Below are 56,899 nucleotides of genomic sequence, written 5' to 3' on the forward strand. Positions count from 1 at the left end.
CCGGCGTGCAGCTCCCCGGGGTGCTCGACGACCTCTACGCCCCGGCCGCCATCGCCGCGCTCGGCCCGTCGGCGCGGCCGGTCCCGAGGCTCGCGCTGTGGGCGCCGACCGCGCGGACGGTCGAGCTGGCGCTGTACGGCCCCGGCGGGCGCACCGTGCACCCGATGCGGCGCGACGACGAGACCGGCGTGTGGTCGGTGCAGGGGCCGCCCGCGTGGCTGGGGCGCGCGTACACGTACCTGGTGACCGTCTACTCCCCCGCTGCCGGGAAGGTCGTGACGAACGAGGTCACCGACCCCTACGGCCTCGACGTCACCCCCGACGGGGCACGCAGCAGGCTCGTGGACCTCGACTCCGCGGCGCTCAAACCGCCCGGCTGGGACCGGCCGGTCAAACCGGCCGCGGTGCCGCCGGAGCGGGCGTCGATCTACGAGCTGCACGTACGCGACTTCTCCGCCTCCGACGCCACCGTCCCTGAGGAGCTGCGCGGCACGTACGCGGCCTTCGGGACGGACTCGGCCGGCATGCGGGAGCTGCGTGCCCTGGCCGCCGACGGGCTGACCCACGTGCAGGTGCTGCCCGTCTTCGACTTCGCCACCGTCCCCGAGCGCCGGGCCGACCGGACGGAGCCCGCGGGCGACCTGGCCGCGCTGCCGCCCGACTCCGAACTCCAGCAGGAGCGCGTGGCCCGCACGGCCGCGACCGACTCCTACAACTGGGGCTACGACCCGCTGCACCACACCGTGCCGGAGGGCTCGTACGCGACGGACCCCGACGAGCGGATCAAGGAGCTGCGCGGCATGGTCGCCGCGCTCAACCGGGCCGGGCTGCGCGTCGTCATGGACGTGGTCTACAACCACACCCACTCCACCGCCGTGCTCGACCCGATCGTCCCCGGCTACTACCACCGGCTCCTGGACGACGGCAGCGTGGCCACCTCGACGTGCTGCGCCAACACCGCGCCCGAGCACCTGATGATGGGCAGGCTCGTGGTCGACTCGGTCGTCACGTGGGCCACGCGGTACAGGATCGACGGTTTCCGCTTCGACCTCATGGGCCACCACCCGAAGGCGGGCATGCTCGCCGTCCGCGCGGCGCTCGACCGGCTGACCGTGGCCGAGCACGGCGTGGACGGCCGCTCGATCCTCCTGTACGGCGAGGGCTGGAGCTTCGGCGAGGTGGCCGGCGACGCCCGGTTCGAGCAGGCCACGCAGGCGAACCTGGCCGGCACCGGCATCGGCACCTTCACCGACCGGCTGCGGGACGCGGTGCGCGGCGGCGGCCCGTTCGACGCCGACCCGCGCGTGCAGGGCTTCGGCTCGGGGCTGGCGGGCGCGCCCAACGACGCACCGGCCAACGGCACCGCCGAGCAGCAGCGGGCGCGGCTGGCGCACTACTGCGACCTCATCAGGATCGGGCTGACCGGGAACCTGGCCGACTACGTGCTGCCGTCGGGCCGGAAGGGCTCGGAGGTCGGCTACCACGACTCGCCCGCCGGGTACACGGCCGCGCCCGGGGAGGCGGTGACGTACGTGGACGCGCACGACAACGAGACGTTGTTCGACGCGCTGGCGTACAAGCTGCCGCGGGACACGCCGATGGCAGAACGGGTGCGCATGCAGGCGCTGTCGCTGGCCACGGTGGTGTTCGCGCAGGGCATGGCGTTCGTGCACGCGGGCTCGGAACGGCTGCGCTCGAAGTCGCTCGACCGCAACTCCTACGACTCTGGCGACTGGTTCAACCGGCTGCTGTGGGACTGCGCGCAGGGCAACGGCTTCGGCGCCGGTCTGCCGCCCAGGGCGGACAACGAGGCCGCGTGGCCGTACGCGCGCCCGCTGCTCGCCGACCCGGCGCTGCGGCCCGGCTGCGCGGCGATCGGGGCGGCCAGGGCCAGGTTCGGCGAGCTGCTGCGGATCCGGGCGTCGTCGCCCGCGTTCGCGCTGGGCTCGGCGCGGGAGGTACGGCGGCGGCTGTCGTTCCCCGCCTCTGCCGAGGGCGTGATCGCCATGCACGTGGACACCGACGGCCTCGACCCGCGCTGGCGGTCCGTCACGGTCGTCTTCAACGCCACACCGTCCCCGCAGACCCAGGCGGCACCACCGTCCTCCGGGGCCACAGCGGGAGGCGGGGTGCGGCTGCACCCCGTACAGGCCGCCTCGGACGATCCGGTCGTGCGGGGATCGGCCTACGACCCGGCCACGGGCACGCTGACGGTCCCGGCCCGGACGGTCGCGGTATTCGTGGAGGTCTGAGTGTGGCATGGGCGGGTAGGGGGAACCTTCATCGGGAACACCTCGCATCACTGGCAATGCGCCGCACAACGGCGCAGACTGGATATACGGCGATCGCGTGGAGCAGTGGAGCACCCGTGGACAATCACCTTGATCACATGCCGGTACTTTCCCGCGGCAGGCATCGCAACCCGAAGCGTGGGGCCTGCTTCATGGAGTTGGCCTCCTACCTGGCCGGAGAGCGCTGGAGCGACCATCCGGCCTGCACGCACCCGTTGCTGGCCGCACTCGCCCGCCTGGTCAACGACAACACCGGTGACGAGAGCCGGGCCAAGCTCGTCCACCTCGTCCCGTCCATCATCGGGCTGGCCAGCGACGACCTGCGCGTCGACGCGCACATCGCGCTACGCTGCGCGACCACCGCGCTGCCGGTGGCCGCGGCCGAGCGTCAGCTCGCGCTGGCGGTCTCGGTGCTGGCGGCCGAGGAGATGCTCGCCCGGCTCGACGGGGCGCCGTCGGGACGGATGAGCGAGCGCGGCCTGCGGGCCATGGAGGAGGTCCCGCACGCGGCCGACCAGGCCAGGCGCTTCAGCCGGGCGGCCCGCATCACGGACAAGGGCTTCCGCCGGTACGCGGCGCCGAACGCGGTGCAGTTGTCGGTGGTGGGGATCGTGCAGGCGTGCATCCCCGACCCGGACGCGCTGCTGCGTACGCTGCTGGAGGAGACGATCGAGGAGTGCACCGTGCTCATCCACGGCCACCACCCCGTCACCGCTGCGGCCACCGCTGCGGCCACCACTGCGCCGATCCACGCCTGACCGGCGCCCACCACCGCCCGCCTGGCGGCGCGGTCGACTGAGGCTGCCCGCAAGTACGCGTGGCTCGCGCGCGTTCTGATCATGCCCACCTGCCGCGCACGCCTGCCGGCCCCTCCCGCGCAGGGGTCGCGGCACACCCACGCCGGCAGGGTGTTTGCGCAGCTCAGGCAAGGCTTTCCTGCGTTGCGGATCTTTTTCCCATATGCCACATTTACCAATAGGAGCCCGAAAACCGGAGGAAAACTGATGACCGTCGAGCTCGCCCACCCCTACTCCCCCGAGCAGCACCACGGTCACCGCGACGTGACCGGCGGCTGGCTGCGGCCGGCGGTGTTCGGGGCGATGGATGGGCTCGTGTCCAACTTCGCGTTGATCGCCGGAGTGGTCGGCGCGGCCGGGGCCGGGCAGGGCGCGGTGCTGGCCGGGTGCGCGGGGCTGATCGCCGGAGCGTGCTCCATGGCGGCGGGCGAGTACACGTCCGTGAAGTCGCAGACCGAGCTGATGCGGGCCGAGATCGCCGTCGAGCGGCGCGAGCTGGCCCGCAACCCCCAGGGCGAACGGGCCGAGCTGGCGGCGCTCTACCGCTCGCGCGGGCTCGACGCCGAGCTGGCCGAGCGGGTCGCCGAGAGGCTGTCGGCCGATCCCGAGCGGGCGCTGCGCGTGCACGTACGCGAGGAGCTGGGCGTCGACCCCGACGACCTGCCCTCCCCGTACGTGGCGGCCGGGTCGTCGTTCTGCGCGTTCGCGGCCGGGGCGCTGGTGCCGCTGGCGCCGTTCCTGTTCGGGGCCTCGGGCCTGGTGGTGGCGCTGGTGCTGAGCGTGGTGGCGCTGTTCGGGTTCGGGGCGGCCGTGGCGGTGATGACGGCGCGGCCGTGGTGGCGGGGCGGGTTGCGCCAGCTCGCCTTAGGCGTGGGCGCCGCGACCGTCACGTTCGGCCTGGGGCACCTGCTGGGCGTCGCGGTGGCCTGACCGGCCTCTCAGGGACGGCCGGCGGCGGCCAGCTTCACGCCGAGCCCGATGAGGGCGACTCCGGTCACACCGTCCACGGCCCTGCGTACGGACCGGCGGGCGAACACCTTCCGCAGCGCGCCCACGACGTTCGCCACCACCAGGAACCAGGCGATCGTCGCGGCCAGCGCCACCGCCGACAGCGTCAGCGCGGACACCCCGGCCCCGAGGAACTGGGGCACCAGGGCCACGAAGAACAGCGCCGCCTTGGGGTTGAGGATGTTCGTCAGCAGCCCTTCCGTGAAGGCCGCCCACGAGCCGCGCCCCTCCCGGCCGGGCTCGTCCAGCTTCAGCCCGCCGTCCCCGCGCCAGGCCGAGCGCAAGGACCTGACGCCCAGATAGACCAGGTACGCCGCGCCCACCGCCTTCACCACCGTGAACGCCACGGCCGAAGCCTCCAGGAGCGCCGCGATGCCGGTGGCGGCGGCCACCACCCAGGCGAACACCCCCACCGCGATGCCCGCCGCGGCCGCCATGCCGTGCCCGCGGCCCGAGACGGCCGAGCGGCGCACCACCACCGCGAAGTCGGGCCCGGGCGACATGGCCCCGAGCAGCACCACACCACCGAACGCCGCGACGTGCCCCATTAACGTCATGGCTCCCACCTTACGAGCACCCGCCCCTCCGGGACCAAGGTGGAGCGTTCCCACGTCCAGGTGGGCACGGTGATCATCTCGGCCGTGCGGTCGAGCGGGATCGGCGTGTCGAGCAGGACCGAGTGCGGGGTGAGCGGAAGGCCGCCCTGCGGGATGACCACGGTCTCGAGCGGGGTGCGCTCGGCGGGGCCGTCGGGTTCGTCGCGTTCGCTGCGGATCCAGGTGGCCGGGCCGCAGAAGGCCGTGTAGACCAGCGCGCCGCGCGGGGCGGCGGCGGAGTGGCGCAACGTGCCCGCGGGCAACCACCCGTGCTGCCCCGGCAGGTACGTGATGCCGGAGACGTGCAGCTCTCCCTCCAGCACCACGAACTCCTCCCCCGCCAGGTAGTGGCCGTGCTCGGACTGTGCCCAGCCGGGCGGGAAGCGCATGAGCGACGCGGCGCCGTCGAGGCGGGCCACCCGCACAGGAAGCTCCGTCCCGGGGATCAGGAAGGTCTCCCCAGGCAGCTCCGCGTCGTCGAGCAGGTCGATGATCAGCACGTCAGCCGTCACGGTTCGTCAGCGCTCACAGCGCCGCTCCGCGAGCGCGGACCGCGAGTTCGGCCGTTCCACCAGCTCCATGATGTCCATCGTCACCTCCGGGACCTCCGCGCCCGCCGAGGAGCGGGCCGGGTCCGCTCCCCCTACCCAACAAACTTGAGCAAAGTTCCCTTTGGCGGGAAAAATCGGAAACGCGATGCGGACCTCCCCGCCGCACCGCACCCCTGCGCGGGTCCGGCCGACGGGAAAGACCCTCGGCAAAAAAGCCCTTGGGCCGGGGCGAGGCACCCCGGAGACGGCTCCCCGGCCGAGGGACGGAGGCTGGTGGGTGGTCAGTCGAAGGTGGTGGAGATCTCGTGCCAGCCGCCCGGCGGGATCTCCGCCGCCGGCGCGGGCCCCCAGGAGCCCTTCGCGTACGGCAGCGGCCGCTCCGGCAGGTCGAGCACCGGCTGCACGATCCGCCACGACTCCTCCACCAGGTCGAACCTGGCGAACCTGCGCGGATCACCGCTGACGGCGTCGGCCAGCACCCGCTCGTAGGCGGCCTCCATCGGCCCGAGGACCTTGGTGAAGTCGACGCTGACCGGCACCGGACGGGTGTGCTGCTTGCCCGGCTCCTTGGCCAGCAGGTCGAACGTCACCCCGGCGTCCGGCTGGAGCCGGAACCGGATGAGGTTGGGGCCGTCGGGAGCGCCGCGGTTGCCGAACATCGCCACCGGCGGCTCGCGCAGCTCGGCCACGACCTCCAGGTCGGTGGTGGGCAGCGCCTTGCCGGAGCGGATGCACCACGGCACCCCGGCCCAGCGCCAGTTGTCGATGTAGGCGCGCAGGGCGATGTAGGTCTCGGTCGTGGAGTCTGGACGCACGCCGTCGGTGCCGAGGTAGCCGTCGTACTGGCCGCGTACGACGTCGGCCGGGTCGAGGGCCTTGACCGCGCGCAGCACCCGCCACTTCTCGTCGAGCTGGGCCCGCGCGTCGGTGGACGGCGGCGGGTCCATCGCGAGGAGGGCCAGGAGCTGCAGCAGGTGGTTCTGGACCACGTCGCGGACGGTGCCGTTGGCGTCGTAGAAGGAGCCCCGGTCGCGGATGTCGAAGTCTTCGGCCATGGTGATCTGCACGCTGCGCACGTGGGCGCGGTTCCAGATCGGCTCCAGCAGCGTGTTGGCGAAGCGGAACACCATGAGGTCTTCGACCGGCTCCTTGCCCAGGAAGTGGTCGACCCGGCGCAGGTGGTCTTCGTCGAAGTGCTTGAGCAGCTCGGCGTTGAGGCTGCGGGCCGAGGACAGGTCGTGCCCGAAGGGCTTCTCCACCACCAGCCGCGCGTCCCGGTGCAGGCCCGCCCCGGCCAGGCCGTCGGCCACCGGGCAGAACAGCGACGGCGGCACCGCCAGGTAGTGGACGAGGAAGCCCAGGCCCTCGACCTCTTCGCGCAGCCGGGCGAAGACGTCGGGGTCGCGGTAGTCGCCGGACACCAGCCGCAGGTTTCCCGCCAGCTTCTCGAACGCCGCGTCGCGCACGCCGCCGCACGCCTCGCGGGCGTGCTCGCGCAGCCCGTCGAGGTCGAGGTCGGTCTTGGCCACGCCGATGATCGGCAGGTCGAGCCGGCTGTCGGCGGTCAGGTGGTAGAGGGCGGGCAGCAGCAGCTTGCGCGCGAGGTCACCGGTGATCCCGAACAGGACCAGCGCGCCCGCCCGCTCGGTCACGGCCGCCATCTCAGACGCGCCTTCCGCGCAGCTCGCGGTATCGGCGGATGAGCTGCCCGGTGGACGGATCGGGGAACCCGGCAGGCGGCTCGTCGGACGTGAGCGCGGGCGCGAGATCGAGCGCCATCTTCTTGCCCAGCTCGACACCCCACTGGTCGAAGGAGTCGACGCCCCAGACCGTGCCCTCGACGAAGACGACGTGCTCGTAGAGGGCGACGAGCTGGCCCAGCGTGCGGGGGGTGAGCTTGGGCGCGAGGATCGTGGAGGTGGGGCGGTTGCCCGGCATCACCTTGTGCGGCACGATCTCCGGCGCGGTGCCCTCGGCGGCGATCTCGTCGGCGGTCTTGCCGAACGCCAGCGCCGAGGTCTGGGCCAGCAGGTTGGCGGTGAGCTGGTCGTGCATGCCCTCGCGGTCTTCGTGGGGCTCGGCGAAGCCGATGAAGTCGGCCGGCACCAGCCGGGTGCCCTGGTGCAGGAGCTGGTAGAAGGCGTGCTGGCCGTTGGTGCCCGGCTCGCCCCAGAAGATCTCGCCGGTGCCGGTCGTGACGGGGGCGCCGTCGGCGCGCACCGACTTGCCGTTGGACTCCATCGTGAGCTGCTGCAGGTAGGCGGGGAAGCGGTGCAGCCGCTGGCTGTAGGGCAGCACGGCGCGGGTCTCGGCGCCGAAGAAGTCGGTGTACCAGATGCCGAGCAGGGCCATCAGCACCGGCATGTTGGCCTCGAACGGCGCGGCGCGGAAGTGCTCGTCGACGGTGTGGAAGCCGTCGAGCATCTCGCGGAAGCGCTCGGGCCCGATGGCGATCATCAGGGACAGGCCGATGGCGCCGTCGTAGGAGTAGCGGCCGCCCACCCAGTCCCAGAAGCCGAACATGTTGCCGGGGTCGATGCCGAACTCCTCGACCTTGGGCGCGTTGGTGGAGACGGCCACGAAGTGCCGGGAGACGGCCTCCTCGCCGAGCGCCTCGACCAGCCAGCGGCGCGCGACCCTGGCGTTGGTGAGGGTCTCGAGCGTGGTGAAGGTCTTGGAGCTGACCACGAACAGCGTGGTCTCGGGGTCGAGGCCGGCGAGGTTGCCGGTGATGTCGGCCGGGTCGATGTTGGAGACGAACCGGGCGGTGATGCCGGCGTCGGCGTAGTCGCGCAGCGCCTCGTAGGCCATGGCGGGGCCGAGGTCGGAGCCGCCGATGCCGATGTTGACGACGGTCTCGATCGGCCTGCCGGTGGCGCCCCGCCACTCCTTCGACCGCACCTGGTCGGCGAAGGCGCTCATCCGGTCGAGCACGGCGTGCACGTCGGCCACGACGTCCTGGCCGTCGACGACCAGCTCGGCCGCGCGCGGCAGGCGCAGCGCGACGTGCAGGACCGCGCGGTCCTCGCTGACGTTGATGTGCCTGCCGGAGAACATGGCCTCGATCCGCTCGCGCAGCCCGGCCCGCTCGGCCAGCGCCAGCAGCAGATCGACGGTCTCCTGCGTGGCGCGGTGCTTGGAGTAGTCGAGGTAGAGGTCGCCGGCGGTGACCGTCATGCGCCCGGCCCGCCCCGGGTCCTGCGCGAACAGCTCACGCAGATGCCTGCCTGCCAGCTCTTCGTGGTGCTTGCCCAGGGCCGCCCACTCCTGGCTCTGGGTGATGTCGCCGTTCACGCGTCTCCTCCTCGCATCGCCAAACCGATCATGCCTGGTCCCATCGTCCCGTAACCGTGTACCCCACGAGATTGATTCCGCGCATGGCGGAGCGGAGTCTTTAGACGGTCAGTGTCTTTGGACGGTCAGTGTCTTTGGACGGTCAGTGGGATTCGCGGCCCACGTGGTCGCCGCCGGAGCCGATGAGGAAGTCGAGGTCGGCGCCGCGGTCGGCCTGGGTGACATGCTCGACGTAGAGGCGTTCCCAGCCGCGCGCGGGGCGGGCGTGCCCGGTCGTGACCGGCGGCCTGGCGGCCAGCTCGGCGTCCGGGACGTCCACGTCGAGGCGGCGGGCGGCCACGTCGAGCACGATCGGGTCGCCGGTGCGCACCCTGGCCAGGGGCCCGCCGGCCGCGGCCTCCGGGGCGGTGTGCAGGACGACCGTCCCGTACGCGGTGCCGCTCATGCGGGCGTCGCTGACGCGGACCATGTCGCGCACGCCCTTCTCCAGCAGCTTGGCGGGCAGCGGCAGGTTGCCGACCTCCGGCATGCCCGGATAGCCCTTGGGGCCGCAGCCGCGCAGCACCAGCACCGAGGTCTCGTCCACGTCGAGGTCGGGTGAGTCGAGGCGGGCGTGGACGTCCTCGACGCTGTCGAAGACGACGGCCCGGCCGCGGTGACGCAGCAGCTCCGGTGAGGCGGCGGCGGGTTTGATCACCGCGCCGCCGGGGGCGAGGTTGCCGCGCAGCACGGCGATGCCGGCGTCGGGCAGCAGCGGGTCGGAGCGGCGCCGGATCACGTCGCCGTCGTGGATCTCGGCCCCGGCCAGGTGCTCGACCAGCGGCCGGCCGGTGACGGCGATCGCGGTGGGGTCGAGCAGGTCTTCGACCTCCTTGAGCACGGCGGCCAGGCCGCCCGCCCGGTGGAGGTCGTCCATGAGGTGGCGGCCGGCCGGTTGCAGGTCGACCAGCAGCGGCACGCCGGAGCCAGTGCGGTCGAAGTCGTCGAGGGTCAGCTCCACGCCGAGCCGCCCGGCGATGGCCAGCAGGTGCACGACGGCGTTGGTGGAGCCGCCGACGGCGGCCAGGGTGACGATGGCGTTGAGGAACGACCCCCTGGTCATCACGTGGCTGGGGCGGCGGCCCCTGCTGACGAGCTCGACGGCCAGGCGGCCGCTCTCGTGGGCGCGTTCGAGCAGGCGGCTGTCGGGGGCGGGGGTGCCGGCGGTGCCGGGCAGGGTCATGCCGAGCGCCTCGGCCACGCACGCCATGGTGGACGCGGTGCCCATCGTGTTGCAGTGGCCGCGGCTGCGGATCATGGACGACTCCGACTCCAGGAACGCCTCGCGGGAGAGCGTGCCCGCGCGTACCTCCTCGCTGAGGCGCCACACGTCGGTGCCGCAGCCGAGCGGCGCCCCCCTGAAGTGCCCGGTCAGCATCGGCCCGCCGGGCACGACGAGGGCGGGCAGGTCGACGGAGGCGGCGGCCATCAGCAGCGACGGGATGGTCTTGTCGCAGCCGCCGAGCAGCACCGCGCCGTCGACGGGGTTGGCGCGCAGCAGCTCCTCGGCCGCCATGGCGGCCAGGTTGCGCCACAGCATCGCGGTCGGGCGCACGTTGGTCTCGCCGAGGGAGACGACGGGCAGGTTGAGCGGCACGCCACCGGCCGCCCAGACGCCGTTCGCGACGCTCCGGGCCACCTCGTCGAGATGGGAGTTGCAGGGGGTCAGGTCGGAGGCGGTGTTGGCGATCGCGATGTGCGGCCGGTCGCCCTCGAACGCCTCACGCGGCAGCCCGCGCCGCATCCAGGCCCGGTGGATGTAGGAGTTGCGGTCGTTTCCCGAATACCAGCGCGAACTCCTCAGCTCCATGCCCGGCACCTTATCGGCGGCGCGGGGGATTCGGCACGGTCTGTGGAGGAAGCAGCAGGGGCATGGACCACATCGACGCGTACTGGCGGGCGGCGAACTACCTGTCCGTCGGGCAGATCTACCTGCTGGACAACCCCCTGCTCACCGAGCCGCTGCGGCCCGAGCACATCAAGCCGCGCCTGCTCGGGCATTGGGGCACGACTCCCGGACTCAACTTCTGCTTCGCGCACCTCAACCGGGTGATCCGCGAGCGGGACCAGGACATGATCTACGTCGTGGGCCCCGGCCACGGCGGGCCGGCGGCGGTGGCGCACGCGTGGCTGGAGGGGACGTACTCCGAGCGGTACCCGGACGTGTCACAGGACGCGGAGGGCATGCGGCGGCTGTTCCGCCAGTTCTCCTTCCCCGGCGGGATCCCCAGCCACGTGGCCCCCGAGACGCCCGGCTCGATCCACGAGGGCGGCGAGCTGGGGTACGCGCTCGCGCACGCGTACGGCGCCGCCTTCGACAACCCTGACCTGGTCGTGGCCTGCGTCGTGGGCGACGGGGAGGCCGAGACGGGCCCGCTGGCCGCGAGCTGGCACTCCAACAAGTTCCTGGACCGCCGCCGCGACGGGATCGTCCTGCCCATCCTGCACCTGAACGGCTACAAGATCGCCGGTCCGACCGTGCTGGCCAGGATCCCCGAGGCGGAGCTGGTCAAGCTGATGGAGGGCTACGGCCACCGCCCCCTCCTGGTCGGCGCCGACCATGGGGAGATGGCGGGCGCGCTGGACACGGCGTTCGAGGAGATGGCCGCGTACAAGGCGGGCGACGCCGACCGCCTCCCGATGATCGTGCTGCGCACGCCGAAGGGCTGGACGGGCCCCCGCGAGGTGGACGGCAAGCCGGTGGAGGGCACGTGGCGCGCGCACCAGGTGCCGCTGGCCAATGTCCGCGAGAACCCCGCCCACCTGGGCATGTTGGAGGAGTGGATGCGCTCGTACCGGCCGGAGGAGCTGTTCGGCCCGGACGGGCGGCCGGTACGGCCGATCCTGGACACCGTGCCGCGCGGCCCGCGCAGGATGAGCGCCAACCCGCACACCAACGGCGGCGAGCTGCTCGAGCCGCTGCGGCTGCCGGACTTCCGCAGGCTGGCGGTCGAGGTCAAGTCGCCGGCCGAGCAGTCGAGCGAGCCGACGCGGGTGCTGGGCGGGTTCCTGCGCGACGTGATCGCCGCGAACCCGCGCACGTTCCGGCTGATGGGGCCGGACGAGACGGCGTCCAACCGGCTGACGGACGTGTTCGAGGTCACCGACCGGGCCTGGGAGGCCGAGAGGCTGCCCACCGACGAGAACCTCGGGCCCGGCGGCCGGGTCATGGAGGTGCTGAGCGAGCACCTGTGCCAGGGCTGGCTGGAGGGCTACCTGCTGACCGGGCGGCACGGGCTGTTCAACTGCTACGAGGCGTTCATCCACATCGTGGACGCGATGTTCAACCAGCACGCCAAGTGGCTGGAGGCGTCGCAGCGGATCCCGTGGCGGCGGCCGGTCGCGTCGCTGACCTACCTGCTGTCGTCGCACGTGTGGCGGCAGGACCACAACGGCTTCAGCCACCAGGACCCCGGCTTCCTCGACGTGGTGGTCAACAAGAAGGCGTCGGTGGTGCGCGTCTACCTGCCGCCGGACGCCAACACGCTGCTGTCGGTGGCCGACCACTGCCTGCGCTCGCGCGACTACGTCAACGTGATCGTCGCGGGCAAGCAGCCGGTGCTCGACCTGTTCACCATGGACGAGGCCATCGCGCACAACACGCGCGGCCTGGGCATCCTGCCGTGGGCCTCCACCGACCAGGGCGGCGAGCCGGACGTGGTGCTGGCCTGCGCCGGTGACGTGCCCACCCTGGAGACGCTGGCCGCCGCCGCGCTCCTGCGCGAGCACCTGCCCGAGCTGCGGGTACGCGTGGTCAACGTGGTCGACCTCATGCGGCTGCAACCGCCGTCGGAACACCCGCACGGCATGCCGGACGCCGAGTTCGACGCCCTGTTCACCACCGACAAACCGGTCATCTTCAACTTCCACGGCTACCCCTCGCTCATCCACCACCTCGCCTACCGCCGCCACGCCCACGCCAACCTGCACGTACGCGGCTACAAGGAGGAGGGCACCACGACGACGCCGTTCGACATGTGCATGCTCAACGACATCGACCGCTACCACCTGGTGCTCGACGTGATCGACCGGGTGCCCGGCCTCGGCGCCACGCAGGCCCACCTGCGTCAGCGCATGAGCGACCGGCGGCTGCGGGCGCGCGCCTACACGCGCGAGCACGGCGAGGACCCGGCGGAGATCAGGTCGTGGACGTGGCCGGGCGCATCCTCGTCCTGAACACCGGCTCCTCGTCCATCAAGTACGAGCTGGTGGACGTGCGGACCGGCGAGCGCCCGGCCAGGGGCCTGGTCGAGCGCATCGGCGAGCGGCGCGGACGACTGACGCACCACGCCGGCGCCGCCCCCGCGTACGTGCGGACGCGGCCCTTCCCCGGCCACGGCGAGGGCCTGGCGGCGATGATGGAGGCGTTCGCGGCGGCCGGGCCTGAACTGGACCCCGTCGCGGTCGGGCACCGGGTCGTGCACGGCGGCACCCGCTTCGCCACGGCCGTGCTGGTCGACGACGAGGTGATCGCCGCCATCGAGGCGCTGGCCCCGCTCGCGCCGCTGCACAACCCGGTCAACCTCGCCGGGATCCGGGTCGCGCGGGCGGCGTTCCCGTCGGTGCCGCAGGTGGCGGTGTTCGACACGGCGTTCCAGCTCGCGATGCCCGAGGAGGCGTACACGTACGCGGTGCCCCGTGACTGGCGCGAGCGGCTGGGCGTGCGGCGCTTCGGCTTCCACGGCACCTCCTGCGCGTACGTCTCGCGCCGCGCGGCCGTCCTGCTCGGCCGCGACCTGGCCGACCTCAACCTGATCGTGCTGCACCTGGGCAACGGGGCCAGCGCCACCGCGATCTCCGGCGGGCGCAGCGCCGACACCTCCATGGGCCTGACGCCGCTGGAGGGGCTGGTCATGGGCACCCGTTCCGGAGACGTGGACCCCGCGCTGCCGGGCTACCTGGCCCGCGTGGCGGGGCTGGACGCGGAGCGGGTGGAGGAGGCGCTCGGCCATGAGGGCGGGCTGCTGGCGCTCGCGGGCACCGGCGACATGCGCGAGGTGCGCGCCCGCGACGACGCCGGGGCGCGGCTGGCCCTGGCGGTCTACACGCGGCGCATCCGCAAGTACGTCGGCGCGTACTACGCGCTGCTGGGGCGGGTGGACGCGATCGTGTTCACCGGCGGGGTGGGCGAGCACGACGCCGCCACCCGCGCCGAGTCCCTGGCCGGGCTGGAGCGGCTGGGCGTCGTGGTGGATCCGGGGCGCAACCTCGCTGACTCCGTACGGGAGCGGGCGGTGTCGCCGGAGGGGGCCGAGGTGGCGGTGCTCGTCGTCCCCACGGACGAGGAGTGGGAGATCGCCCGGCAGGCGCTCGCGCTGATCGGCGACGGCGCCGACGGACCGTGAGACGCCGCGACCTCGTCACGCTGGACGGGACCGAAGGGACCGTCAGGTCTGTGCGGGGCCGGTCCGCACCGGGGCGAGGCGGGCCGCCAGCTCGCACCACACCACCTTGCCGCCGTCACCCGGTGAGATGCCCCAGCCGGTGCACAGCAGCCCCACGACGTGCAGCCCCCAGCCGCTCGCCGGGCCCGGCTCGCGCGCCTCGGGCAGCCGGTCGCCCGCGTCGCCCACCTCGACCCGCACGTGCGAGGCGCTGCCCCGCACCCGCAGCGTGGGCGGGCCGTCGCCGTGCACGAGCGCGTTGGTCACCAGCTCCGACACCACGAGCAGGACGTCGTCGTGACGCCCCTGGAAACCGCACGCGCGCAGGGCCTCGCGGGCCAGGCGGCGGGCCTCCGTGATGCTGGCCATCTCCTCCGGCAAACGGATGTCCACCTGGTACGTCTCGGCCTCCTCACTCACCGCGCCGCCGGCCCGTCCAGTCGGGAGGAACTCACCGGCAGCCCGGCGCCCCCGGCGGCCACCGTCCGCGCGGCCGTCCGCGCCACGCCGTCACGGCGGGGCGCCACGCCGGCGGCCTCGGTGGCCGTGATCGAGGGGGCGGTGGGCATGGTCGGGTCCTTCGGCGTCGCCTGCTCTGGTGCGTACGGGCTGCCGCCGGGCGTACGCGGGGCGCGGGCCGGGACCCCGGGGGTGCGGGGCCGTGGTCCACGCCTGACAGCAGTCTCCCACGCCCGCCCGTCCTCCCGCAGTCACCCCCCGCGACCACCCGCCCGGGGTGCACACCACCTGCATCCAAAGAGCCGGTAAACGGGACGGAAGCCTTTGGGGTAAGGAATTGGTAGGGTTGTCCGGAAATATGCGGCTCTGAACAGGTGGGATTAGGTGGAGGTCGAACAAACAGCGCTACCGGGGATCGGACTGCGGCATGACTTCACCACCCGCAAAGGCCAGCGGGTAGGCGTCATCTCCCACCGCACCGGACGCCGGGATCTCGTCATCTACGACAAGGAAGACCCCGACGCCGTCTGCCACATGGTCAAGCTCAACGACGAGGAGGCCGACGCCCTGGCGGAGCTGCTGGGCGCCCCCCGCATCGTGGCCCGGCTCAACCAGCTTCACCAGCAGGTCGAGGGCCTGGTCAGCGTGCAGCTCCCCATCCCGGCCGACTCCCCCTACGCGGACCGCCCCATGGGGGACGCCCGCGTGCGGACCCGTACGAGCGCCTCCATCGTCGCCATCGTCCGGGCCGGACAGGTGTTCGCCAGCCCCGGGCCGGGCTTCGTCTTCTCCGTCGGGGACGTCGTGGTGGTCGTCGGCAGCGAGGACAGCACGTCCGAGGTCGCCGGCATCCTGGCGAACGGATAGGGCCGCGGGTGCACGAAACCGCGGTCATCTTTCTGGAGTTCGGCGCTGTCCTTCTGGGTCTCGGGATCCTCGGCGCGCTCGCGCTGCGCGTCGGGATCTCCCCCATCCCGCTCTACCTGATCGCCGGGCTGGCGTTCGGGACCGGCGGCGTGCTGCCGCTGGCCACGAGCGAGGAGTTCATCTCGGTCGGCGCGGAGCTGGGCGTGGTCCTGCTGCTGCTCACGCTCGGCCTCGAGTACAACGCCGACGAGCTGGTCACCAGCCTCACCAGCAACGCCCGGGCGGGCCTCGTCGACCTGGTGCTCAACGCCGCCCCCGGCGCGATCTGCGCGTTGCTGCTGGGCTGGGGTCCGGTCGCGGCCGTGGCCATGGCGGGCGTCACCTACGCCACCTCCTCCGGCATCACCGCCAAGGTGCTGTCGGACCTGGGGTGGATCGGTAACCGGGAGACGCCCACCGTGCTGTCGCTGCTGGTGTTCGAGGACCTCACGATGGCGATCTACCTGCCGGTCCTGACCACCATGCTGGCCGGGCTGAGCCTGCTCAGCGGGGCGATGGCGGTGGGCATCGCGCTGCTGACCGTGAGCGTGGTGCTGGTCGTGGCGCTGCGGTTCGGACGCTTCATCGAGGCGTTCGTCTCCAGCCCCAACTCCGAGGTGCTGCTGCTCAAGGTCGTCGGCCTGGCCCTGCTGGTGGCCGGGCTGGCCCAGCAGCTCCAGGTCTCGGCGGCCGTCGGCGCGTTCCTGGTGGGCATCGCCCTGTCGGGCGAGCTGGCCGAGGACGCGCAGTCGCTGCTCGCGCCGCTGCGCGACCTGTTCGCGGCGGTGTTCTTCGTCTTCTTCGGCCTCCAGACCGATCCGGCGAAGATCCTGCCGGTGGCCGGGCTGGCCGCGCTGCTGGCCCTGGTCAGCATGATCACCAAGCTCCTGACCGGCGCGTACGCCGCCAGGCGGGCGGGCATCGCCAAGGCCGGCCAGGCGCGGGCGGGCATCGCGCTGATCCCGCGCGGCGAGTTCAACATCGTCATCGCCGGGCTGGCGGTGGGCGCGGGCGTGCACCCCGACCTGGGCGCCCTGGCCGCCGCGTACGTGCTCATCCTGGCGGCGTTCGGCCCCCTGGCGGCCAAGCTCGTGCAGCCGCTCATCACCGCCATCGCCAAACGCGCCTAGCACCGTCCGTCGCATCCGCTAGTTTGTTCGCATGGCAGAGCGAAGGAACGGCGTCCCCATGCCGCCCACGGAGAAGACGATCACGTCCGCCGACTGGGACAGCCTGGAGATCTCCGGTGAGCGCCATCACCGCGTGCTGTTCCAGGACGTCGACATGACCGAGCTGATCGACCGCGGCTCGTCGTTCGAGGAGTGCCAGTTCAGGAACGTGCGCTTCAACGTGTCGGAGCACGACGACGCGCAGTTCCTCAACTGCGCGTTCTCGCGCTGCTCGTTCTTCGACGCCACGTTCAGGGGCTGCAAGCTGACGGGCAGCGGGTTCGACGGGTGCACGTTCGGGCTGCTGAAGGTGGAGGGCGGCGACTGGTCCTACGTCGGGCTGCCCGGCGCCGACCTGCGCGGCAGCTCCTTCGTCGGGGTGCGGCTGCGCGAGGCCGACCTGAGCGGGGCCCGGCTGGAGCGCGCCGAGCTGCGGCGGGCCGATCTGTCGGGGGCGTGGCTGCGCGGGGCCGACCTGTCGAAGTGCGACCTGCGGGGCAGCGATCTGAGCACGTTCGACCCGCACGAGGCCACGCTCACGGGCGCGGTCATCGACCCCTTCCAGGCGACCGTCGTGGCGGGCGCGCTCGGGTTCGACGTGCGGAGCTGACGCGCACGCCCGGCGAGCGGTGCCTGACCCGCCGCCGATCCACGCGAGGATGTCGGTGTGCGAAACGCCGAACTCACCCCGGCCGAGCAGGCCCTCGCCGCCGCCGTCCCCCGCGGGCAGGAGGTCGACCTGAGCACCGCCGGGTCCGGCCGATCCGTGCGCGCGGAGGTGCTGGCCGGGCTGCTGCTCGGCGAGTACGCCGACCCCGCCGACAAACCGGCCCTGCGCCTGACCGGGGCGCGGATCACGGGGCTGCTGCACCTGGCGTTCGGGGAGATCGACTTCCCGGTCACGTTCCGGCGCTGCGCCTTCGACGAGGCCCCCGACCTCTACCAGGCCCGCACCCGCTTCCTCAGCTTCGACGGCTCCGAGCTGCCCGGCCTGGTCGCCTCCAACCTCCAGGTCGAGGGCAACCTGCGGCTGACCGGCTGCCACGTCACCGGCGAGCTGCGCCTGCCCGGAGCCCGGATCAACGGCACCCTCACCATGAACGGCGCCCGCCTCGACCACCCGGGCGGCGCGGCCGTCAACGCCGAGCGCCTCGACGTGGGCGGCGACCTGCGGGCCCACGACGGGTTCGCGTGCGACGGCGAGCTGATCCTCACCGCGGCCCGGGTCGGCGCGGCATTGAACCTCGACGGCGCCCGGCTGCGGGCCCCCGGCGGGCTGGCGTTCGGCGGCTCGAACCTGGTCGTCCAGGTGGGCCTGTTCGCCCGGGACATGGAGGTGGACGGCGAGGTCAACCTGCGTTTCGCCCGGATCGGCGGGCCGCTCACGCTGCGCGGCTCGCGCCTGCGCAACCCCGGCGGCCTGGCCGTGCACGGCGGCGGGCTGAACGCCGAGAGCGGCCTGTTCATGGCGCGGGCCGAGACCGAGGGCGTCGTCTGGCTGGAGGCCGCCGCCATCGGCCGCACGCTGAGCCTCGACGGCGCGCGCCTGCGCAACCCGGACGGCCTGGTGCTGGCGGGTGACGGCCTGGTCGTGGACGGCGCGCTGCGGGGCCGCAAGGGGCTGTCGGCGGTTGGCGAGATCAGCCTCGTGGACGCGTCCGTCTCGGGGGGCGTGTTCTTCGAGGGCGCAGAACTGGTCAACCCGGGCCGCGCGGTGCTGAGGGCCACCGGCATCACGGTCGGCAAGGTGCTCAACCTGTGCGACGGATTCTCGGCGCGGGGCCGCGTCGGGCTCACGAACGCGCACGTCGGCAGCCGTCTGTGCGTCGACGACGCCACGCTGGAGTCGCCCGGCGGCGAGGCGCTCGTGTGCCGCCGGGTGGAGACGCGGGAGCTGGCGATGCGGACCGCCCGGCCGATCCTGGGCACGGTCGAGCTGCGGCACGCGCGCATCGGGGTGCTGCGCGACGACCCCGCGGTGTGGCCGGGCGAGCTGCGCATGGACGGCCTGTCGTACGAGGTGCTGGAGCCCAGGCTGCCGGCCGCGGAACGCCTCGGCTGGCTGCGCCGCGACCCCGACGGCTACCTGCCGAACGCCTACGAGCAGCTCGCCGAGATGTACCGGCGGCAGGGCGATGACGCCGACGCCCGTGACACGCTCCTGGCCGGCCAGCGGCAGCGGCGCGCCACCCTCCCCTGGAACGCCCGGTTATGGGGCCGCCTCCAGGACGTCACCGTCGGGTACGGCTTCCGCCCGCTCCGCGCGGCCGGCTGGCTGCTGGCGCTGCTGGCCGTGGGCACGGTGGTGTTCGGGCTGGACGAGCCGCCGCCGCTCAAGCGGGGCGAGGCGCCGGAGTTCAACCCGCTGGTCTACACCCTCGACCTGCTGCTGCCGATCATCGACTTCGGGCAGGAGAAGGCGTTCAACCCGGGCGGGGGGACGCAGTGGCTGGCGTACGGGCTGATCGCGGCGGGCTGGGTGCTGGCCACGACGATCGCCGCCGGCCTGACCCGCACCCTCCGCCGCGCCTGACCAGCCCCTCCCGCCGAAGACCGCACCTGGCGGGGCCCTCCCGCCGAAGATCGCACGTGGCCGGGCCGCGTCAGGCGGAGACCGCGCGCAGTGCGCCGGGGCGGCAGCCGATGAGCCGGTCGAGCGCCCCCGCCGTGGCGGTGTCGGCGGGCAGATAGACCATGATCCGCTGGTCGCCCGCCGACAGGTCGAGCGCCTCCCTGGCCAGCCGCAGCTCGCCGGCCCGCGGATGCGCCATGCGCTGCACGGGCTCCAGGCGCGGCGGCACGGGCGGCCCCGCCAGGCGCGAGGTGAACGCCGCGCCGACGGCGAACGACAGCTCCTCGATCAGCTCGACCGCGTACGGGTCGTCGGCGCCGGCCTCGTAGTTGAGCGCGGCGGCCTGCTCGTCGGCCACCTTGTCCCAGTCGGGGAAGGCGATCCCGGCCCGCGGGTCGGCGAAGACGTAGCGGATCAGGCTGGGCGCCTCACCGTCGAGCAGCCCGATGGGCCCGGCGAGCCGTTCGAACCCCATCGTGTGCGCCAGCACCTCCCCCAGCCGGTTGACCACCACGGCGGGCGTGGGCTCCAGCCGGTCGAGCAGCATCCGTACGGTGGGCCGCACGGTGCGGGCGGGCGCCAGCCCGCCGTTCGGGCACAGGGCGATGCTGCCGCTGGTCAGCTTGGCCAGGTGCCGCAGGTGCAGGCGCTCTTCCGGGGCCAGGCGCAGGGCGTCGGCGAGCGAGACGAGCACCTGGACGGACGGGTTGCGGTCGCGCCCCTGCTCCAGCCGGGTCAGGTATTCGACGCTCACCCCGGCCACGGTGGCCAGCTCCGACCTGCGCAGCCCCGGGGTGCGCCGCCGGCCGCTGCCGGGCAGGCCGAGTTCGTCGGGCTTGAGCGCCTCGCGACGGGCGCGCAGGAAGGCTCCGAGGTCGTTGTCGCTCATCCCCCAGAGTGTACGAGGCCGCGGTCCGCTTATCGTGGCCCTGCCACGGCCAGTCTGGGCACGGCCTTCCTTCGCGGGCCGCGGCACGGCAGGTTGGTGCCCATGACGAACACGAGATCGATGATCACCACGGGCGGCATCCACCAAGGCGGGCGCGAGGCCGGGCTCGTCCTCCCCGGCCGGGCGTGAGGGGGGCCGATGCGTTATCGCCTGCTGGGCCGTACCGGGCTGAGGGTCTCCGAGCTGTTCCTCGGCGCGATGAGCTACCAAGAGGCGTCGCCGCAGGTGCGGCGCATCTTCGACACGTACGCGGACGCCGGGGGCAACGTCGTCGACACCGCCTCCATGTACGGCGAGAGCGAGAGCGTCGTCGGCGAGCTGCTCCAGGGCCGCCGCGACCGTTTCGTCCTGGCCACGAAGTACACCGCCACCCGTGACCGCACCGACCTGAACGCGGCCGGCAACCATCGCAAGAACCTTGTCCTGTCGCTGGAGCAGAGCCTGCGGCGGCTGCGTACCGACTACGTCGACCTGCTGTGGGTGCACGTCTGGGACCGGCACACCCCGATCGAGGAGACGATGCGGGCGCTGGACGACGTGGTCCGCTCGGGGAAGGTGCTCTACGTGGGCATCTCCGACGCGCCGGCGTGGGTGGTCAGCCGGGCCTGCACGCTGGCCGAGTGGCGCGGGTGGACGCCGTTCGCGGGGTTGCAGGTGCCCTACAACCTGCTGTGGCGCGACGTGGAGCGGGAGCTGCTGCCGATGGCGCGGGCCTACGGGCTGAGCGTGGCGGCGTGGAGGGTGCTCGCGCAGGGCGTGCTGTCCGGACGGTACGCCGCGCCCGGGGCCGCGGCGTCCCGCGTACGCCCCGAGTCGATCAGCGAGCGGGACCGGGCCGGGGTGCGGGCCGTGCTGGAGGTGGCCGGGGAGCTGGGCGTGACGGCCGCGCAGGTGGCCGTCGCGTGGGCGGTGCACCGCGGCGTGCACCCGATCCTCGGTACGAACACCGCCGAGCAGCTCAAGGACGTCCTGGGCGCGTCGGAGGTGCGGCTGCCCGGCGAGGCGGTGCGCCGGCTGGAGTCGGCGGTGGAGTTCGAGCTGGGCTTCCCCGGTGATTTCATCGGCGAGGTGGACTGCAGCCCGGACATCTACGGCGACGACCTCCCGCTCCTGGACGGCCGCTGACCCACCCTGCCGGGCTGGTCAGCAGAGGGCCGTGGCGGTCTGCCACAGGCCGGGCAGCGCCGCCAGGACCCGGTCTCCGCGGCGCCGCCGGTCGGCGAACGTGGCGGCCCCGAGGTCGGCCAGCAGCTCGCGCAGCCCCTCCTCGTAGCCGCCCTGGCCCGCCGCCGCCCGTTTGGCCAGGCACCGGGCGTAGGTGGCCACCAGCCAGAAGATCGCCTCCCGGTGCAGCCCTCGGTCGATCAGCTCCCGTGAGCCGTCGATGGCGGCCGGGCGGGCCGCGGGGCTGATGTCGGAGTCGAAGCGGTAGGCGGGCACGCGTACCGAGGCGGTGGCGTCGAACACCTTCTCCAGCACGGCCAGGTGCCCCGCCACCCGGGCGGGGCTCAGCTCGGCGCAGCCGAGCAGGTCGAGCAGGCCCTCGTAGAACTCCAGCCGCCCGTGCTCGGCGAGCAGCTCGCGCACGGCCGCGTACCGGCGGCGGACGGTGGGGTTGCGCAGCCCGGCCACCAGCAGCACGTGGGCGGTGACCCCCGTGCCGAACAGCCACGCGGTGACCTGGTCGGGCAGCGGCGCGGACTCGTCCATGCCGTTGATCCACCCCCGTACGCGGTCCATGGCGTCGGTGCAGCGGGCCAGGATCCAGGGGCGTTCGGCGAAGTCGCGGGCCACCACGCGCTGGAGCTCGGTCAGCCGCCCTGACGGGTCGGCCAGCACGCACGGCAGGTGGAAGCTGCCGGCCAGGTGGTAGTCACTCAGGACGTCGTGGGTCGAGCCGGGCTCCGCCATGGAGGAGACCTCCAGCAACACCCCTTTATATCGAAATTTCCCTATATGCCCGATGCGAGCGGCCGGATCCGTGACCAGCATGACGTCCACGTCGGAGGTCGGAGCCAGTTCGTCGCCCGCACCGGCCCACAGCGCCGACCCGGTCAGGAACGCGCCGACGAAGCCGGGCAGCGCGGCGCCCTCCTCCAGCACCCACTGCCGGGCCACCCTCCTGGCCTGCTCGATCAGCATCCGCTTCCTCCCGATCGGGCGGCGCTCCCCTCGGCCGCCGGGCGCGGGTGTCGCGGCGGGGAATGCCACGACGGCCCTCGACAGGCGCAGCGTCCCGGACGCGTCCGCAGACATGCCGCCATCCTTACACACACTTCACCGGGTCCCCGAGGTTCGAAACACGTGTGCGCGGGCAGCGGATCCGGATGGACATCGCCCCGAGCACCGGCCCGGACCTGGAACGCGCGGTCCGCCGGGAGCTGGCGGACGCGGGTTTCATGGTCGAGCCGTCGCCGCTGTCCACCGACGGCGGGCTCGAAGTCTGGCACGACCCCGCACGCGGGGTGGTCGTCACCTGGGGCAGCCCGGCCGAGCAACTCGTCGAGCGCTCCACCATCAGGGCCGCGGTCCAGCTCGCGTTACGTACCGTGCTGGCCGCCGCCGGTCACCAGGTCAAGGAGGACCTCAACGGCCAGGAGCTGATCGTCATGTCCTGACACCGCGCAGGGGACGGCCCACCTCGTGCAGGTGGCGCAGCGCCAGCCCCCACGACTCCAGCAGCCCGCATTCGGCGTACTCGACGCCGAGCGAGGCGCAGTACTCGCGCACGATGGGCCGTGCCCTGCGCAGGTTCGCGGTGGGCATGCTCGGGAACAGGTGGTGCTCGATCTGGTAGTTCAGGCCGCCGAGCGCGATGGTGACCAGGCGCCCGCCGCTGACGTTGCGGGAGGTCAGCACCTGCTTGCGGAGGAAGTCCAGCTCGTCGTCCGCGGTGAGCACGGGCATGCCCTTGTGGTTGGGCGCGAAGGTGCACCCGAGGTAGACGCCGTAGCACACCTGGTGCACGACCAGGAAGAGCAGCGCCTTGGGCAGCGGCAGCACCAGGAACACCGCCCCCGCGTACGCCAGCACGTGCGTCCCCAGCAGCAGCCCCTCGACCCACCGGTTCTTGAGCGAGGGCCGCCGCAGCGCGCGGAAGCTCGACACCTTCAGGTTCACGCCTTCGAGCGTCAGCAGGGGGAAGAACAGGAACGCCTGCCAGCGCCCGATGAGCCGGGGCAGCCCGCGGCTGGCCTCGGCCTGGCGGCGTGACCAGATGAGGATGTCGGGTGAGACGTCGGGGTCGTGGTCCTCGTGGTTGGGGTTGGCGTGGTGGCGGGTGTGCTTGTCCATCCACCAGCCGTAGCTGAGCCCGACGGCCAGGTTGCCGACGAGCAGCCCGGCGATCCTGGCGACCCGCCGCGAACGGGAGATCTGCCCGTGCGCCAGGTCGTGGGCCAGCAGCGTGACCTGCGCGAAGGCCACCGCGAGCAGCACCGCGACCGGTATCTGCCACCAGGAGTCGCCCACCGCGGCGAACACCGCCCAGGTGCCCGCGAACAGCGCGGCCACCAGGCCGATCCTGACCGCGTAGTAGCCGGGCCGCCGGTCGAGCAGCCCCGCCTGGGCGATGCGCCGCGACAGCGCCGCGAAGTCGCTCCCCCTCTGCGCCGTGGGGCGGGAGGTCTCTGTCACAGTCACATTCGTCTCCGATGCCGAGGAGTGGTCGATCGCTCCTCAGCATCGCGAGAACCGGTGTCCGGGCGGACCCCCGCTGTCACCCGTCATCGTGGTAGTGCCCACCCCACCCTTGGGGGCGCCCCCGCCGCCTGGGGATCGGGCTGCCCACCGCACTCAGCGTGGCACTGGACGAACCTCACCAGGTGGGGAATGGCGGACGACGGGGGCGCGGCTCTAGGTGAGCTGTAACTCGGGGGGCGCGGGTTTCGTGAGGTCGGCGTCGCCGTACACGTGCAGGTCGGAACGGAAGGCCGCCAGGTACGCCCGCGGGTCGCGGAAGGTCGCGACCAGCGAGTCGCCGTAGTCGATGAGCTGCCGGTGGGCGTGCCCGCGAGGCTCGTAGCGGGCCTGCAGCAGCCGGTCGAGCAGCTCGGGGTCGCCCGCGGCGGCGCAGATGACGTCGGCCAGGATCTCGGCGTCGCGCAGCGTGTAGCTCATGCCCATGCCGGTCATCGGATGGCAGGCGAACGCGGCCGAGCCGAGCAGCGCGGCGTTGCCCCGGTGGTACGCCTCCACCCGCAGCGACGACACCTTGATCGGCTGCCAGGCGGCGGCCTGGAGGGAGTTGAAGGCGTCGGAGCTGTCGGTCACGAACTTCTTCAGCTCGTCCAGCAGCGCCGGGATGCCGTCCTGGAAGATCTCCTTGTCGTCCTCAGGGGGCAGGCCGACGAACACCCTGGCCTGGTCCCTGTCGAGCGGATAGAGGTAGGCGAACCAGCCTTCCGAGCTGAAGTACAGCCGGTTGAGCTGGGCGACGCTGGCGCTCAGCGGCACGGTGGCCACCCGCATCTGCAGCCGCTCGTACGGCGTCGTGCGCTGTTCGATGCCGAGCGCCCGGCGGATCGCGGACTTGGTGCCGTCGGCGCCGATCACGACGCCGGCCCGCAGCCGCCGCCCGTCGGCGAGCGTCAGCTCCTCCACCTGCCCGTCACCCATGGTGATGTCGTCGATGGCGGCGTCGAACCAGAACTCGACGCTCTCCATCGCGCAGGAGGTGTAGATGAGCTCGACCAGCTCCCGGTAGGGGCGGATGAGGAACCCGCCGTCGGGGAAGCGGCACTCCTGGATGGGGTCGCCGTCGTGGTAGTAGCGGACGGTGTCGCGCCAGAGGCCATGGCGTCCGACGAGGTCCGCCAGTCCGTGCCGGGCCAGCACCCGCAGGCCCGGGGGCTTGAGGAAGTCGGCGCCGGCGCTGGGGACTGAGGGTCCCTGCTCGATGACGACGACGTGCCGGCCACGGCGGCCCAGGAGCAGGGCCAGGAAGCAGCCGCCGAGCCCGGCGCCGACGATGGCTACGTCGCACGATGTGGTTGCCATGACGAGAGCCCTTCTGAATGGTTGAACTAGTTCGAGGGCCCGCGGGTGCCGGCGAGCGGGCCGGGTTCGGCCGCCCGCTGTCGCGGGACCGGGTCCATGGAGGCGCCCGTGCGGGAGTCCGTGCGGGAGTCCATGGGGGTGTCTGCGGGGGGTGTGCGGGTCTCGACTGGCAGCAGCGCGTCGGCCTCGGCCGCCACGGTGGCGAGGGTCATGCGCAGTTCCAGCAGCATCCGGCGCGGCACCTTGATCATGACGTCACCCGGGTCCGGCCGCATCCGGGTGATCTTGGTCAGGGCCAGGGCTCCGATCAGCACGGAGATGGCCACGCACATCGCGAGCGCGCCGGCCAGGCCCGCGAAGGGCCCGGTCATGAACGGGTGGTCGATCACGACCGACACGACGGCGACGCCGACGGCCCCGCCGACCATGCGGGCCATGGTGGCCGCGCCGACGGCGGAGGCGTACTGGTGGGGGCGGGCGGACAGGGTGGTGGCGACGGAGGTGCCGGGCGCGAGCGCGCCGACCCCGACGCCGACCACGACGCTGGCGATCAGGCCCCAGACGGTGGGCCCGGCCTGCATCAGGACGAGCACGCAGGCGCCGCCGCACAGCAGCGACCCGGCGTAGATCAGTCCGTACGCGCCAATGCGTTTGACGGCGCGCCCGGCCAGATAGCTGGTGACGACCATGGCCACCGAGGTCGGGGTCAGCCACATGGCCACTTCGAGCATGGGGTAGCCCAGGTGCAGCAGGTAGAGAGGCTGCACGGTCAGCAGCCCGTACGACAGCGCGCCGAAGCCCCAGGTGGCCATCCAGCCCCAGACGAACCTGGGGCGCCGCCACAGGGCCAGGTCGATGGCGGGCAGGCGGTGGTGCCTGGCCTGCGCGAGCGCGCCGCCGAGCAGGGCCAGCGCGGCCAGTGCCAGCCACACCACGTCCATGCCCCAGGCCATCGCCTTGGAGATGGCCAGGACGATCACGGCGATCCCGGCGGCCAGCAGCCACGCGCCGAGGACGTCGGGCACGCCCTTGGCGGTGCTGCGCTTGCCCGGCGGGAGCGCGAAGCAGGCGATCAGGAGGGCGACGCCGATGACGACGTCGGGGACGAACAGCGAGCGCCAGCCGACGGTGGCGGCCAGCCAGCCGCCGCCCGCCTGCATGAGCAGGCAGCCCAGCCCGGAGGCGGAGCTCCACATCGCGATCGCGCCGCGTCGTTGCGACTCGGGCAGCTCCCCGAGCAGCAGCCCGAGGCTGGCCGGGATGATCGCCGCGGCCCCCGCACCCTGGACGGCCCGCGCGGCCAGCACCCACGACCACGAGTCCACGGTGACGGTGGCGATCGCGCCCAGCACGAACACCACGAGCCCGACGGCCAGCACCCGGCGGCGGCCGAACAGGTCGGCCCAGCGGCCGGCGGTGGCCAGCAGCGCCGCGATCGGGATGAACGCCGCGCTGGTCAGCCAGACCAGGTCGCCCAGCGGCATCCCGGTGCCGGCGGACGTGTAGCGCAAGACTCCGACTGCCAGGGTGGTGGCCGTGGTGTCGGCCATCACCGTGAACATGACACCCGCACCGACGAGGCGCAGCATCACTCCGTGACGCCGGTCGGCGCCGGTCGTGCCCGTCGTCCTGGCGGCGGCTGGTGACGAACGCACGTGGTTCCCTCCTATGGAAGCGTCGGTCGGTCTCCGCCGGGGGCACACCCCGGCTGGGCGAGCGGCGGAGCCGGACGTCGGTTTTCAGCGGTTCTGGTGGTTCAGGCGGTTCAGGTGGCTCTTCCGGTGCTTCCGGCGGCTTTCCGGTGCTTCCGGCGGCTTTTCGGCTGAGGTCAGGCGCCGTAGCGGCCGGGCGAGAGCAGTCCGTCCGGGTCGAGCGCCGTCTTGAGCCGGTGCAGCATGCCGAGACCGGCGGTGCTGGTCTCGGACCAGACGTCGGCGGCGGCGTGATCGATGTCGGAGCGGTAGATGGCGCAGCCGTGCCCGCGCAGCACGCAGTTGCCGTCGTTGCGGAGCTGGTGCGCCCGGTAGGCCGCGTCGGGCGCGGCACGGTCGAAGAAGATCTGGATGACGCCGTTGGCCAGGTGGTCGCCGACGAGGTTCCACTCGACCATGAGGGCGGTGGTGTGCGCGTCGACCGAGGTCTGCAGGGCGGCCAGGATGTGCTCGGTCCTGCGTGCGTGCATGGGCATCAGCGGCAGCAGCACGAGGAAGCCCATCGCGCCCTCGTCGATCTGGTCGCACGAGGTCACGCCGAGCGCGTTGTGGATGCCGCGGCAGGTGGGGATGCCCTGCGCCATCAGCGCCCGCGGGTAGAGCGGGTCGTCGGCGCGCACCTCGGCCGCGTCCAGGACGCGCACCGCCTCGGCGCCCTCGACCTCGACGAGCGCCTTGCGCAGCAGCCCTTCGGCCAGCTCGACCGTGGCGTCGCTGCCCATGAGCGGACCGAGCACGGTGAACAGCGACGGGTCGGCCCCGTGGGGCAGCGTCCAGTCGCCGTGCTCCGGCACGAGCGACAGCTCGCGCACGCGCATCAGCCCGGTGGCCGGGTTGCCGTCGCGCAGGAAGCGGGAGACCGCGCCGAGCGCCACCCCGGCCTGGTCGCGCGGCAGCCGGCCGTGCACGAGCCCGATCGTGCTCGGGCGCGGCACCAGCGAGACGGCCATGGCGGTGACGATGCCCAGGTTGTGCTGGACGAACGCCTGCGTCAGGTCGGGCCCGGCGACCCGGCCGTGGTAGCGGCCCGCGGGGTCGAGCCCGCCGGTGGTGACCACGCTGCCGTCGGCCAGCACGGCCTCGATCCCGGCCACGTCGTGCACGCGGGAGCGGATGCAGCCGTCGCCGCGCTCCAGCGCGTTGCCGATGACGGAGGTGTCGGCGCACGAGGCGGTGACGTTGAGCATCCACGGGGTGTCGCGCAGCACGGCGGCGAGCTGCCGCTGCGTGACTCCGGGCTCGATCACCGCGAAGCCGGCCTCCAGGTCGAGGCTGCGCACCCGGTTCATGCCGCCGAGGTCGACGACCAGGTTGTCGTCGGTGACCGGCATGGCCGAACCCATGCCCCAGTTCCTGCCGGTGCTGATCGGGTAGAGGCGGCGCTTGTCGGCCGTTGCCTGCCGTACGAGCGCGCGTACCTCGTCGAGGGTGCGCGGCGTCTCGATGCCCGACACGGTGCGCGGCTGGTGGCCCCCGACGTCACGCGACCGCAGGTCCAGTCGCGACAGTCCTTGCATGACTCTCCTCAGAGGTGAGATTCGCTCTTCCGGCCCTCTCGGACGGGGGCCGCTGGGGGCACACGTCAGGCGGTGTGCTGGAGCAGGTCGTCGATGGAGCCGATGGCCTGGTTGGACATCTCCCTGATGCCGAGCAGCCGCCGCTCGACGAACACGTCGGCGTTCGGGTCGGCGGGCAGGTCGGAGAGGTCGGGCTGGGGGGCGGTGCCGGAGAAGCTGTCGGAGAAGGTGCCCGACAGGGTGTCGGGGAAGTCGAGCGTGCCGCGGGGCGCGGCCTGGGCGGGGATCTCGTGCGGGCCGTACGGGTGACGCCGGGCGTGGCCTGTGTTCTCGTGCCTGGCGCGGCTGGGCAGGTGCGGGGGGGTACGCATGACGGGAGCTCTCCTACCGGACTCGTGTGGGGTTTTCCGGGTGACCGCTCGCCGTTGAGCGGATCGGGATCAGCGCGCGTCCTCCTGGAGGCCGGTGCGCCCGGCCCGTGGAGTGACGACCGCGGGGATCGCCCGCGGCACGCCGTGGTTGATGACGCTCGCGGCGATGCGGCGCTCCGCCAGGCTCAGGTGGGGACGGCCGGCGCCGGGTGAGACCGGCCGCGCGGTGGCCGAGCCTCGGATCATGGAGCTGGCGTGCACCCATCGGCGCGACTCCGCCAGCACCTCGCGCCGCGCGCGGGAAAGGTCCGCGTGCTGCGCGTAGTGCTCGCAGACGGCCCGCGCCAGCACCCGTGCCATCACGAGATGCTCTTCGCAGGCGCCCGCGATCTTCGTCTCCAGGCCGGTGACCTGGGCGAGGAGCAGTTGCAGATGCGGCAGGCCCGAGCTGCGCTCGAACCCGTCGAGTTCGGCCAGCCGCTCTGGCCAGCGCAGCCGCCGCTCGATCGCGGCGCACACCGCAGCGACCAGGTGCGACGGGTGTTCGTCGTCGGGGCTGCGCCCGTCAAGCTGCACGGCCCGCTGGGCGGTCGGTTCGAAGTCGGTGAGCCGGCGCAGCCCGCTCTGCAGCAGGCGTACCCGGTTGTGCAGGCACGCCGCGCTCCAGCCCAGGACCAGCAGGCGGTCGGCGTCGGCCTCACAGTGCCAGCCGACCAGCGCCACTTCGCGGGCCATGCGGTGGTAGAGCACCCATGGCTCCTGCTCGCCCATCGGAGTGTCGATCCACACCTGCAGACCGCCGGGGGGCAACTCGGCGACGCCTACGTCCACGCCGGCGGGCGCGACCCTGGTGCAGATCCGCTGGACGACCCGCTGCTGCGCGGCCGTCTCCGGCGCCATGGGCGCCGGGCTCGGCAGCACTCGCTCGGGGGCCACCCTCGCCCTCGGCTCGATGCTCATCTGGGCCACCTCCTGACCCGCACGGTCTGTCGACCTACGTAAATTGACACTTAATAGTGCCGTCCCGATCGTCGTTAGGAGGCGGTTCTCTGTCAACTGCCACTTAACGGATATGGCATGATTCGCCCGCCGCCACAGTGGCCAGGGGCAGGAACCGACGACTCCCCGCAGGTGAATCCGCTGTTACGGACTGTCGTTGATCTAGAGTCCATACGTTGCGTCAGAGCGGTGGACGACAGTCGAGGAGCGAGCCCGTGCCGGTGCCCAGAGCCATGGTCGTGGCCACGTCGGTGGCCGTGTCGGCGGCTGTCGCGCTGCCCGCGCGCCCGGGTCCGGCGCAGGCCGGAGCCGATTACTGCGTGCTACCGGATCGCTCCCAGCAGTCCGGGGCTTACCTGATCGATACTGCTTCCTCACTGGACTGGATTCATCCCAATCCGCCGCCCGCCGCGCGCGAGCCGACCGAGGCCGAACGCCTCGAGTTCGCGGGGTTCCCGAACGTGTCGGCCCTCGACGTGACCGGCCCCGGCGGCGCACCACGGCAGAAGGTCATCACGACCTTCACCACGAACGTGGACAGGGTCGTCACCCTCACCAGCTCCGCGGCGGTCTCCGACGACGACGGGCGCACCTTCGGCCCGGCGGAGGCCACACCGCTGCGCGAGTCGCCGGTCGAGCTGCACGACGGCCGCTTCTTCGCCACCGAGTACTATCCGATCAGGACGGGCCCGCACCAGGCCAAGCTGGGGGTGCTCACCTCGTCCACGCTGGACGACGGCGAGAGCTGGCTGCGCGCGGAGTCCGTCCTGACCACGCCCGGCGACCTGCTCCCCGGCGGGGCCGCGCACGGCACGCCGATCCAGCTCGCCGACGGGACGATCCTGATCACCGTCTACGCCCGCTACCACCCCACGGGAGCCTTCCAGGCCGAGGTGTACGCCAGCGCGGACGGCGGACGCACGTTCGCCAGGCGCGGGGTGATCGCCGAGCCGGAGCCCGGGTTCGCCTACACCGAGGCGGCCGTCGAGCAGGCGATGGACGGCACCCTGGTGGCGGTGCTGCGGCGCGACGGCGGGCCGTACGCGACACTGCGCCAGAGCCGCTCGGCCGACGGCGGGCACACCTGGTCGCCGGTGCGCGAGCTGCGCTTCGCCGGACTTGACTGCGTCGCGCGCGGCGTGGCCCCCCGGCTGCTGCTGATGCCCGACGGGCGGCTCGTGCTGAGCGCGGGGCGGCCGGACAACTGGCTGGCGATCTCCCCCGACGGGCTGGGCGAGGAGTGGCACGAGCCGCAGGTCACCTACCACAACCGCGACGGGATCTGGGACGCGCACGGCTCGTCCGGCTACACCGGCCTGGCCGCGGTCGGGCCGCACCGGCTGATCCAGGTGTTCGACAACTGCAAGCTCGTGGGGGTGCGCACCGACGGCACGCTCGACGAGACGGCGTGCCCGGCGCACGGGCGCTTCGAGCACGGCGGCTGGTACGCGATCAAACGCCTGCTGTTCGACCTGGCGACGCCCGGCACCCGGCTGGACCTGGCGGGGCTGCGGCGGCGCGGCGACGTACGGGTCTCCACCACGATGCGCTGGTCGAGCCGCTCCCGGCCGAGGACCGGCCCCGGCGGGGCCCTCGACGGCAGCACCGGCTACTGGTCCAGCGCCGTCGCCGCCGGTCGCGGCCGTTACGTGCTGCACCTCGACCGGCCCTACCCGCTGAGCAGGATCGGGCTCAGCCTGCGCCCCGGCCATCCGGCGGACGCCCGCGTGTACGTCTCGCGCGACGGGCGCTCATGGGGCGAGCCGGTCGTCACCGTTCGCGGCAGGACCGACCACGCCCTCCAGTACGACGCCATCGGCCGCACCGCCCAGCACGTCAAGATCGTCGTCGAGCCGTCGAAGGGCTGCGACCGCGAAATAGGACGGACGTGCAGCGTGCTGAACGAGATCGAGCTTTATCACTGAACCGCGGAATCACTGAGCCGCGGAATCACTGAATCGCGGAATCACTGAATCGCGGATTTCGCCGGTCGGGCGATTTCGTCCCGGCTCTCCCAAGCCGACGGCAAACCGTGCCGGCCGAATTCCGCCGGGCATTTCGCCCGAGCATTCTCCGCCGGGCACGGGAGCGCGGGGGCCCGATTCCCACCGGCGCCCCCGCACGCCTTTCCCGCGCCCTTCCCGTCGCGTCTCCGCGCCGGACGGGACCGCGGTCACCGCTTCGGCGGGAGGTTGCCGCCTCGGCCGGGTCCGCGCTTGTCGTCCCTGGTCAGACCCTCCTCGTCGATCTCCAGCCGCTCCCGGCGGACCTGGCCCTCGACGGTCTCCTCGTGCCGGACCGCCTGCTTGTGCACATGCACGCGCTCGACCGGCCTGGTCTCCTTGGAGACCACGGGACGCTCCTCGTGCAGGATCATCTGCCGGTCTTCCTCGCCTATCTCGAACGTCCCGGCCAATTCCCCGTCGCGGATGGGCTCGCGCTCGATCACGACCTCCTCGTGCGTGAGCGGAATCCTTTCCCGGACGGTTTCGGTCTCGACGAACTTGTGCAGGCGGACGCGACCGGTCTCGCGGCTTTCCTTTCCGATGTGGAGCCGTTCCTCCGAACGGGTCATGTCGATGTCGCCGTCGTCCGTCACGCCGCCGCGCGTCTCCCCCGACATCCCACGTGCCTCGGGGGCCACGCCTCGCCGCCGCTCGGCGGCCGGGTCCTGCGGCTCTCCGGTGACCGGCCCCCGCGTACGGGTCTCGCCGGTACGCTGCCGCGGGACGTCCTCTGGCTGCATGCCGTAGTAGCGGTAGAGGTCGGCCTCCTCGTTCAGGGACAGGCGGCCGTCCACGTCGATGTTGGGGGCTCCCTTGATCGTCTCCCTGTCGTAGGGGACCCGGATCTCCTCACCCGATCGTCGGGCGCTGGCCAGAGGCACGAAGGTCTGCTTCACCCCGAAGAACCCCGTGCGTACGGTCACCCACTCCGGCTCGCCCGTACGATCGTTGAGGTAGACCTGACCCACCTTTCCGATCGACTGTCCGTCCGAACCCACCACATGGCAGTCGAGCAGGTTGCGGATCTCTGTTTGCAAAGCCACGGTGATCCCCCCTGATGCCTTGTCCTCTGTGTCCTCTGCGTCAAATAGGACAAATACCCCAAATCACCATTTAGCCACACAGAGACAGGGCACGTTTCCCTCTAGTTTTCGCGGGACGTCCCCAGCCGTCACCCTCGGACCAGGAGCCTCAGTCGCCCTTCTGGGCCTTCTCCAGGGCGTCGAGGTGCGCCTGCAGCGACGGCGCCGCCTCCTTTGCCAGGGCTTTGACGGTCTCCGACGAACCCTTGGAGATCTCCTGCTCGGTCGCGGTCAGCGCCTCTTTGTGCGCTTCGATCATCCAGGACAGGAAGCCCCTGTCGAGGTCCTTGCCGGTGGCGCCCTCCAGCTTGTTCAGCCTCTTGCGCTGGCCGGCGTCCATGGACGCCGGGAGCTGGACGCCGAGCTGCGTGGCGGCCTGGGTGACCTTGGCGTCGAGCGCGGTGTGGTCCTTGACCAGCAGCTCGCCGACGGACCTGACCGGCTCGGTGGTGCCCTTCTCCCGCGCCAGCCGCCCGGCCCCGATCTCGGCCAGGTTGCCCTGGTGGATGACCGCCATCCAGGCTTTGTCCTGCTCGGACGGCTGCTCGGACGGCTGCGCGCCGGTCGGCGCGACCACCGCGGCAGTGTCGGCCGGCGCTCCACCGGAGCAGCCGGGAAGGGCGATCAGGGCGGTCACGACGCCCAGCGACAGGGACAGACGAGTACGCATGAGGATTCCTCTCACGTAGTGCCACAATTTCCACACAGAGCGTAACCATCAGCCTCGTACTACCCCCGTACCCCTCCACACCCGGGCGCGTCCGCCGTGCGGCGTCCGCACGGATCGGTTGGGCGGGATAGCGCCTTCCGGGTGCTATGGGGTGAAATGACAAGAACCTTCTACTGGTTGGAGTAACCACCGTGCCGCTGTTCGACCTGCCGCTCGACCGACTCCGCGACTACCTCCCCGACCGTGACGAGCCTGCCGACTTTGACGCGTTCTGGTCGGCGACGCTGGCCGAGGCCGGGGAGTTCGACCTGGCCGCCGAGTACGTCCCGTACGATCTGCCGCTCGCCGGGGTGGACGTGTTCGACGTGTCGTACGCCGGGTGGGGCGGGCATCGCGTCAACGGCTGGTTCCTGGTGCCGAAGGGCGCGCAGGGCCCGCTGCCGTGCGTGATGCACTACATCGGCTACAGCGGCGGTCGCGGCTTCCCGAAGGACCACCTGCTGTGGCCGGTCGCGGGGTACGCGGTGTTCGTGATGGAGACGCGCGGCCACGGCGGCGCGAACCCCGGCAGCCCCGGCGCCACCGGCGACCCCCACGGCAGCGCGGGCCCGCAGGCGCCCGGCATGATGACGCGCGGCATCCTCGATCCCGCCGACTACTACTACCGGCGCGTGTTCACCGACGCGGTCAGGGCGGTCGAGGCGGCCGCCGCGCATCCGGCGGTGGACGAAGGCCGGATCGTGGTGTCGGGCGGCAGCCAGGGCGGCGCCATCGCCCAGGCGACGGCGGCGCTGCGCCCGGGGGTCAGGGCGGCGCTCATCGACGTGCCGTTCCTGACGCACTTCCGGCGGGCGGTGGAGATCACGGGGCGCGATCCGTACCAGGAGCTGGTGCGCTATCTGTCGACCCGGCGTGAGGCGGCCGAGCAGGTGTTCCGCACGCTGGCGTACTTCGACGGGGTGAACTTCGCGGCGCGCGCCCGGGTGCCCGCGCTCTACTCGGTGGGGCTGATGGACGACGTGTGCCCGCCGTCGACGGTGTTCGCCGCCTACAACCACTGGCAGGGGCCCAAGGAGATCACCGTGTGGCCGTGGAACAACCACGAGGGCGGTGGCGGCTACCAGACGGAGGAGCAGGTGCGCTACCTGCACAAGCTCCTGGGCGAGGAGTAGGGGCGGTGCCCGCCGCGCCGGAGCACCGGCGCGGCGGGCGCCGCTTCACGCGGTCTGCTCGGTGACCAGGAAGGACACGCTCCCTTGGTCGTCGGCTCCGGCGTCCAGGGACTTGTCGTCCAGTACGGTGGCGGCCACCGGGTCGAGATAGACCCGCGCCCCCTCCGACTCGACCACCGCGTCCGCCGGCTCCGGAGCGGTGGCCAGCGTAAGGGTGAGCGAACTGGCGCCCTCGCCCTGAGACGAGATGCGGATCCCGCTCTGGGCGGGCTCGGGCGCGGTCGCGGTCAGGTCACGGATCGCCTGGGCAGCGTTGGCAGTCAGGGTGAGCACTGTGGCTCCTCCTCACGGTCGACGTTCAGGAGTTGGCTGCCCTTCCCTCTCCATCCGGACTCAATCCTTCGTGACCGTTTCTTTACCAAGTATTCCCGGCCGGCGGCCCGCGTCACACCACCCCGGCGCCGGGCTTCACCCGACGGTCCACTCCCCGTCGCGGACGAGGTCGCGCCCGGCCAGCTCGTCCGCCTCGCGCCACGCCTGGATCCGGCGCGGCGTGATGTGGAAGTAGTGGTAGGGGGAGGTCGCCTTGCGCGGGTCGAAGCCCGCCTTCGCGGCGAACGCGTCGCCGACCTCGCCCGGGATCTCGGCCGCGGGCGTGGCGTGCGCCGTGCCCTCGACGAGCACGACGTCGCGCACCAGGCCGATGCCCACCCGCACCCGTCCGTTGGCCAGCAGGTTGCGGGCGGTCGGGCTGGCGCTGGCCGTGGCGACGAGCAGCGCGCCGCCGTCCCACAGGAACGACAGCGGCACCATGTACGGCGTGCCGTCCACGCTCGCCGTGGCCACCCAGGCGTCCACGTCGTGCTCAAGACGCTCCAGCGTGTCGCGCCTGCGCTGCTCGGGGGTGCGTGGGGTGGGCTGGAACATTCCGTCTCGCTCTCTCGTCGCCGGTCACCCGGGCCTGAGGGCCGCCGTCGCCGACGACGGCCGTCTTTGACGACGGTCATTATCGACGAAGGCGGGAAAGGGCTGCTCAGCGGGTCTCAGGGCGCCTGGCGTCGCGCCCGGAGGAGCAGGAGCCCGCCACGGTGCCCGCCACCTTCCAGTCCGCCCCCGGGAACGGGCTCATGAAGTGCGTCAGGAGGTCCACCGCGTAGTCCGGCACCTGCCCGCCCGGATCCAGGAAGGAGACCATCTGCGGCCCGTCGGCGCCGCGCAGCGTGATCGAGCCGCCGCCGCCGTCGGCCACGAACCCGGGTTTGGCGTCCACGGTCACGCACGCCAGGCTGATCCCGGCCGCCTTGATCTCCTGCTCGGCCCCGATCCTGCGCATGCGCTGGTCGTAGCGGCGCAGGGCGAGCGAGGTGGCGGGGCCGATGTGGACCGACTCGCGGAAGGCGTCGTCGCCGACCTGCCTGCTCAGCCTGACGTCCAGGCGCACGTCGGGCCGCAGGTCCACGCCCTTGGTGCTGATCTTGAGGTCGCCGTAGCTCCCCTCGAAGCCGGGGGCGACGTAGCCGAGGGCCGGGGGCGCCTTCAGGGCGAACGGGACCTTGCCCGGCCTGACCCGCAGCCACGACATGCGGCCGACGGACAGCGAGACGGCCTCGACCGTGCTCCTGCCCAGCCCGAACCGGCCGCCGACGTGGTAGGTGAGGAACCCGGTCGTGTACGGGACCTCCTTGCTCACCGCGATCGCCTGCGGCGCCACCGGGTCCACCCGCAGCCCGGCGCGCAGCGTGACGCGTCCGGTGGGCACGGGCTTGGAGACCAGGTCGAGCGACTGGTCGGGGTTGAGCCGGATCGTGGTGTCGGCGGCCAGGTCCTCGACCGCGAACGACACGTCCCCGAGCCGTCCCGACGGGTCCACCAGGCCGCCCTCCACGGCGAGGCCGCCGTCGAGCGTGCTGGCGCCGCCCTCCGCCCTGTACGTGAGCGCCGGCACGCTCAGCCCCGCGGCCGAGGCGTCGGCGTCCACGCCGAAGACGGCGGGCACGTCGGAGAGGTTCAGCTCGCCGGTGCCCTTGCCGGGCAGGGTGACCTTGGCGGTGAGCCGCTTGACGGCGGCGGAGTTGCTGACGCGGATGCGGGTCTTGGCGCCGTACGTGCCCTGGACGGACACCGCCGCGGGCACCGGGTCGATGGCGACGTGACCGCGCGCCCCGCCCGCCTCGGCCCGCACGTCGAGGGCGCCGAGCGTGGCGGAGGGCTCGATCCGGTACGCCGCCTGCACGACGTTGCCCTGCCCCACCGCGAACGGCCCCACCGACATGCCGGTGATCCTGGACGGCAGGCCGGTCAGCGTGGCACTGGCCCTGATCGGCACGGGTGACAGGACGCTGCTGGCCAGGTAGAGGGCCAGGCTGCGGCGTTCCGGGCGGAACCCGGAGAACGCGAACGTCTTCCCGGCCAGGTCCACCGACACCTGGTCGGGCAGGCCGCGCACGTCCAGGTATCCCTGCAGGCCGAAGCACCCGCGCTGGGCGACGCAGAAGGGGCCCTGCGCGCAGCCGGGCGAGCCGGCCGCGCAGCCGCCGTCCACCAGCGACACGCCCCCGTCGACCGCCGGGGCGGCCCGCATGCGGTCGAGCGCCGCGGTCTTGCCGAGCCAGGCGCGGGCGCGCACGTCCAGGCGCGAACCCGAGTAGGTGAGCCGGCCGTCGGCGGAGGTGACGGCGAGCCGTCCCGGCACGGGGCCGAGCGTGCCGATCAGGCCGTAGCGGGTGTCGCCCCGCGTGACGTCGGCGTCCACGGCGAGCGTCTGGCGGGCCGCGCGGAAGTCGGCGGCGAACCCCTGCGCGGCCGGGGTGAACTCGACGTTCGACAGCCCTTCGACCTGCACGCTGGCGTCCAGGTCGCCGGTGGCCTCGGTGTGGTGGACGGCCAGGTGCGGGCCCGTGGGCGCCTTGGCGCCGTCGTGGTTGGCGAACGCCAGCGCGGCCGTCCCGACGGGCCCCGACTGGCCGCGGAAGCGGTAGGAGGCGGCGTCCCAGGAGGCGTCGAACCGGGCGGGCACGCCGGTGACCTCGGCGGCGGCCCTGGCGTACCGGTCGCCGAGCTTGGCCCTGGCCAGCGCCGAGACCTTGGCGACCGGGCCGTCCGAGGTCCAGCTCAGGGTGCGGGCCCTGGTGTCGGCGACCAGTTCGGCGAGCTTGCGCACGCCCTCGACGGTGACGCGCACGTCCTCGCCGCCCGCCTGCGTGACGTGCGCTTTATTGGCATAAATCCGCACCTGATCGAGCTTCGCGGACGTCTCGACCTTGACCGTCGAGCGCTCGCCCAGCGCCCACGACGCCTTCACGTCGTCGTGCACGCCCAGGAGGGTGCCGTCGATGGTGGGGCCGGACGTGAGGTTCGCGTACGCGGCCCGCAGCTTGTCGATCACACCGCTGGCCTGGTAGACGGCCTTCCTGGCGGCGGGGTCGAGGGTGACGTCCACGGTGGCGGGCGTGTTGGAGATCTCCAGGCGGGCGACGTGGGTGCGGTCGATGCTGGCCGCGCCCGTGAACGAACGGCCGCTGGAGTCCACTTCGAGGTGGGCGTGCGGCGCGGCCCCGTACGTGACGTCGAAGCCGGACAGCCCCGTCAGCAGCCCCGACACCCCCACGGCGGCGCCGTCCTTGATCATCGTGACGTGGCCGCCGCGCGGGCTGGAGACGGCGCCGCCGGCGCGCTGCAGCAGCACGGCGAACTTGCCGATGGGCGAGCTGGTCGTCTGCGTCACCCGGTGCCCGGCCAGGTCGTTGACCAGGCTCACCTTGGCGGGCAGCTCGCTCAGCTCGGTCTTCAGCACGGTCCTGTCGGCGGCGCGGTCGTAGTAGAGCAGGCTCGCGGCTCCGGAGCGCGAGCCGCCGGACCCGGCGGCGACGGACCCTGCGGCGACGGACAGGGACTGGCGGCCGTTCGCGTTGCCGTACTCGGCGGTCAAGGACGACGGCACGCGCTCCAGTTCCACCCGGGTGACGCGGGACAGGTGGCCGTCGCGGTAGCCGAAGTCGTCCAGCCGGGCCCGGGGGATGGAGGACGGGCTGGCGAAGTGGATCTCGCCGCCCGACAGCCGCACCTCGGCGCGGGTGGGCATGCGGTCCAGCACGGCGTGGGTGAACCGGCTGCCCGTCACGGCCAGCGCCTCCAGTTTGGCGGGCGCGGAGGCGGTGACGTCGAGCGCGAGGGTGTCGAGCGCGGCGTTGACGGTCAGTTTGGCGGTGGCCGGCGACTGGCGCAGGCTCACGGCCGTGCGCCCGCTCAGGCTCGCCACGACGGCGGCCGACTCCCCTGCCTCCTTGCGCTCGACCACGGCCTTGACCCGCTTGCCCGCCAGATCGACGGTGAACGTCCCGCGGTCGGAGGCCGACAGCGACGACCCGCGGCGCAGGCCGTCGAACCCGACCGAGACCTGGTCGTCGTACTCGGCCCAGACCAGCGCCTTGAGATTCTCCTCGCCGAGCCGCTTGACGGCGAACGAGAGCCCGACGGCGTTCTCGCCGGGATCAGCGGTGGGCACCAGGTCGGCGGCCAGGTCGGGGGTGGAGTCGCCGGTCACGTCGGCGGCCACCGGCACGCCGACCGGCTGCCGGATCGAGCAGGAGACCGGCACGGCGGCGCTCTCCACGCAGATCCGGTACGTCAGGCCGGGCACGACCTTGCCGAGCCCCTCGAAGGTCTTGGCGATCGCCGCCAGCGGCTTGAGCAGCGAGAGCGTCTGGGCCTGCGTGGTGTCGGGCAGCATGTCGCGCACGTCGGGCGCCTGCCCGCCGAAGCCCTGCCGCTCCTGGGCGGCGGCGGCGTCCCTGGCGACCTCGTCGGCCAGTTGTGGCCCGGCGGGCGTGGTGACCTCGGGCGGCTCCGGCCCGACCCGCTCGTTCCCGGTGGGCTGGAGTGCGATGGAGGCCCGCTGCGGGACGGTCACGGTGGCGGCCGGCGGCTCCTGGACGGCGGGCACGGGCGTCACCCTCGTCGACACGGGCCGCTCCTGCGCCCGGACCGGCCCGGTAGTCGGCCCGGTAATCGGCCCGGTAATCGGCCCAGCGACCGATCTTTCTGCTGCCTCTGCGGCCGGTACGGCGACGAGGGCCGTGGCGGCGATGGACGCCGAAGCGAGCACGCGCAGAAGGGCGTGCGGCATGTAGCTTTCTCCCCCGGACCTAGCTAAATCATCCCATCAGAAACATAGGTCACGAGACGACCATACTTCCTCACTGTGCGTCAAACTGGGTCCGACATGGGACCCCAATTTCTTGGGGTCAGGGCCGGTAGGGGCGCAGCCGCGGCCACCAGCCGGGCACGTTCGCGCGGTAGCGCTCGTAGTCGGCGCCGAACCGCCGCCGCAGGTGCGGCTCCTCGTACCAGTGGACGAAGCCGCGGACCGGGAGGAACGCGACGGCGGCGTAGAGCAGCAGCCACGGATCGCAGAAGAGCATGGCCTGGCCGACGATCGCCGCCAGGACGGCGACGTACATGGGGTTGCGGACGTGCCGGTAGAGTCCTCCGACCACGAGCCGGTCGGGCGGCGCGAGCGGGATCGGCGTCCCGAGCCCTTCGACCACGAACCTGACGAACGCGTCGGCCAGCACCGCCAGCCCGGCGAGCGCCAGGATCACGCCGAGCACCCGGAGCGGGATCATGACCGGGCCGGGGAACGGGTCGCGCAGCCGCCAGCCGCCGATCCAGTACGGGACGAGCACGGCGACGACGCCGGGGCCGAGGGCGAAGAAGGCGGCGGTGAGGACGGCGGCGGGCGTTCTGCGCATGGCGTCGCTCCTAATTCACTATGCGATGAGTTTAGGTTCGGTGCGCGGTCGCGTCAACGCCTCCGGCCGGACACTCCGGCGGCAGAGCGGGAACGGGGAAAACCGGTCGAAGGCAGCCCTCGGGGGCGGTTAGCGTACGCCGGTGCGCATATTCCTGCAGACCGAGCGGCTCACGCTGCGCCCCATCGCCGAGTCAGACGAGGACGATCTGTTCCGCCTGCACAACGACCCCGAGGTGATGCGTCACCTCAACGGCGGCAGGCCGACGCCGCGCTCCGTGCTCGCCGGGAAGACCATGCCCAGGTTCCTGAGCGGCGGCTTCTACGCGGCCCTGGACAGGCACTCCGGCGGCTTCCTCGGCTGGTTCCACCTGCGCTCGGCCGATGGCGGCCCTGACGACGAGCCCGAGCTGGGCTACCGGCTGCACCAGGCGGCCTGGGGCAAGGGGTACGCGACCGAGGGCTCGCGCGGGCTGATCGACAAGGCGTTCGCGGAGCTGGGCGCGCGCCGGGTGTTCGCCCAGACGATGGCGGTCAACCTGGGGTCGCGGCGGGTGATGGAGAAGTGCGGGCTGCGCTACGTCCGCACGTTCCACCTCGACTGGCCCGATCCCATCGAGGGGTCGGAGCAGGGCGAGGTCGAGTACGAGCTGCTGCGCCCCGAATGGGAGGCCGCGCACGGGCCCGACCGGCACTGAACCTGAACCGGCACCGGGTTGGCGCTGGGATGGTAGACCTGGTGCACTGGTCGGACCAGTCGCTAGGGTGCCTCGTATGGGATATGACGCGCTGTTCCGCCTCGACGGGCGGCGGGCCGTGGTGATCGGGGCGGGGAGCGGCATCGGCCGGGAGGCGGCGCTGGCGCTGGCCGCCCACGGGGCCTCGGTCGTCTGCGCCGACCGCGACCTGCCCGCCGCGCAGGAGACCGCCGCCGGATGCGGCGGTGACGCCCGGCTGGTCGACGTGCTCGATCCGGGCGCGGTGCGCGACCTGGCTGCGGAGTGCCCGGCCGACGTGCTGGTGTTCACGGCGGCCACGAACGTGCGCAAGCGGCTGCTCGACTACTCGGGCGCGGAGTTCGACCGGGTGGTGGGGCTCAACCTGCGGGCCTCGTTCGACGTGGTGCGCGCGTTCGGGGCGGGCATGGTCGAACGGGGGCGCGGCTCGATCATCGGGTTCGCCTCGATCCGTGCCTCGGTCACCGAGCCGGGGCAGGGCGTCTACTCGGCCACGAAGGCCGGGCTGGTGCAGCTCCTGCGTACGGCGGCGGCCGAGTTCGGCCCGAGCGGCGTGCGGGTGAACGCGATCGCGCCCGGCGTCGTGGAGACCCCGCTGACCAGGCAGATCAAGGACCACCCCGCCTGGTACGACGCGTACGCCGCCAAGAGCGCGCTGGGCCGGTGGGCCAGGGCCGAGGAGCTGGCCGGGGCGGTGGTCTACCTGGCCGGTGACGCGGCCAGCTTCGTCACCGGCTCCGTCCTGTACGTGGACGGCGGCTGGACCGCCGTGGACGGCCGCTTCGACCCACCGAACTGACCCGCCCGCCCTCCGGGCCCGGCCGTCACCCCTGTGGCCGGATGACGGCCATCCTGGTGACCGTGAACTCCTCGATGGCGAACCGCGGCCCCTCGCGGCCGGTCCCCGAGTCCTTCACGCCCCCGTACGGCATGTTGTCGGCCCTGAACCCCGGCACGTCGTTGACCACCACGCCCCCGGCCTCGATCCGCTCGATCGCCGCGAACGCCGTGGCCAGCGACCGGGTGAACACCGCCGCGTGCAGGCCGTACCTGGAGTCGTTGACCGCGGCGAAGGCGGCGTCGAGGTCGGGCACCGGGCGCACGCACACGACCGGCCCGAAGATCTCCTCGTCCCAGGCGGCGGCGCCGTCCGGCACCCCGGACAGCACGGTCGGCGCGATGGCCCGCCCTTCGCGGTGTCCGCCGGTGACCACGTCGGCCCCGGAGGCGGCGATCCACTCCAGGACCCGTTCGGTGGCGGCCTCGTCGATGAGCGGGGCGACGCGGGTGCCGGGCAGGCGCGGGTCGCCGACGGCGACGCCCTTGACCCGGTCGGCCAGCAGGGGCAGGAATCGGGCGGCCACGTCCTGCTCGACCAGCACCCGCTGCACGGAGATGCACGCCTGGCCGCAGGCGTAGTAGCCGCCGCGCACGACCGCGTCGGCGGCGGCTTCGAGGTCGGCGTCGGCCGCGACGACGAGCGCCGCGTTCGAGCCCAGCTCCAGCAGCACCTTGGTCGGGGCGGCGGCCCGCGCCACGGCGTGCCCGGCAGCGGCCGAGCCGGTGAACGAGACCGCGCCGACGCGCCGGTCCGCGACCAGCGTCCTGCCGACCTCGACGTCGCCGGTGACGAGCTGGACGGCGGCGGGGGGCAGCTCGCCGCCCGCGCGCAGGAGGCGTACCAGCCGGAGCGTGGCCAGCGGGGTCGCGGGGGCGGGCTTGACGATCACGGGGCACCCGGCCGCGACCGCCGGGGCGATCTTGTGGGCGGCGAGGAGGAGCGGATAGTTGAATCCGGTGATGCCGACGACCACACCGATGGGCCGGCGCGTCCAGAACCCGATCAGCCCCTCGCCGGAGGGCAGCAGGTCGAGCGGCACGGTCTCGCCGTGCAGCCTGGCCACCTCCTCGGCGGCGGTGGCGAGCGTGAGGAGCGTCCTGGACACCTCCACCTGGCAGTCCACCAGCGGTTTGCCGGTCTCGAGCACGAGCAGCCGCTCGAACTCCGCGCGTTCAGCCCGCAGCGCGTCGTGCGTGCGCAGGAGGGCGGCGCGGCGGGCGTGGGAGGGCAGCGCGGCCATGGCGGGGGCCACGGCGAGCGCCTCGTCCACCGCCCGCCTGGCGAGCTCCGGCGTGCCCAGCGGGGCGGTCGCGACCGTGGACCCGTCGTAGGGGAAGATCACGTCGGTGGTGCCGGCGGTCTCCTCCCATCCGTCGCCGATGGGCAGGCGGGCGTGGTGGTTCATGGCTGCCCCCGCCGGGCGCTCGGGAACACGTCGAGGTAGGCGGGCGCGCCCTCGCGGCCGGTGGCGGCGAGGACGGCGTGCGCGACAGCCCGGCTGAACACGTCGGCCGCCGCGGCCAGGACGTCCTGGAAGGCGTCGTGGGTGGGGGCCGGGGCGGCGCAGGTGGCCAGGCCGAAGACGGTGTCGCCGTCGGTCATGGTGTGGGCGGGCCTGATCGCCCTGGCCAGGCCGTCGTGGGCGACCGCGGCCAGTTTGCCGCACTGGGCCTTGGTGAGGGTGAGGCCGGTGGCGACGACGCCGATGGTGGTGTTGAAGGAGGGGGCGTCGGCCGGTTTCCACGCCTCCGCCTCCTCGGGGGCCGGTGGACGGAGGTGGTCGAACTCGCAGGGGAGGCCGTACCTGGCGCCCGCGAGGGTGGCGTCGCGGGGGTCCAGTACGGAGCCGGCGGCGTTCACCACGGCGAGCGCGGCCACGGTGGCGCCGTCGGGGAGTACCTCGCTCGCGGTCCCCACTCCTCCGGCCAGCCCGCCCGCCACCGCCCCGGCCCCGGCTCCCACGGACCCGCTCGCGGCCGGGTGCGCCGTCCCCGACGGCCCGGCGAAGGCGAAGGGGGTGGCGGCGAAGGAGGCGGCGTCGTAGGCGGCGGCGCCGAGGGCGGCGTCCGGGACCGCGCGGAAGGTGCCGCCGCGTCCCAGGTCGAAGATGACCGCCGCGGGCACGATGGGCACCACCCCGCCCGCCACCGGATACCCCACTCCGGCGTCGGCCAGCCGGTCCATCACCCCGCACGCCGCGCCCAGCCCGAACGCGCTCCCGCCCGTCAGCACCACGGCGTGCACGCGTTCGACGAGGTTGCGCGGGTCCAGCAGTTCGGTCTCCCGCGTTCCCGGGGCGGCCCCCCGTACGTCCACGCCCGCGACGGCGCCCTCTCCCTGGGCGAGGACGACGGTCGTCCCGGTGCGGAAGCCGCCACCGACCCTGTGCGCGTGGCCCACGCGCAGACCGGCCACGTCGACCAGCGAGTTCGTCGGCCCTGTCGTCATCGCAGCTCGCCGCTCAGGAAGCGCCGGGCGGCCTCGGCGAACACCCGCGTGCAGCGGACGATCTCCTCGACCTCCACGTACTCGTCGGCCTGGTGCGCGATCCACTTGCCCCCCGGCCCGTACACCACGGACGGGATCCCGCCCCAGTGCGTCAGCACGGTCCCGTCGGTGGAGCCCGGCACGCCGCCGTACACCGGCTCCTCCCCCGTCACCGTGCGATGGGCGGCGGCCAGCGCGGCCACGACGGGGTCGGTCACCGGCACCTCGACCGGCGGCCGGTCCACCAGCACCGACACCTGCGCCGAGATCCCGTCGGCCGTGATCCCATCAGCCGCGGCGAGGGCGGCCACCCGGTCGGCGAGGTCCTGGTGCTCGACGCCCGGGATCGTCCGCACGTCCACGAAGAGCGAGGCGACCGCGGGGATCACGTTCACCTGCTCCTCGGAGCCGGCCCGCAGCACGGTCGGCGTCACGTACACCTCGCCGAGGTGCTCGTGGGCCGGGTGCCGCGCCTGGAGCTCCTCCTGGAGGGAGCGCAGCGCGACCAGCAGGGTTCCGGCGGCCTGGATGGGGTTGCGGCCGTGCTGGGGCATCGCGCCGTGGGCCATCCTGCCGGTGAGGTCTACGCGCAGCCGCAGCGCGCCCTTGGCGACGGCGCAGATCTCGCCCGCCTCCGGCTCGGCCACGATGGCGCCGTCCACGTCGGCGGTCAGGCCCTGGGAGACGAAGTGGTGCGCGCCGAGCATGAGGCCCTCCTCGTCGGCCAGGGCGCACACCTTGATCCGGCCGGGGAACGGTCCGGCCAGTTGCAGGGCGCGGGTGGCGTAGAGGGTGGCGGCCAGGCCGGACTTCATGTCGGCGCTGCCGCGTCCCCACAGCCGCCCGTCGCGGATCTCGCCGCCGAACGGGTCCACGGTCCAGGTGGACAGGTCGCCCTCGGTGACGACGTCCGTGTGGCCCTCGAACATCAGCGTCGGCCCTGGGCCGCCGCCGCCCTCGACCACGGCGACCACGTTGGGCCTGCCGGGCGCGGCCTCGTACACGACCGGCTCCCAGCCCCACTCGCGCATCCTGGCCTCGACCAGCTCGGCGGCCGGCCGTTCGCTGCGCCCGCGCGCCGGGTCGTTGGTGCTGGGGATGCGCACCAGCGCCTGCGTGAACTCCACCACTCCGCCGGCATCGACATCGATCATGCAAACCCCTCCAGAGTCGGTACGGCCTCCAGCAGCGCCCGCGTGTACGGGTGGGCGGGCGCGGCCCAGACGTCGTCCACCGGCCCGCTCTCCACGATCTCGCCCCCGCTCATGACCGCGACGGTCTCGCACACGTGCCGTACCACGGACAGGTCGTGCGAGACGAACACCAGCGTGAGCCCCAGGTCGTCGGCGAGGTCGGCCAGCAGGTTGAGTATCTGCCCGCGTACGGAAACGTCCAGTGCGCTGACGGGCTCGTCGGCGACCAGCACCTTCGGCCGGGGCGCGAGCGCGCGGGCGATGGCGATGCGCTGCCGCTGGCCGCCGGAGAACTGGTGCGGGTACCGCTCGGCCGCGTCGGCGGGCAGGCCGACCCCCTCCAGCAGTTCGGCCACCCGGTCACCGGCGGGCAGGCCGAGTGCGGTCAGCGGCTCGGCGACGAGGTCGCGCACGCGCATGCGGGGGTCGAGCGAGCTCATCGGGTCCTGGAAGACGATCTGGAGGTTCTCGCGCAGGAAGCGCAGCCGCCGCTCGGGCCTGCCGGTGATCTCCTGGCCGTCGAAGCGGATGGAGCCGCTGGTGGGCTGGTCGAGCGCGCAGAGCAGGCGCAGCAGCGTGGACTTGCCTGAGCCGGATTCGCCGACGATGCCGAAGCGCTCGCCGCGGCGCACGGTCAGCGAGACGTCGCGCAGCGCGTGGACGGCGGCGCCCGGCCGGGTGAGCGAGGCGCGGGGACGCCGGTAGACGCGGTTCAGCCCGCGCACCTCGATCAGCGGCTGCGTGGTCCCCGCCTCGGCCGGTCCATCCCCCGGCCCCGACGACGGCGGCTCAGGCGGGGTGCCAGCAGGCGAAGGCATGTCCGTCTCCTCTCAGCGCCGGGGACGCCTCGCACGCGCTGGTGGCGTGCGGGCAGCGGTTGCGGAACACGCAGCCGCCGGGGAAGCGGCCCGCCGGGGGGACGGAGCCCGCGATGGCAGGCAGCCGGGTGCCGCGCGGGGTGAGCCTGGAGGCGGCCAGCAGGCCCTGGGTGTAGCGGTGGCGGGGCCGGGTGAAGACCTCGCGGATGGGGCCGGACTCGACGACGCGTCCGCCGTACATGACCAGGACGCGTTCGCACACGGACGCGACCACGGCCAGGTCGTGGGTGATGAACAGCAGCGCGGGCGCGACCTCGGCGATCAGCTCCAGCATCTGCTTCTGCACGGTGACGTCGAGCGCGGTGGTGGGTTCGTCGCAGATGAGCAGCTCGGGGCCGTTGGCCAGGGCGATGGCGAGCATGACGCGCTGGCGCTGGCCGCCGGAGAGCTGGTGCGGGTACGCGCGGGCGAGCTGGGCGGGCTCGGGCAGGCGTACGCGCTCCAGCAGCTCGACGGCCCGCCGCCGGGCCTCCTGGCGGGGCCGGCCGTGCAGGGTCATGACCTCGGCGACCTGGGCGCCGATCCGCATGAGCGGGTTGAGCGCGGTCATGGGCTCCTGGAAGACCATGGCCAGCTCGCGCCCGCGCAGCGCCTTGAGCCGGCGCTCCGGCACCCCCACGAGGTCCCGTTCGCCGAGCCTGGCCCGTCCGGACGCGGTGACGCCCTCGGGCAGCAGGCCCATGAGCGACAGCGCGGTCAGCGACTTGCCGGAGCCGGACTCGCCGATCAGGCCGACCCGCTCGCCAGGCGCGACGGCGAACGACACGTCGCGGACCAGCTCGACGCCGTCCGCGCGCACGGTCAGGCCCTCAACGCTCAGCACGGATCCTCCTGAGCTTGGGGTCGAGGAAGTCGCGCAGGCCGTCGCCGAGGAGGTTGAAGCCCAGCACCGCGAGCGCGATCGCGAGGCCGGGCCACAGTGCCAGGCGCGGGGTGGAGAACAGCAGCTCCTGGGACTCCTGCAGCATGCGCCCCCACGACGGGACGGGCGGGCGGGTGCCGAAGCCCAGGAACGACAGCGCCGCCTCGGCCAGGATCGCGATCGCGAACGACACCGACGCCTGGACGATGAGCACGGAGCCGATGTTCGGCAGCACGTGCCGTACGGCGATCCCGGGCCGCCGCCGCCCGGCGGCCCTGGCGGCCAGGATGTAGTCCGTGACCATGACCTGGAGCGTGGCGGCCCGCGCCACCCGGGCGAACGCGGGCACGGTGGCCACCCCGATCGCGATCATGGCGGTGAGCGTGCCCGGCCCGTAGACGGCGCCGAGCATGACGGCCAGCAGCAGCGCGGGGAAGGCGAACACGAGGTCGTTGACCCGCATGATCAGCTCCGACAGCCAGCCGCGCGGCGTCATCCCGGCGACCACGCCGAGCGGGGTGCCGACGAGGGCGGCGATGCCGACCGCGACGACGCCGACGTAGAGGGTGGTGCGGGCGCCGACCATGAGCTGGCTGAAGGTGTCGCGGCCGAACTTGTCGGCCCCGAGCGGGTAGCCGCCGCCGGGCTCGCGCAGCTTGCGGGCCGCGTCCACGAACGTCGGGTCGTGCGGGGTCCAGAAGAACGACACCAGCGCGGCGAGCACGACGAGCCCGACGAGCGTGCCGCCGACGAGCAGCCCGGCGTTCGCCCGGCCTCTCATCGCAGCCTCGGGTCGAGCACGCGGTAGGCCACGTCCACCACGAAGTTGATCAGCAGGACGGCCGCCACCAGCACCATCACCACCCCTTGGACGAGCAGCAGGTCGCGCCCGGCGACGCCGTTGAGCAGCAGGTCGCCGAGCCCCGGGATGACGAAGACCCGCTCGACCACGACCGCGCCGATCAGCAGGGTGGCCAGTTGCAGGCCGAGCACGGTGACGACGGGGACCGAGGCGTTGCGCAGCCCGTGCCGCCACAGCGCGCCGGTGCGGCCCCGGCCCTTGGCACGGGCGGTGCGCAGGTAGTCCTCGCGCATGACGTCGAGCACGGCGCTGCGTACGTAGCGGGTGAGCACCGCGCCCTGGACGAGGCCGAGCGACAGCCACGGCAGCAGCAGGCCGCGCAGCCACTCCCCCGGGTCGTCCGCGAACGGCACGTAGCCGCCGGACGGCAGCGCCTGCGCCCGCACGGCGAACACGAACACCAGCAGGATGCCCGCCAGGAACGCCGGGATCGCGATGCCGACCTGGCTGGCCGCGCTGACGACCGCGCCGAGGGGGTCGCGGTGGTGCACGGCGGCGAACGTGCCGAGCGGCACCGCCAGCACCAGCGCCACGACCATGCCGCCGAGCACCAGCACGGCCGTCACCCCGAGCCGGTCGGAGATCTGGGGGCCGATGGGGGCGCTGGTGACGTAGGAGGTGCCGAAGTCGCCCTGGAGCAGCCCGCCGGACCAGTCGAGGAACTGCGCCACCGGCGGCCGGTCGGTGCCGAACTGGCGGCGCAGCTCGGCCACCGCCTCGGGGGTGGCGTTGACGCCCAGCGCGATCTCGGCGGGGTCGCCCGGCAGCAGCGCCATGAACGCGAACACCGCCACCGCCGCCACGGCGGCGCTCGCGATCAGCACCGCCAGTCGTCTGACCAGGTACAGCGTCACTGCTGCTTGGCGAGCGCGGTGAAGTCGAAGGACTCCGCGATGGCGTTCTCCGGCAGCCCGGTGACGCCCTTCTTCGCCACGATCAGGTTGGGGAACAGGAAGAGCCAGTCGGCCGCGGCGTCGTCGGACAGCAGCTTGGCGGCCTGTTTGAGGTCGTCGGCCTGCTGCTGCTCGGTGCCCTCGTCGGCGGCGGCGAGCAGCTTGCCGAACTCGAGGTTGTCATAGCCGAAGTAGTACGACCCGTCGGCGAAGATGCCCAGGTCACGAGGTTCGACGTGGTTGATGATCGACAGGTCGTAGTCGCCCTTGGTGAACACCTGGTCCAGCCAGCGGGCCGGGAACTCCAGCGGCTCGATCTCGGCCGTGATGCCCACCTGGGCAAGCTGCGACTTGACCACCTGGGCGCTGTTGACCGCGTACGGCAGGTTGGGCACGCGCATCTTGACCGTGTACGTCTTGCCGCCGAGCAACTCCTTGGCCTTGGCCGGGTCGTACGGGTAGTCGCCGGTGCGGTCCTCGTACCAGGGGTCGGTGGGCGGCACCATCGAGCCGATGAGCTGCCCGCGCCCGGCCCAGGCGGTGTCGAGCAGCGCCTTGTGGTCGATCGCGTGCCGGACGGCCTGCCTGACCTTCTTGTCGTCGAACGGCGGGCGGCCGTTGTTCATCGACAGCACCACCTCGCCGTTCGTGGTGCCCTCGACCGTCTGGAAGCGGCCGGGGTCGGCGAACTGCTGGAGCGACTCGGGCGCCTGCACGCTGGAGATGACGTCGATGCCGCCGGTCAGCAGGGCGTTGTTCATCGCCGTGGCGTCCTTGAAGTATTTCAGGGTGATCGACGACAGCGGCGGCTTCGTGCCCCAGTAGGAGGGGTTGGCGTCGAGCTGGATGGAGTCGCCGCGCCGCCACGAGCTGAGCGCGTACGGGCCGGTGCCGACCGGCTTGTTGGCCAGGTCGGCGACCCCGGTACGGCTGAACATGGCGCCGAGCCTGGTGGCCATCGAGTACAGGAAGCCGTTGCTGGGCCGCTTGAGGGTGACCACGGCGGTGGAGTCGTCCTTCTTGGTCACCGTGTCGATGACGTCGAGCTGCGACTTGATCTTGAGCTTCCAGTCCGTCCTGACCCGGTCGAGGGAGAACACCACGTCGTCGGCCGTGAACGGCGCTCCGCCGGTGAACTTCACGTTCTCGCGCAGCGTGAAGGTGTAGGTCCTGCGGTCGGCGGAGACGTCCCACTTCTCGGCCAGCAGCGGCACGATCCGGCCGTCCTGGCCGAGCTTGACCAGCCCCTCGTAGACGTTGACGAGCAGCGCCTGGGGGATCGCGGCGCCCTCGGTGGAGGTGAAGTCGAGGTTGGCCGGCTCGGCGACGAATCCGACCGCCAGCGACTGGGCCTTGGAACTACCGCCCGCGCCACCGCCCGCACCGCCGTCGGCGCTGCCGCCGCACGCGGCGGCGGCCAGCAGGAGGCCGCCCGCGGCGAGCCAGATCCCGATTCGCCTCATGTCCTACAGCCTCCTGGCTAGTGCACTGGTCGGACCAGTAGGCTACGCACATTGCCAGTCGGCGACGGCTCGGGTCAAGGGGGCTTGCATGGGTGGTCCGCGGTTCGAGCCGGTGCGTGCCGTACGCGCTTACGAGCGGGTCGTGGAGCAGGTCGAGGAGGCCGTCGAGAGCGGCGCTCTCTCGCCTGGCGAGCGGTTGCCGAGCGAGCGCGAGCTGATGGTGCAGTTCTCCGTGAGCAGGTCCACCGTGCGCGAGGCGCTGCGGGTGCTGCAGGCCCGTGGCCTGGTGCGTTCGCGGCCGGGCGATCCCCACGGGGCTGAGGTGCTGCCGTTCACCCCCGCCGCGCTGCACAAGTCGATGACCACGCTGGCCCGCGTGGAGGAGCTGTCGCTGGCGGAGCTGGTGCAGTTCAGGATGGTGCTGGACTCGGCGGCCATCCTGCTGGCCGCGCGGCTGCGCACCGAGGAGCAGCTCGCCGAGATGGGCCGGGCGGTGGAGGCCATGCGGGGCGCGGTCGAGGCGGGGGAGGACGCGTTCGGGGCGGCCGACGTGGCCTTCCACGACGCGGTCGTACGCGCGGGCGGCAACAAGCTCATCGAGATCTGCACCGACGTGGTCCGGTCGATCGTGCTGAAGCTGATCGCCGAGCGCATCGCGGAGGCTCCCGACCGGGAGGCGCTGATGCGGCGGAGCATCCACCACCACGAAGAGGTGATCGCGGCGATGCGGGCAGGCGACGGTCCGCTCGCCGCGAGATTGTCAAGAAAAGCGATGTATGACTATTACGCCGGGTATGTAGAAGAATGTGAGCGAGGTGCCCTCCGGGCTCTGCTGGAGTGACCTGGCCCACAGGGTGTTATGTTGCCGAGGTGGCGCGCGTGGACGGGGACGGGCTGGCGGAGGCCTTCCTGCGCGAGCCGCGGCGATACACCAGTCACCAGGTCGCCGAGATGGCGGGGGTGCCGGTCTATCGCGCGCGGCGGTTCTGGCGTGCGCTGGGGTTCGCGAACGTGCCCGACGACGCGGTCGAGTTCACCCAGTCCGACGTCGAGGCGCTCAAGACGCTGCTCGGCATGGTGACCTCGGGCGTCTACGACGAGGAGCACGTGCTGCTCATGGCCCGCTCGCTGGGCCGGGCCACGGCCAGGCTCGCCGAGTCGCAGGCCGAGCTGGGCGTCGAGGCGCTCGACCAGGCGGGGGTGCCGCTGGCGGAGCGCTCGCGCGCCTGGCGCGTGCGGGCCGAGCGGGTGGTGCCTGACCTGGCGCGGCTGCTGGTCTACGCCTGGCAGCGCCAGCTCGCCGCCGCCGCAGGGCGCATCGCCGACCAGGACATGAGCGCCGTACGCCTGGCGGTCGGGTTCGCCGACCTGGTCGCCTTCACCCGGCTGAGCCGGCAGATCACGTCCGGTGAGCTGGCCCGGCTGATCGACAGGTTCGAGGGCCGCTCGGCCGACGTCGTCACCTCCTCCGGCGGGCGGGTGGTCAAGACGCTGGGCGACTCGGTGCTGTTCGTCTCCGACAAGGCGCACGTGGCGGCGGAGATCGCGCTGCGGCTGGTGGAGACGCACGCCCGCGGCCGGGACATGCCGGAGCTGCGGGTGGGGCTGGCGTCCGGGCCGGTGGTCTGGCGCATGGGCGACGTGTTCGGCACGACGGTCAACCTGGCCAGCAGGCTGACCGCGCTGTCCCTGCCCGGCACGATCCTGGCCGACCCGCAGCTCGCCGAGGAACTGGAGGGCGACCGGGCCTTCCGGCTGAGCGCGGTCAACCGGCTGTCGGTACGCGGGCTGGGCGAGCTGGCTCCGTTCACGGTGGTCCGCGCCGGGAGCGCCTGACCCGGGGGCAAGCGCACGGGCCACCCGGTTCGCCGGTCCACCGGGCGGTACGTAAAGTAGATCATCGTGAACGGACGCGTCGCCGTCGACGGCGAGCTCATGGGTGCCGAGGCGCTCCTCATGCTGGAGGCCCGCTACGGGCACTTCACCGCCATGCAGGTCAGGGACCGCGGGGTGCGCGGGCTGGAGCTGCACGTCGAGCGGCTGGAGCGGGCCAACCGCGAGCTGTTCGGCGGCGGGCTCGACCGGGCGGCGGTGCTGGGCTCGATCCTGGCCGTGCTGGGCGACGACGTACGCGACGCCAGCGTACGCGTCTACGTCGTCGAGGCCGGCGGCCGGCCGCGCGTCGTGGCCACCCGGATGCCGCCGCACACAGCGCCGAAGGGCCCGCTGCGCGTCCTGCCGGTCGTCTACCAGCGTTATCTGCCGCACGTCAAGCAGGCCAGCGGCTTCCAGCAGACCCACATCCTGCGGCTGGCCGCCCGCGAGGGCTTCGACGAGGCGCTGCTGACCACCGGCGACGGCCTGATCAGCGAGGGCGCGATCACGAACCTGGGCGGCTTCGCCGGCGGCCGGCTGGTCTGGCCGGACGCGCCGATGTTGCACGGCATCACGATGCGCCTGCTGGAGCGCATGGACGTGCCGCAGGAGCGGCGGCCGGTGACGGTGGCCGACCTGAGCGGGTTCGACCAGGTCTTCGTCTGCAACTCCTGGGGCGTGATGCCCGTCGGGCAGGTCGGCGAGGTGCCGCTGCGCGAGGATCCCGGGCTGGTGGCGCGGCTGCTGGAGTTCTACGAGGGCGTCGCCCGCGATCCGCTGGATTGATCCGGGAGGCGGGGGCGTTGCACCAAGACGTGACCGCCTACTCGATTCTCGACCGCTCACTCGTCCGCCGGGGGTCGACCCCGGCCGCCGCGCTGCGCGAGACCGTGCGGTTCGCGCGGCAGGCCGAGGAGCTGGGATACCACCGGTTCTGGGTGTCGGAGCACCACAGCGTGCCAGGAGTGGCGGGGTCGGCCCCGACGGTGCTGGCGGCGGCCGTGGCCGCGGCGACCTCGCGGATCCGGGTCGGCACCGGCGGCGTGATGGTGCCCAACCACCGGCCGCTGGTGGTGGCGGAGCAGTTCGGCGTGCTGGAGTCGCTGTATCCCGGCCGGGTCGACATGGGTTTGGGGCGTTCCGTCGGCTTCACGGGGGGCATCCGCAGGGCGCTCGGGCACGGCAAGGACGACGCCGACCGCTTCGGCGACCAGCTCACCGAACTGCTCGGCTACTTCACCGGCACGCAGACCGCGCACCCCGGGGTGCACGCGCTGCCCGCGGAGGGGCTGCGGCCGCAGGCGTTCGTGCTGGCGATGGGGGCCGGGGCGGACATCGCGGCCGAGCACGGGCTGCCGATGGTGATCGGGGCGGGGGCGCGGATGCCGGACGCGGTGGCCCGCTACCGGGCCGGGTTCCGGCCGTCGGCGTGGGCGGCGCGGCCGTACGTCGTCGTCGCGGTGAGCGTCGCGGTCGGCGCGAGCGCGGAGGAGGCGGCGCTGCTGCTGCTCCCCGAGGCGTGGTCCACGGCGCGTTCGCGCGTCGGCGGGGCCTTCCCGCCGCTGGTGCCCGCCGAGGAGGTCGCGGGGGCGGAGATGGGCGCGCGGGAGCGGGCGTACCTGGAGGAGTCGCTCAAGGGGCAGCTCCACGGCACCGAGAGCGAGGTCGCGGTGGCGCTCGGTTCGCTGGTCGCGACGAGCGGCGCGGACGAGGTGCTGGTCACCATGAACACCTACGACCTCGACCGGCGGCTTGACTCCTACCGCCGCCTCGCGTCGATCTTCAGGGGTTAGGATCACCCGAACATCGTTCCGTGCGAGTGAAGGGTGCTCTGATGACACGCCAGCACGCCATCGGTGACCTCCTGCGGCGCACTGCCGCGCGCCACCCCGCCAAGACCGCCGTCGTCTACGGAGACCTGCGGCAGAGCTACGCCGACCTCGATCGCACCGTCAACCGGACGGCCAACGCGCTGGCCGCCCGCGGTGTGGGCAAGGGCGACCGGTTCGCCGTGTTCAGCCACAACAACCACGCGTTCGTGGTGGTGTACTTCGCGCTGGCCCGGCTGGGGGCGATCTCCGTGCCGGTCAACTTCATGTTGCGGGCCGAGGAGGTGGCGTACGTGCTGGAGCACTCCGGCGCGACCGGGCTGCTGGCCGAGGAGGCGCTGCTGCCGGTGGCCGCCGCCGCGGTGACCGATCGGGTGCGGGTACGCGGCGTGATCGGCGCGGGAGCGGACGGCTGGGAGCCGTTCGGCGCGTGGTCCGCCCACGACGACGCCGCGGAGCCCCGGGTGGAGATCGGCGACGACGACCCGATCCAGCTCATGTACACCAGCGGCACCGAGGCCCGGCCGAAGGGCGCCACGCTGTCCAGCCGGAGCCTGATCGCCCAGTACGTCACCTGCGTGGTGGACGGCGAGATGAGCCCCGACGACGTGGAGGTGCACGCGCTGCCCCTCTACCACTGCGCCCAGTTGCACTGCTTCCTCACACCGGGCGTCTACCTCGGCGCCACCAACATCATCCTGCCCGGCGCGAGCCCCGCGGCCATCCTCGCCACGATCGAGGGCGAGCGCGCCACCAAGCTGTTCTGCCCGCCCACCGTGTGGATCTCGCTGCTGCGCCACCCCGACTTCGACCGCCGTGACCTGTCGTCGCTGCGCAAGGGCTACTACGGCGCCTCGATCATGCCGGTGGAGGTGCTGAAGGAGATCGCCGCGCGCCTGCCCGGCGTCCGCCTGTTCAACTTCTACGGGCAGACCGAGATGGCCCCCGTCGCCACGATCCTGGGCCCGGAGGAGCAGCTCACCCGGCTGGGCTCGGCCGGACGGCCCGCGCTCAACGTCGAGACCAGGATCGTGGACGACCACGACCGGCCGGTGCCGCCCGGCGTGGTCGGCGAGATCGTGCACCGCAGCCCGCACGCCATGCTCGGCTACTGGAACGACCCCGACACGACCGCCGAGGCGTTCCGCGGCGGCTGGTTCCACAGCGGTGACCTGGGCGTCATGGACGACGACGGCTACCTGTCGGTGGTCGACAGGAAGAAGGACATGATCAAGTCGGGCGGCGAGAGCGTGGCGGGACGCGAGGTGGAGGAGGCCATCTACGGGCATCCGGCGGTGGCGGAGGCGGCCGTGTTCGGGGTACCGGACGAGAGGTGGATCGAGGCGGTGACGGCCGCGGTGGTGCTGCGCGAGGGTGCGGGGCTGACCGCCGACGAGCTGATCGGGTTCCTGAGGGAGCGGCTGGCGCCGTTCAAGACGCCCAAGCGGGTGGTGTTCGTGGACGCGCTGCCGAAGAACGCCTCGGGCAAGGTACTCAAGCGCGAGCTGCGCGACAGCCTGGGATGAGGGCCTGAGGTGAGGGCCTGAGGCGAGGGCCTGAGGCGAGGGCCTGGGGGCCGCCACGAACGCCTGCGCCGTCCACGGCGCCGTCACCCTTCCGGCGGGCGGCGGTCGAGTGCCTGCGTCCACTTGACCGCCACGGCGGCCACCTGGATCAGCTCGGCGCGCAACCGCTCAGGGTCGGACTCGGCGAACGCCTCCATCACCTCCTCGGCCAGGATGTGCCGCCAGGTCAGGCCGCCGCCCTCGGCCGCGGTGTCGGTCGCCCGCCGCGCGCGTTCGGACTCACCGGCCGCGCCCGCGCCGCCGGTGCCGTCGGGCAGCACCTGCATGCCGAACCTGGCGTCCTGCGCCGCGCGCTCGGCCGTGACCTCGGCCAGGACCCGGGCCAGCGAGCCCGGCACGCCCGCGTCGCCGTCATGTGTCATGATCCCCAGTCTGGCGCACCCGGCGCTCCGCTCAGCTCGCGGGCGCGGGGCGGAAGCCGCGGCCGAGGCCGGCGTGGTGGGAGCAGACGTGGTCGCGGAACGAGCGGGCCGCCGGGGTGAGGCGGTCGCCCGCGGGCCAGCTCACGCAGATCGTCCTGAAGAGCGGCGGTGAGAGCGGGATCTCCACCATGCCCGCCGCGGCCGGAGGCTGGTCGGAACGGGGCAGGACGGCGACGCCGAGCCCCGCCGCCACCAGCCCGCGCACGGTCTCCGTCTCCTGCCCCTCGAACGCGATCCGCGGCTCGAACCCGGCCGCCGCGCACAGGTCGTCGGTGATCTGGCGCAGGCCGTACCCGGGCTCCAGCGTCACCAGGTCCTCCCCCTCCAGGTCCGCCGCCCGTACCCGTCTCCTGGCGGCGAGGCGGTGTGACTCGGGCGCCGACAGCACCAGCTCCTGGTCCGCGAGCGGGTGGCTGACCAGGTCGGGATCGTCGAGCGGCATGGGGGCGACGAACACCAGGTCGATCTCGCCCGCGCGCAGGGCGTCCAGCATGTCCTGGCGGGAGCCCTGCGCCAGGCTGAAGCGGATCGACGGGTTGCGCTCGCGGAAGCCGCCGATCAGGGACGGCACGAGCGTGCGCCCGAGCAGGTGCAGGAAACCGAGGACGACGTGCCCGCTGCCCGGGTCGATCTCCTCGCGCACCTCGCGGGCGGCAGCGGTCATGCTGGCCAGCGCGCGG

The 56,899-nt window shown here is 72.9% G+C and carries 51 protein-coding genes (1 of these 51 cut by a window edge); 20 read left to right on the top strand and 31 right to left on the bottom strand.

What is annotated here, in order from left to right; translation table 11 throughout:
* From pulA to ABD844_RS06560, 3 genes are all read left to right on the top strand, one after another.
* A partial coding sequence (pulA, locus tag ABD844_RS06550; RefSeq protein WP_344873988.1) for a pullulanase-type alpha-1,6-glucosidase occupies nt 1–2,252 on the top strand: 2,252 nt, incomplete at its 5' end.
* 137 nt (nt 2,253–2,389) lie between these two features.
* Complete coding sequence (locus ABD844_RS06555) at nt 2,390–3,049, top strand: hypothetical protein (protein ID WP_344873990.1); 660 nt, start codon at nt 2,390–2,392, stop codon at nt 3,047–3,049.
* A gap of 246 nt (nt 3,050–3,295) precedes the next feature.
* A complete protein-coding gene (locus ABD844_RS06560; RefSeq protein WP_344873992.1) occupies nt 3,296–4,018 on the top strand; it encodes a VIT1/CCC1 transporter family protein in 723 nt (240 codons plus the stop codon).
* Nucleotides 4,019–4,026: 8 nt separating this feature from the next.
* Here the strand turns inward: ABD844_RS06560 and ABD844_RS06565 are convergent, their stop codons facing one another.
* The 5 genes from ABD844_RS06565 to ABD844_RS06585 form a co-directional block, all read right to left on the bottom strand.
* The gene (locus ABD844_RS06565) at nt 4,027–4,653 is read right to left on the bottom strand and encodes a LysE family translocator (protein ID WP_344873993.1); all 627 of its coding nucleotides are present in this window, start codon (nt 4,651–4,653) and stop codon (nt 4,027–4,029) included.
* Nucleotides 4,650–5,204, bottom strand: a complete 555-nt coding sequence (locus ABD844_RS06570; protein WP_344873994.1) for a cupin domain-containing protein — start codon at nt 5,202–5,204, stop codon at nt 4,650–4,652. Before ABD844_RS06570 ends, ABD844_RS06565 begins: the two co-directional genes overlap by 4 nt.
* 320 nt (nt 5,205–5,524) lie before the next feature.
* Nucleotides 5,525–6,904: a glucose-6-phosphate dehydrogenase gene (zwf, locus tag ABD844_RS06575; protein ID WP_344873996.1), complete on the bottom strand. Its 1,380-nt coding sequence runs from the start codon at nt 6,902–6,904 to the stop codon at nt 5,525–5,527.
* A gap of 1 nt (nt 6,905) precedes the next feature.
* Nucleotides 6,906–8,537: a glucose-6-phosphate isomerase gene (pgi, locus tag ABD844_RS06580; protein WP_344873997.1), complete on the bottom strand. Its 1,632-nt coding sequence runs from the start codon at nt 8,535–8,537 to the stop codon at nt 6,906–6,908.
* 142 nt (nt 8,538–8,679) lie between these two features.
* Nucleotides 8,680–10,386, bottom strand: coding sequence for an IlvD/Edd family dehydratase (locus ABD844_RS06585; protein ID WP_344873999.1), 1,707 nt, complete (start codon nt 10,384–10,386; stop codon nt 8,680–8,682).
* A gap of 62 nt (nt 10,387–10,448) precedes the next feature.
* Here ABD844_RS06585 and ABD844_RS06590 point away from each other — a divergent pair, with 62 nt between their 5' ends.
* A complete protein-coding gene (locus tag ABD844_RS06590; RefSeq protein ID WP_344874001.1) occupies nt 10,449–12,752 on the top strand; it encodes a phosphoketolase family protein in 2,304 nt (767 codons plus the stop codon).
* Nucleotides 12,722–13,921, top strand: a complete 1,200-nt coding sequence (locus ABD844_RS06595; RefSeq protein ID WP_344874003.1) for an acetate/propionate family kinase — start codon at nt 12,722–12,724, stop codon at nt 13,919–13,921. The genes ABD844_RS06590 and ABD844_RS06595 overlap by 31 nt, the downstream gene beginning before the upstream one ends.
* 42 nt (nt 13,922–13,963) lie before the next feature.
* Here ABD844_RS06595 and ABD844_RS06600 read toward each other — a convergent pair whose 3' ends face one another.
* Nucleotides 13,964–14,380 (bottom strand): ATP-binding protein, encoded by a 417-nt coding sequence (locus ABD844_RS06600; RefSeq protein ID WP_344874005.1) that lies wholly within the window; start codon nt 14,378–14,380, stop codon nt 13,964–13,966.
* Nucleotides 14,377–14,529 (bottom strand): hypothetical protein, encoded by a 153-nt coding sequence (locus ABD844_RS06605; RefSeq protein ID WP_344874007.1) that lies wholly within the window; start codon nt 14,527–14,529, stop codon nt 14,377–14,379. Before ABD844_RS06605 ends, ABD844_RS06600 begins: the two co-directional genes overlap by 4 nt.
* A 274-nt stretch (nt 14,530–14,803) precedes the next feature.
* Here ABD844_RS06605 and ABD844_RS06610 point away from each other — a divergent pair, with 274 nt between their 5' ends.
* Genes ABD844_RS06610 through ABD844_RS06625 form a run of 4 tightly spaced genes read left to right on the top strand, consistent with a single transcriptional unit; the run spans nt 14,804 to nt 19,027 of the window.
* A complete protein-coding gene (locus ABD844_RS06610; protein ID WP_344874009.1) occupies nt 14,804–15,286 on the top strand; it encodes a cation:proton antiporter regulatory subunit in 483 nt (160 codons plus the stop codon).
* Nucleotides 15,287–15,294: 8 nt separating this feature from the next.
* Nucleotides 15,295–16,455: a cation:proton antiporter gene (locus tag ABD844_RS06615; RefSeq protein ID WP_344874011.1), complete on the top strand. Its 1,161-nt coding sequence runs from the start codon at nt 15,295–15,297 to the stop codon at nt 16,453–16,455.
* A gap of 31 nt (nt 16,456–16,486) precedes the next feature.
* The gene (locus tag ABD844_RS06620) at nt 16,487–17,104 is read left to right on the top strand and encodes a pentapeptide repeat-containing protein (RefSeq protein WP_344874013.1); all 618 of its coding nucleotides are present in this window, start codon (nt 16,487–16,489) and stop codon (nt 17,102–17,104) included.
* 57 nt (nt 17,105–17,161) lie between these two features.
* Nucleotides 17,162–19,027 carry a hypothetical protein gene (locus tag ABD844_RS06625; protein WP_344874015.1) on the top strand — a complete coding sequence of 622 codons (1,866 nt, stop codon included), beginning with the start codon at nt 17,162–17,164 and terminating at the stop codon, nt 19,025–19,027.
* Between the two features lie 70 nt (nt 19,028–19,097).
* On the opposite strand, the gene ABD844_RS06630 is transcribed toward ABD844_RS06625, so the two are convergent.
* Entirely contained in the window at nt 19,098–19,955 is an 858-nt protein-coding gene (locus tag ABD844_RS06630) for a helix-turn-helix domain-containing protein (protein WP_344874017.1), read from the bottom strand.
* 198 nt (nt 19,956–20,153) lie between these two features.
* Between ABD844_RS06630 and ABD844_RS06635 the strand changes: the two genes are divergently transcribed.
* Nucleotides 20,154–21,140, top strand: coding sequence for an aldo/keto reductase (locus ABD844_RS06635; protein ID WP_344874019.1), 987 nt, complete (start codon nt 20,154–20,156; stop codon nt 21,138–21,140).
* An 18-nt stretch (nt 21,141–21,158) separates the two neighbouring features.
* Here the strand turns inward: ABD844_RS06635 and ABD844_RS06640 are convergent, their stop codons facing one another.
* Nucleotides 21,159–22,271, bottom strand: a complete 1,113-nt coding sequence (locus ABD844_RS06640) for a hypothetical protein (RefSeq protein WP_344874020.1) — start codon at nt 22,269–22,271, stop codon at nt 21,159–21,161.
* A 71-nt stretch (nt 22,272–22,342) separates the two neighbouring features.
* Here ABD844_RS06640 and ABD844_RS06645 point away from each other — a divergent pair, with 71 nt between their 5' ends.
* Nucleotides 22,343–22,633, top strand: a complete 291-nt coding sequence (locus tag ABD844_RS06645; protein ID WP_344874022.1) for a hypothetical protein — start codon at nt 22,343–22,345, stop codon at nt 22,631–22,633.
* On the opposite strand, the gene ABD844_RS06650 is transcribed toward ABD844_RS06645, so the two are convergent.
* From ABD844_RS06650 to ABD844_RS06675, 6 genes are all read right to left on the bottom strand, one after another.
* Nucleotides 22,623–23,657, bottom strand: coding sequence for a fatty acid desaturase family protein (locus ABD844_RS06650; protein ID WP_344874024.1), 1,035 nt, complete (start codon nt 23,655–23,657; stop codon nt 22,623–22,625). The two genes, ABD844_RS06645 and ABD844_RS06650, sit on opposite strands and share 11 nt — an antisense overlap.
* A gap of 213 nt (nt 23,658–23,870) precedes the next feature.
* Nucleotides 23,871–25,013, bottom strand: a complete 1,143-nt coding sequence (locus tag ABD844_RS06655; protein ID WP_344874026.1) for an FAD-dependent monooxygenase — start codon at nt 25,011–25,013, stop codon at nt 23,871–23,873.
* Nucleotides 25,014–25,039: 26 nt separating this feature from the next.
* Nucleotides 25,040–26,668 carry an MFS transporter gene (locus ABD844_RS06660; RefSeq protein WP_344874028.1) on the bottom strand — a complete coding sequence of 543 codons (1,629 nt, stop codon included), beginning with the start codon at nt 26,666–26,668 and terminating at the stop codon, nt 25,040–25,042.
* A gap of 173 nt (nt 26,669–26,841) precedes the next feature.
* Nucleotides 26,842–28,242, bottom strand: a complete 1,401-nt coding sequence (locus ABD844_RS06665; RefSeq protein ID WP_344874030.1) for an FAD-binding oxidoreductase — start codon at nt 28,240–28,242, stop codon at nt 26,842–26,844.
* A gap of 65 nt (nt 28,243–28,307) precedes the next feature.
* Nucleotides 28,308–28,613, bottom strand: a complete 306-nt coding sequence (locus ABD844_RS06670) for a hypothetical protein (RefSeq protein ID WP_344874031.1) — start codon at nt 28,611–28,613, stop codon at nt 28,308–28,310.
* A 69-nt stretch (nt 28,614–28,682) separates the two neighbouring features.
* Nucleotides 28,683–29,573, bottom strand: a complete 891-nt coding sequence (locus ABD844_RS06675; RefSeq protein WP_344874032.1) for a hypothetical protein — start codon at nt 29,571–29,573, stop codon at nt 28,683–28,685.
* 254 nt (nt 29,574–29,827) lie between these two features.
* Between ABD844_RS06675 and ABD844_RS06680 the strand changes: the two genes are divergently transcribed.
* On the top strand, nt 29,828–31,537 hold the full coding sequence (locus ABD844_RS06680; RefSeq protein ID WP_344874033.1) for an exo-alpha-sialidase: 1,710 nt from the start codon (nt 29,828–29,830) through the stop codon (nt 31,535–31,537).
* A gap of 248 nt (nt 31,538–31,785) precedes the next feature.
* Here the strand turns inward: ABD844_RS06680 and ABD844_RS06685 are convergent, their stop codons facing one another.
* Complete coding sequence (locus ABD844_RS06685) at nt 31,786–32,661, bottom strand: DUF2382 domain-containing protein (RefSeq protein ID WP_344874034.1); 876 nt, start codon at nt 32,659–32,661, stop codon at nt 31,786–31,788.
* A 148-nt stretch (nt 32,662–32,809) separates the two neighbouring features.
* Entirely contained in the window at nt 32,810–33,370 is a 561-nt protein-coding gene (locus tag ABD844_RS06690; protein ID WP_344874035.1) for a DUF4142 domain-containing protein, read from the bottom strand.
* A gap of 191 nt (nt 33,371–33,561) precedes the next feature.
* Between ABD844_RS06690 and ABD844_RS06695 the strand changes: the two genes are divergently transcribed.
* On the top strand, nt 33,562–34,542 hold the full coding sequence (locus ABD844_RS06695; protein WP_344874036.1) for an acetylxylan esterase: 981 nt from the start codon (nt 33,562–33,564) through the stop codon (nt 34,540–34,542).
* Between the two features lie 45 nt (nt 34,543–34,587).
* On the opposite strand, the gene ABD844_RS06700 is transcribed toward ABD844_RS06695, so the two are convergent.
* From ABD844_RS06700 to ABD844_RS06715, 4 genes are all read right to left on the bottom strand, one after another.
* A complete protein-coding gene (locus ABD844_RS06700) occupies nt 34,588–34,875 on the bottom strand; it encodes a HesB/IscA family protein (protein WP_344874037.1) in 288 nt (95 codons plus the stop codon).
* 135 nt (nt 34,876–35,010) lie between these two features.
* A complete protein-coding gene (locus ABD844_RS06705) occupies nt 35,011–35,469 on the bottom strand; it encodes a pyridoxamine 5'-phosphate oxidase family protein (protein WP_344874039.1) in 459 nt (152 codons plus the stop codon).
* A gap of 106 nt (nt 35,470–35,575) precedes the next feature.
* On the bottom strand, nt 35,576–39,505 hold the full coding sequence (locus tag ABD844_RS06710; RefSeq protein WP_344874041.1) for a hypothetical protein: 3,930 nt from the start codon (nt 39,503–39,505) through the stop codon (nt 35,576–35,578).
* A gap of 280 nt (nt 39,506–39,785) precedes the next feature.
* The gene (locus ABD844_RS06715) at nt 39,786–40,292 is read right to left on the bottom strand and encodes a methyltransferase family protein (protein ID WP_344874043.1); all 507 of its coding nucleotides are present in this window, start codon (nt 40,290–40,292) and stop codon (nt 39,786–39,788) included.
* Between the two features lie 142 nt (nt 40,293–40,434).
* Between ABD844_RS06715 and ABD844_RS06720 the strand changes: the two genes are divergently transcribed.
* Together ABD844_RS06720 and ABD844_RS06725 are read left to right on the top strand one after the other, a co-directional pair.
* A complete protein-coding gene (locus ABD844_RS06720; protein ID WP_344874045.1) occupies nt 40,435–40,989 on the top strand; it encodes a GNAT family N-acetyltransferase in 555 nt (184 codons plus the stop codon).
* A gap of 76 nt (nt 40,990–41,065) precedes the next feature.
* Nucleotides 41,066–41,827 (top strand): SDR family NAD(P)-dependent oxidoreductase, encoded by a 762-nt coding sequence (locus ABD844_RS06725; protein WP_344874047.1) that lies wholly within the window; start codon nt 41,066–41,068, stop codon nt 41,825–41,827.
* A 25-nt stretch (nt 41,828–41,852) separates the two neighbouring features.
* On the opposite strand, the gene ABD844_RS06730 is transcribed toward ABD844_RS06725, so the two are convergent.
* Genes ABD844_RS06730 through ABD844_RS06765 form a run of 8 tightly spaced genes read right to left on the bottom strand, consistent with a single transcriptional unit; the run spans nt 41,853 to nt 50,507 of the window.
* Entirely contained in the window at nt 41,853–43,274 is a 1,422-nt protein-coding gene (locus ABD844_RS06730; RefSeq protein WP_344874049.1) for an aldehyde dehydrogenase family protein, read from the bottom strand.
* Nucleotides 43,271–44,317: a P1 family peptidase gene (locus ABD844_RS06735; protein WP_344874051.1), complete on the bottom strand. Its 1,047-nt coding sequence runs from the start codon at nt 44,315–44,317 to the stop codon at nt 43,271–43,273. The genes ABD844_RS06730 and ABD844_RS06735 overlap by 4 nt, the downstream gene beginning before the upstream one ends.
* The gene (locus ABD844_RS06740; protein ID WP_344874053.1) at nt 44,314–45,510 is read right to left on the bottom strand and encodes a M20 family metallopeptidase; all 1,197 of its coding nucleotides are present in this window, start codon (nt 45,508–45,510) and stop codon (nt 44,314–44,316) included. The genes ABD844_RS06735 and ABD844_RS06740 overlap by 4 nt, the downstream gene beginning before the upstream one ends.
* Nucleotides 45,507–46,367 carry an ATP-binding cassette domain-containing protein gene (locus tag ABD844_RS06745; protein ID WP_344874055.1) on the bottom strand — a complete coding sequence of 287 codons (861 nt, stop codon included), beginning with the start codon at nt 46,365–46,367 and terminating at the stop codon, nt 45,507–45,509. The genes ABD844_RS06740 and ABD844_RS06745 overlap by 4 nt, the downstream gene beginning before the upstream one ends.
* Nucleotides 46,339–47,250 (bottom strand): ABC transporter ATP-binding protein, encoded by a 912-nt coding sequence (locus ABD844_RS06750; protein WP_344874057.1) that lies wholly within the window; start codon nt 47,248–47,250, stop codon nt 46,339–46,341. The genes ABD844_RS06745 and ABD844_RS06750 overlap by 29 nt, the downstream gene beginning before the upstream one ends.
* Nucleotides 47,237–48,070 carry an ABC transporter permease gene (locus ABD844_RS06755; protein ID WP_344874059.1) on the bottom strand — a complete coding sequence of 278 codons (834 nt, stop codon included), beginning with the start codon at nt 48,068–48,070 and terminating at the stop codon, nt 47,237–47,239. Before ABD844_RS06755 ends, ABD844_RS06750 begins: the two co-directional genes overlap by 14 nt.
* Complete coding sequence (locus ABD844_RS06760; RefSeq protein ID WP_344874061.1) at nt 48,067–49,005, bottom strand: ABC transporter permease; 939 nt, start codon at nt 49,003–49,005, stop codon at nt 48,067–48,069. The genes ABD844_RS06755 and ABD844_RS06760 overlap by 4 nt, the downstream gene beginning before the upstream one ends.
* Entirely contained in the window at nt 49,002–50,507 is a 1,506-nt protein-coding gene (locus ABD844_RS06765; RefSeq protein ID WP_344874063.1) for an ABC transporter substrate-binding protein, read from the bottom strand. The genes ABD844_RS06760 and ABD844_RS06765 overlap by 4 nt, the downstream gene beginning before the upstream one ends.
* Before the next feature lie 88 nt (nt 50,508–50,595).
* Between ABD844_RS06765 and ABD844_RS06770 the strand changes: the two genes are divergently transcribed.
* From ABD844_RS06770 to ABD844_RS06790, 5 genes are all read left to right on the top strand, one after another.
* A complete protein-coding gene (locus ABD844_RS06770) occupies nt 50,596–51,348 on the top strand; it encodes a FadR/GntR family transcriptional regulator (protein ID WP_344874064.1) in 753 nt (250 codons plus the stop codon).
* Nucleotides 51,349–51,377: 29 nt separating this feature from the next.
* A complete protein-coding gene (locus tag ABD844_RS06775; protein WP_344874065.1) occupies nt 51,378–52,343 on the top strand; it encodes an adenylate/guanylate cyclase domain-containing protein in 966 nt (321 codons plus the stop codon).
* Nucleotides 52,344–52,409: 66 nt separating this feature from the next.
* The gene (locus ABD844_RS06780) at nt 52,410–53,168 is read left to right on the top strand and encodes an aminotransferase class IV (protein WP_344874066.1); all 759 of its coding nucleotides are present in this window, start codon (nt 52,410–52,412) and stop codon (nt 53,166–53,168) included.
* A 17-nt stretch (nt 53,169–53,185) separates the two neighbouring features.
* Complete coding sequence (locus ABD844_RS06785; RefSeq protein WP_344874068.1) at nt 53,186–54,175, top strand: MsnO8 family LLM class oxidoreductase; 990 nt, start codon at nt 53,186–53,188, stop codon at nt 54,173–54,175.
* 41 nt (nt 54,176–54,216) lie between these two features.
* Nucleotides 54,217–55,737, top strand: coding sequence for an acyl-CoA synthetase (locus ABD844_RS06790; RefSeq protein WP_344874070.1), 1,521 nt, complete (start codon nt 54,217–54,219; stop codon nt 55,735–55,737).
* Between the two features lie 83 nt (nt 55,738–55,820).
* On the opposite strand, the gene ABD844_RS06795 is transcribed toward ABD844_RS06790, so the two are convergent.
* Both ABD844_RS06795 and ABD844_RS06800 read right to left on the bottom strand, forming a co-directional pair.
* Nucleotides 55,821–56,159: a hypothetical protein gene (locus ABD844_RS06795; protein ID WP_344874072.1), complete on the bottom strand. Its 339-nt coding sequence runs from the start codon at nt 56,157–56,159 to the stop codon at nt 55,821–55,823.
* Nucleotides 56,160–56,190: 31 nt separating this feature from the next.
* On the bottom strand, nt 56,191–56,899 hold the 3' portion of the coding sequence (locus ABD844_RS06800; RefSeq protein ID WP_344874159.1) for a LysR family transcriptional regulator. It continues 236 nt past the right edge of the window; 709 of the gene's 945 nt are visible here — the last part of the coding sequence; the start codon falls outside the window, past its right edge; it ends in the stop codon at nt 56,191–56,193.

Origin of the sequence: Nonomuraea antimicrobica (genome assembly GCF_039536965.1) — a bacterium.
GTDB lineage: Bacteria > Actinomycetota > Actinomycetes > Streptosporangiales > Streptosporangiaceae > Nonomuraea > Nonomuraea antimicrobica.

What these genes read in the sequence shown, in the direction of transcription:
- ABD844_RS06770 (WP_344874064.1), top strand. Translation starts at nt 50,596, where the DNA reads ATGGGTGGTCCGCGGTTCGAGCCGGTGCGTGCCGTACGCGCTTACGAG.
- ABD844_RS06670 (WP_344874031.1), bottom strand. Translation starts at nt 28,613, where the DNA reads ATGCGTACCCCCCCGCACCTGCCCAGCCGCGCCAGGCACGAGAACACA.
- ABD844_RS06690 (WP_344874035.1), bottom strand. Translation starts at nt 33,370, where the DNA reads ATGCGTACTCGTCTGTCCCTGTCGCTGGGCGTCGTGACCGCCCTGATC.
- ABD844_RS06665 (WP_344874030.1), bottom strand. Translation starts at nt 28,242, where the DNA reads ATGCAAGGACTGTCGCGACTGGACCTGCGGTCGCGTGACGTCGGGGGC.
- ABD844_RS06675 (WP_344874032.1), bottom strand. Translation starts at nt 29,573, where the DNA reads ATGAGCATCGAGCCGAGGGCGAGGGTGGCCCCCGAGCGAGTGCTGCCG.
- ABD844_RS06605 (WP_344874007.1), bottom strand. Translation starts at nt 14,529, where the DNA reads ATGCCCACCGCCCCCTCGATCACGGCCACCGAGGCCGCCGGCGTGGCG.
- ABD844_RS06765 (WP_344874063.1), bottom strand. Translation starts at nt 50,507, where the DNA reads ATGAGGCGAATCGGGATCTGGCTCGCCGCGGGCGGCCTCCTGCTGGCC.
- ABD844_RS06705 (WP_344874039.1), bottom strand. Translation starts at nt 35,469, where the DNA reads ATGTTCCAGCCCACCCCACGCACCCCCGAGCAGCGCAGGCGCGACACG.
- ABD844_RS06585 (WP_344873999.1), bottom strand. Translation starts at nt 10,386, where the DNA reads ATGGAGCTGAGGAGTTCGCGCTGGTATTCGGGAAACGACCGCAACTCC.
- ABD844_RS06555 (WP_344873990.1), top strand. Translation starts at nt 2,390, where the DNA reads ATGCCGGTACTTTCCCGCGGCAGGCATCGCAACCCGAAGCGTGGGGCC.
- ABD844_RS06635 (WP_344874019.1), top strand. Translation starts at nt 20,154, where the DNA reads ATGCGTTATCGCCTGCTGGGCCGTACCGGGCTGAGGGTCTCCGAGCTG.
- ABD844_RS06745 (WP_344874055.1), bottom strand. Translation starts at nt 46,367, where the DNA reads ATGCCTTCGCCTGCTGGCACCCCGCCTGAGCCGCCGTCGTCGGGGCCG.
- ABD844_RS06740 (WP_344874053.1), bottom strand. Translation starts at nt 45,510, where the DNA reads ATGATCGATGTCGATGCCGGCGGAGTGGTGGAGTTCACGCAGGCGCTG.
- ABD844_RS06565 (WP_344873993.1), bottom strand. Translation starts at nt 4,653, where the DNA reads ATGACGTTAATGGGGCACGTCGCGGCGTTCGGTGGTGTGGTGCTGCTC.
- zwf (WP_344873996.1), bottom strand. Translation starts at nt 6,904, where the DNA reads ATGGCGGCCGTGACCGAGCGGGCGGGCGCGCTGGTCCTGTTCGGGATC.
- ABD844_RS06790 (WP_344874070.1), top strand. Translation starts at nt 54,217, where the DNA reads ATGACACGCCAGCACGCCATCGGTGACCTCCTGCGGCGCACTGCCGCG.
- ABD844_RS06795 (WP_344874072.1), bottom strand. Translation starts at nt 56,159, where the DNA reads ATGACACATGACGGCGACGCGGGCGTGCCGGGCTCGCTGGCCCGGGTC.
- ABD844_RS06735 (WP_344874051.1), bottom strand. Translation starts at nt 44,317, where the DNA reads ATGACGACAGGGCCGACGAACTCGCTGGTCGACGTGGCCGGTCTGCGC.
- ABD844_RS06645 (WP_344874022.1), top strand. Translation starts at nt 22,343, where the DNA reads ATGGACATCGCCCCGAGCACCGGCCCGGACCTGGAACGCGCGGTCCGC.
- ABD844_RS06755 (WP_344874059.1), bottom strand. Translation starts at nt 48,070, where the DNA reads ATGAGAGGCCGGGCGAACGCCGGGCTGCTCGTCGGCGGCACGCTCGTC.
- ABD844_RS06560 (WP_344873992.1), top strand. Translation starts at nt 3,296, where the DNA reads ATGACCGTCGAGCTCGCCCACCCCTACTCCCCCGAGCAGCACCACGGT.
- ABD844_RS06715 (WP_344874043.1), bottom strand. Translation starts at nt 40,292, where the DNA reads ATGCGCAGAACGCCCGCCGCCGTCCTCACCGCCGCCTTCTTCGCCCTC.
- ABD844_RS06590 (WP_344874001.1), top strand. Translation starts at nt 10,449, where the DNA reads ATGGACCACATCGACGCGTACTGGCGGGCGGCGAACTACCTGTCCGTC.
- ABD844_RS06630 (WP_344874017.1), bottom strand. Translation starts at nt 19,955, where the DNA reads ATGAGCGACAACGACCTCGGAGCCTTCCTGCGCGCCCGTCGCGAGGCG.
- ABD844_RS06655 (WP_344874026.1), bottom strand. Translation starts at nt 25,013, where the DNA reads ATGGCAACCACATCGTGCGACGTAGCCATCGTCGGCGCCGGGCTCGGC.
- ABD844_RS06725 (WP_344874047.1), top strand. Translation starts at nt 41,066, where the DNA reads ATGGGATATGACGCGCTGTTCCGCCTCGACGGGCGGCGGGCCGTGGTG.
- ABD844_RS06640 (WP_344874020.1), bottom strand. Translation starts at nt 22,271, where the DNA reads ATGTCTGCGGACGCGTCCGGGACGCTGCGCCTGTCGAGGGCCGTCGTG.
- ABD844_RS06620 (WP_344874013.1), top strand. Translation starts at nt 16,487, where the DNA reads ATGGCAGAGCGAAGGAACGGCGTCCCCATGCCGCCCACGGAGAAGACG.
- ABD844_RS06730 (WP_344874049.1), bottom strand. Translation starts at nt 43,274, where the DNA reads ATGAACCACCACGCCCGCCTGCCCATCGGCGACGGATGGGAGGAGACC.